This window comes from Caenimonas sedimenti (assembly GCF_007833165.1).
GTDB classification, from domain to species: Bacteria; Pseudomonadota; Gammaproteobacteria; order Burkholderiales; family Burkholderiaceae_C; genus Ramlibacter; species Ramlibacter sedimenti.
The window spans coordinates 1-55,389 of record NZ_VOBQ01000025.1; the positions used below are offsets into that span (position 1 = coordinate 1).

Genomic DNA, 55,389 nt, shown 5'->3' on the forward strand with positions numbered 1-55,389 from the left:
ATGACCATCAGGGCCAGCCGCAGACCCCAGGTCTGCAAGAGCACAGGCCGGATATAAGTCCGCAATGAACCCGCCAAGTCAAAACTTCCAATACCCGCTTGCCACACGGGAGGCGTCCATATAAGTTCTGCCGGACCGGCCCCAGGCCGTACATCGCAGCGAAGCTGGAGCGAGCCGAAGGCGGAGCGCAAGCCGCCACAGCATGAGCCGGGGGCGGGTGGGGGAGGGGGCGAAGGAGGGTACGGGAGGTGGAGCGGGAAAGGCGGCGTGGTGCAAGGCAACGATGGATCCCGGGTCGAGCCCGGGATGACATGACGTACAGGCATACACACGTCCCGTACTGGTTTCTGTCGGTAACCATCGCCCAGAATCCGGCCGAACCCGGTGGTAGGCTTGCGGGTTGCGCGCCGCGGACCCGTCCCAGAAGGCCAGGGCCGGCGACCGCGCAACGTGCCCAACCCGGGAAGGAATCCATGACGACTCGTTCGCGCCTGTTCGCCCTCTCGGCGGCGGCCGCCGCCACGCTCTGGCTGGCCGGTTGCGCCGCCGTCGCCCGGCCGCCCGAATCGGTGGCCGCCACGGCCCCGCCCCAGTGGTACGCGCCGCTGCCGCACGGCGGCACGCTGACCGACCTGAAGCAGTGGTGGCAGCAGTTCAACGACCCCTTGCTGATCGACCTGATCGAAGCCGCGCAGACGGTGAGCCCGACCGTCGCCAGCGCCGGCTCGCGCATCGCCCAGGCGCGCGCCTCGCGCGTCGCGGCGGGCGCCGCGCTGCTGCCCACGTTGGACGCCACCGCGGCGGCGACGCGGGGCAACGCCCAAGCCGGCGCGCCGCTGGCGACCACCTTGCAGGGCGGCCTGCAGACCGCCTGGGAAATCGACCTGTTCGGCGGCAACCGTGCGGCGGCAGACGCCGCACAGGCCCGGCTGGACAGCGAACGCGCCGGCTGGCACGCGGCGCGCGTCGCCGTCGCGGCGGAAACCGCCAACAGCTATCTCAACCTGCGCACCTGCGAGCGCCAGCTCGGCGTGGTGACCAACGACGCGCGGTCGCGTGCCGAGACCGCGCGGCTGACGGCCTTGAGCGCCGAGGCCGGCTTCACCGCGCCGGCCGTCTCGGCACTGGCCCGGGCGAGCGCCGCCGAGGCGTCGGCGCGCGTCACCCAACAGCGCGCGCAATGCGAGATCGAGATCAAGGGGCTGGTCGCGCTCAGCGGACTGCCGGAGCCGCAGCTGCGGCAGAAGCTGGACGTGGCCTGGGCGGAGCCGACCGAGTTCGCGCTGGTCGCACTGGCACCCCTGCCGGCGCAGCTGCTGGTGCAACGGCCGGACGTGTACCAGTCCGAGCGGGAGGTGGCCGCGGCCAGTGCCGACGTCGGCACGGCGCGCGCGGACCGGCTGCCGCGCCTCACGCTCTCCGGCCAGGTGGGCCGGCTGGCCCTCCGTGCTGGCGGCAGCACCAACAGCATGGAGACCTGGTCGATCGGCCCGCTGGCCATGACCATGCCGATCTTCGACGGCGGCCGGCGCGCGGCGAATGAAGACGCCGCCACGGCCCGCTACGAGGAGGCGGTGGCGCTCTACACCGCGCGCGTCCGCCAGGCCGTGCGTGAAGTCGAGGAGGCGCTGGTGGTGCTGGAAAGCGCGCGCGACCGCAGCCAGGATGCGCGCACCGCCGTCGAAGGCTACCGCGCCTCGTTCAGCGCCAGCGAGGCGCGCTACCGCAGCGGCCTGGGCAGCCTGATCGAGATGGAAGACCAGCGCCGGGTCGCGCTCGCCGCCGAGTTGGCGCTGGTGAACCTGCAGCGTGAGCGCATCGCCGCCTGGATCGCGCTGTACCGTGCCGTGGGCGGCGGCTGGGCGCGTCCCGAAGCCATCGCGGCGGCGCCACGCTGACCCCGCGCCCGCGCGCGCCAAGCCAATGCACCCAACAAGAAGAATGAGGATGAGAAACGTGACCCATGCCGCCCGCCTGTCCCTCGCCGTCCTGGCCTTGCTGCTGGCCGGTTGTGGCGACAAGGCCCCCGAGGAAAAGAAGGCCGCCACGGCCAAGCCCGCGCTCACGGTGTCGCTCACCACGCCGCAGCAAAGCATGCTGCCGGTGACGCTGGCCGCCAACGGCAACCTGGCCGCCTGGCAGGAGGCCAGCGTGGGCGCCGAGACCGCCGGCCTGCGCCTGGCCGAGGTGCTGGTGAACGTGGGCGATCGCGTGCAGCAGGGCCAGGTGCTGGCGCGCTTCGCCACCGACACGCTGCGCGCCGAAAGTGCGCAGGCCCAGGCGAGCCTGGCGGAAGCCGAAGCGAACGCCGCGGAGGCCGCCAACAACGCGGCCCGCGCGCGCACCTTGCAGACCACCGGCGCGATGAGCGCTTCGCAGATCAACCAGTACCTCACCGCCGAAAAGACGGCGCAGGCCCGCGTGGAGGCGGCGCGCGCGCTGCTGAACGCGCAGCAGGTCCGCCTGAACCAGAGCGCCGTGCGCGCGCCCGACGACGGCGTGATCTCGGCCCGCACGGCCACCGTGGGCGCCGTGGTCGGCAACGGCACCGAACTGTTCCGCCTGATCCGCAAGGGCCGGCTCGAATGGCGCGCCGAGGTCACGTCGGCGGAACTGGGCCGCATCACCACCGGCACCACGGCCATCGTCACCGCCGCCAGCGGTGCGCGCCTGGCCGGGCGCGTGCGCACGATCGGCCCCACGGTGGATGCGCAGAACCGCACCGCGCTGGTTTACGTGGACGTCAGCCCGTTGCCCGGTGGCGCGTCCGGCAGCGCACGCGCCGGCATGTTCGCCCGCGGCGAATTCGACCTGGGCGCGCAGCCGGCCCTGACCATCCCGCAGCAATCGGTGGTGGTGCGCGAAGGCTTCAACTACGTGTTCCGCGTGAATCCGGACAACCGGGTGAGCCAGGTGAAGATCCAGACCGGCCGCATTGCCGGCGACCGCGTCGAGGTCCAGTCCGGCCTGACAGCCGACATGCGGCTGGTGGCCAGCGGCGGCGGCTTCCTGAACGACGGCGACCTGGTGCGCGTCGTCGCGGCCGGCGCACCGGCGGCAGGCACGGTGACGCCTGCGGGGTCCGCTTCCGCGCCGGCGTCGCCCGCCGCATCGGCCGCTGCCTCGGCCCCCGCCTCCGCCCGGAAGTAGCCCGCCATGATGAACGTCTCGTCCTGGTCGATCAAGAACCCCATCCCGGCGGTGATGCTGTTCGTGCTGCTCACCTTCGGCGGCCTGATCTCCTTCAACCTGATGAAGGTGCAGAACTTCCCCGACATCGACCTGCCCACCATCAACGTGACGGCCTCGCTGCCGGGCGCGGCGCCGGCGCAGCTGGAGACCGACGTCGCGCGCAAGCTCGAGAACTCCATCGCCACGGTCCAGGGGCTCAAGCACATCTACACCAAGGTGCAGGACGGCGTCGTCACCATCACGGCGGAATTCCGGCTGGAGAAGCCGACGCAGGAAGCCGTGGACGACGTGCGCTCCGCGGTTGCACGCGTCCGTGCGGACCTGCCATCGGACCTGCGCGACCCCATCGTCACGAAGCTGGAGCTGGCCGGCCAGCCGGTGCTGGCCTTCACCGTCGCGTCGAAGCGCATGGACGAGGAGGCGCTGTCCTGGTTCGTCGACAACGAGATCTCCCGCAAGCTGCTGGCGGTGCGCGGCGTCGGCGCCGTCAACCGGGTCGGCGGCGTCAGCCGCGAGATCCGGGTCGCGGTCGATCCGGCCCGCCTGCAGGCCCTGGGCGCGACCGCTGCCGACATCTCGCGCCAGCTGCGCCTGGTGCAGACCGAGAGCGCGGGCGGCCGCACCGACGTGGGCGGCGGAGAACAGCCGGTGCGCACGCTCGCCACTGTGAAGAGCGCGCGCGAGATCGGGCTGCTCGAGATCGCGATTGCCGGGGGGCGCAGCATCAAGCTGGACGACGTTGCGGTGATCAGCGACACCATCGCCGAGCCGCGCGCCGCAGCGCTGCTCAACGGCAAACCGGTGGTCGGCTTCGAGGTGGCCCGCAGCAAGGGCGAGAGCGAAGTGGCCGTGGGCGCCGCGGTCCGCAAGGCGCTGGAGGAACTGAAGGCGGCGCACCCGGACATCGAGCTCACCCAGGCCTTCGACTTCGTGACACCGGTGGAAGAGGAATACGACGGCTCGCTGCACCTGCTGTACGAAGGCGCCATCCTCGCCGTGCTGGTCGTCTGGCTGTTCCTGCGCGACTGGCGTGCCACGTTCGTCTCGGCCATCGCGCTGCCGATGTCCGTGATCCCCGCCTTCATCGGCATGTACCTGCTGGGGTTCTCGGTCAACGTGATCACGCTGCTGGCGCTGTCGCTGGTGGTGGGCATCCTGGTGGACGACGCCATCGTGGAGGTGGAGAACATCGTGCGTCACCTGCGCATGGGCAAGACGCCCTACCAGGCGGCGATGGAGGCGGCCGACGAGATCGGGCTGGCGGTGATCGCCACCACGTTCACGCTGATCGCCGTGTTCCTGCCCACCGCGTTCATGAGCGGCGTGGCCGGCAAGTTCTTCAAGCAGTTCGGCTGGACGGCATCGCTCGCCGTCGCGGCCTCGCTCCTGGTCGCGCGCGTGCTGACGCCGATGATGGCCGCCTACATGCTCAAGCCCATCGTGGACAAGAAGCACGAGGACGCCGGCTGGATGAAGGTCTACATGCGCATGGTGAACTGGAGCATGAAGCACCGCGTGAAGACCATGGTGCTGGCGACGCTGTTCTTCTTCGGCTCTGTCGCGCTGATCCCGCTGCTGCCCACGGGCTTCATCCCGCCGGACGACAACTCGCAGACCCAGGTGTACCTGGAACTGCCGCCCGGCTCCACGCTGGCGCAGACCCGTGCCATCGCCGAACAGGCCCGCCTGGCCCTGATGAAGGTGGAGCACGTGAAGAGCGTGTACACCACCATCGGCGCGGGCAGCGCCGGCACCGACCCCTTCGCGCCCTCCGGCGCGGCCGAGGCGCGCAAGGCCACGCTGACGGTCCTGCTCACGGATCGTGGCGACCGGCCGCGCAAGCAGGGCATCGAGAACAAGATCCGCACGGCGCTGGAGCCGCTGCCCGGCGTGCGCAGCAAGGTCGGCCTCGGTGGTTCGGGCGAGAAATACATCCTGGTGCTCACCGGCGAGGACCCGCAGGCGCTGCAGACCGCGGCGCTCGCCGTCGAGAAGGACTTGCGCACCATCCCCGGCCTGGGCCAGGTGGCATCCACCGCCAGCCTGATCCGCCCCGAGATCGCGGTGCGGCCCGACTTCGCACGCGCCGCCGACCTGGGCGTGACCAGTGCGGCCATCGGCGAGACCCTGCGCATCGCGACGGCCGGCGACTACGACACCAACCTGCCCAAGCTGAACCTCTCGCAGCGCCAGGTGCCCATCGTCGTGAAGCTGGACGAGGAGGCCCGCAAGGACTTGCGCGTGCTGGAGCGCCTGGCCGTCCCCGGCACCCGCGGCCCGGTGATGCTGGGCCAGGTGGCCACGCTGGAACTCACGGGCGGGCCGGCGGTGATCGACCGTTACGACCGCTCGCGCAACATCAACTTCGAGATCGAGCTGTCGGGCCTGCCGCTGGGCGACGTGGCGGCGGCGGTGCAGCAACTGCCTTCGATCAAGAACCTGCCGCCGGGCGTGAAGGTGGTGGAAGTGGGCGACGCCGAGGTGATGGGCGAACTCTTCGCCAGCTTCGGGCTGGCCATGCTCACCGGCGTCCTGTGCATCTACATCGTGCTGGTGCTGCTGTTCAAGGACTTCCTGCACCCGGTGACCATCCTGAGCGCGCTGCCGCTGTCGCTGGGCGGTGCCTTCGTGGGCCTGCTGATCGCGCAGAAGAGCTTCTCGATGCCGTCACTGATCGGCCTGATCATGCTGATGGGGATCGCGACCAAGAACTCGATCCTGCTGGTGGAATACGCGATCGTCGCGCGGCGTGACCAGGGCATGTCGCGTTTCGACGCGCTGCTGGATGCCTGCCACAAGCGCGCGCGGCCCATCGTCATGACCACCATCGCCATGGCGGCCGGCATGCTGCCCATCGCCATCGGCTTCGGCACGGCCGACCCGAGCTTCCGCTCGCCGATGTCGATCGCGGTGATCGGGGGGTTGGTGACGTCGACGCTGTTGTCGCTGCTGGTGGTGCCGGTGGTCTTCCTGTACCTGGACGACCTGGAGCACTTCATCCAGCGGATGGCGGGCAAGTTGCGGCGCCAGCCCAAGGCGCCGCCGCCCGCGGTCGCGGCCGCCGCGACGCGGCCGGACTAGGCGCGACGGCTCAGGCCCGGCGGGACCGCGTGCTGTCGGCCGGCACCGTGCTGTCCGGCAGCTCGAGGGCTTCGCCGGTGCGCTTGGGCGCCGAGTGCGGCACGATGTCCGAGATGTAGACCCGGTCCTTCACGTTGGGCGTGGAGACCTGCTCCAGTTCTTCGCCCATCGTGCGATTGAGCTGCGACAGCATGTGCATGCGCTTGTTGGAGTCGCGCAGCCGCTGGCTGACCGTGCGCAGGATCGACAGCAGCATCTTGCAGCCCAGCGCCGGCGATTCCTTGGCGAGGCGGTTGAACTGCGTCTGGCTCAGCGTGGCCAGGCCCATGTCGGTGGCGGCCGTGACCGTGGCCGAACGCGCGCCGTTGTCGAGGATGCCCTGCTCGCCGATCAGGTCGCCCTCGCCGAGCACCTTCAGCATGATCGACTCGCCGTGGCCCGAGCCCTGGGTTTCGACGGTGGCCTCGCCCTCGAGGATGAGCGCCATGAAGCTGGCGTTCTTCTGGCCTTCGTGGAACAGCACCGCCCCGGCTTTCACCTTCTGCGGCCGCATGTGTTCGACCAGGGCCACGCCCTCGGTCTGGTTCAACATCGCGAAGAGTTCGTGCGAACGCACCAGGTAGGCCACGTCGCGGTGGCTCCATTCGCGTTCAGCTTTGCGGAAGAAGAGGGCCATGCCCGATGTTCGCCACCCGGCGGGGCGGCGTCAATGCCGATTACCTTGCTTCCTAGAGCTTTTGGGGCGGCTCCGTCGGCTCCGGCGGGGGGTCGAAGAAGGAGGAAGTGAGCTCGAGCGGCTTGGCGTCCAGGAAGACCGCCTTGGGCCGCGATGAAATCTCCAGGTCGAGCTCCTTCTTCAGCTTTCGGTTGCTGTCTTCCAACACGTGCGTGCGCTGGTTGGCTTCCCACAGCCGCGTGGTCACGGTGCGCAACATCGAGATGAGGATGGTGCAGCCGAGCGCCGGCTTGGCCTTGACCAGCTTGTCGAAGCGCGCGGAGTCGATCGACGCGAGCATCAGGTCGGTGCGCGCGGTGACTGTGGCCGAGCGTGGTGTTTCGTGGATGATGCCCTGCTCGCCGACCAGGTCGCCTTCCTTCAGGATGCCCAGCTGCACGGGCGCGCCCAGGCCCTGCCCCTCGGTCTCGGCCTTGGCCTCCCCGTCGAGGATGATCGCCATGAAGTTCTGGCTCTCGTCGCTGCGGCCTTCGCGAAACAGCACCTTGCCCGCTTCCAGTCGCATCGGGTGCATGTGCTGCACGAGCACGACGGCGTCCGCTTCGCTGAGCATCCGGAAGCGCTCGTGGCGGCGCACCAGCCGGGCGACGTCGTTGATGCTCCATTCGCGCTTGAAGGTGGCGTTGATGGAGGTGAAGAGTTCAAGCATGCCTTACTCCTTGTCGCCCTTGTCGGCGAAACGGCGGATGCGCTGCACCAGCGCGGTCGTGGAATAGCCCTCGACGAACGGGATTGCCAGGGCGCGGCCGCCCTGCGCTTCGATGACCCGCGTTTCCTCGAGCATCCGCATATCGTAATCCCCTCCCTTCACGTACACCTGCGGGCGCAGTTCGGCGAGCAACGCCACCGGCGTGTCTTCGTCGAACCAGGTGACAAGGTTCACGGATTCCAGCGCCGCGATGACGATGGCGCGTTCGGCCTCGCCGTTCAGCGGCCGGTCCGGCCCCTTGCCGAGCCGGCGCGCCGAGGCGTCGGTGTTCAGGGCCACCACGAGCGAGGCGCCGAGCGCGCGCGCCTCGGCGAGGTAGGTCACGTGGCCGCGGTGCAGGACGTCGAAGACACCGTTGGTGAAAACCACCGGGCCCGGCAGCGCCGCCACGGCCGCGGCCGCCTGGTCGCGCGCGACGATCTTGGCCAGGAACGCGGGTTCGCCCACGCGTGCTTCAGGCCGCGCCGGGCTTCGGCGCCCCGGTGCCGGGCAGGACCAGGCTGGCCTGCAGTTCCTTGCGGTAGCGATTGAGTTCCTGGACGCTCTTGAAGCTGCGGTCCATCAGCAGGCTCATGTTGTGCAGGATGCGCTCGACGACCTTCCCCTCCCAGGCCTGGTCGAAATTGATCTGCTGGTCCAGCCAGTGCTCCAGCCATTCCGGGTTGGGCAGGCGCGACTGGATGGTGTCGCGCGGGAACAGCGCCTTGTTCACGTGCAGGTTGGTCGGGTGCAGGGCCTGCGCCGTGCGGCGCGCGCTCGCCATCAGCACGCCCACCTTGGCGAACGCCGCCTTGGCCTCGTTGCCGAAGTTGTTGATGGCGCGCTTCATGTAGCGCAGGTAGGCGCCGCCGTGCCGCGCCTCGTCCTGCGACAGGGTCGTGTAGATGTGCTTGATCACCGGCTCGCTGTGCCATTCGGCGGCGCGGCGGTACCAGTGGTTCAAGCGGATCTCGCCGCAGAAGTGCAGCATCAGCGTCTCGAGCGCGGGCGCCGGCTCGAACTCGAAGCGGACCTCGTGCAGCTCCTGTTCGGTGGGCATCAGCTCGGGACGGAAGCGGCGCAGGTACTCGATCAGCACCAGGGAGTGCTTCTGCTCCTCGAAGAACCAGATCGACATGAAGGCCGAGAAGTCGCTGTCGTTCTTGTTGTCGCGCAGGAACATCTCGGTCGCCGGCAGGGCCGACCACTCGGTGATGGCGTTCATCTTGACCGTCTGGGCCTGTTCGTCCGACAGCAGCGTGCGGTCGAACCGGTCCCATGGGATGTCCTTGTCCATGTCCCAGCGGACGGACTCGAGCTGCTTGAACAATTCGGGATACAGCATGGGCGGGCCTTTCTGCTTCTTCTGGCCTCGATTTTACGGCGCCCCGGTGTCGGACGGGTGCCCGCGTCCCGCCAGGAGCCGGGGGATGTCCGCGACGGCGTGCACCGCGTCCACCCCCTGCGGCAGCCGCCGCTTCAAGGCCAGGCTGCTGCCGCCGGCCCAGAGGGCCACCGTGGCGGGCAGGCGCGACCGCAGCTCACCAAGCGCCGCCGCGGCCAGCTGCGGCCGGAAGCTGCCGGTGAAACTGAGGCCGACGATGCCGGCTTTCGTCGAGCGCGCCGCCGTCACGATGTCGCCCAACGGCACCTGCGTGCCCAGCGACACGCAGCGGCAGCCATGCAGGCTGAGCATGGCCTCCGCCATCAGCAGGCCCAGCCCGTGGGGCTCCTGGGGAAGTGTCGCCAGCAGGACCCGCGGCGCATCGGCGGCCGGGTCGGGCAGGCGGCCGAGGGCCTGCCGCAGCACCAGGTGCACGCATTCGGTGTACACGTGTTCCTGGGCGACCGTGAGCCGGCCGGCCTGCCAGGCTTCGCCGACGGCGACATTGAGGTCGGCGATCCGCTGCGTGACGAACGCTTCGAGGCCGCCGGCCAGCAGGTCCTGCTGCAGCATGCGGCGCAACGCCGGCCCGTCGTGGGTCTCCAGCGGCTCGCCGAAGCGCCCCAATCCCGTGGCGGACGCGGCTTGTCCTTCGCGCGGCGCCGCCTCAGCCTGCGCGAGCGCCTGGAGGGCCGCCTCGTCCAGTGCCATCAGCCGTCCCGGGCGGTGGCCGGCGTCGAGCAGGCGCTTGATCAACCGCAGGCGGAGCACCTGGTCGGCCGGGTAGGCGCGTTCGCCCACCGGCCCGCGCAGCGGCTGCGGGAAGCCATACCGGCGCTCCCAGATGCGCAGCGTGTCCTTGGACAAGCCCGTGTCGCGTTCGACAGCGGCGATCGGGACGCCAGCGGGCTCGGAAGAGGCGGAATTCAAGGCTGAGTCCAAAAGCGCGCGGCCTGCGTATGGGTCTGGAGACCGTTGGAGAAGACTAGCATGAATTATTTTGTCCTGGACAAAACTGGCAAACTGAGCCATTATGGCGTCGAAATGTCGAGATTCGCGTATTTTGTCCTGGTCACATGCTTGACCATGCTGGTCTCCGCGCCCGTGCGGGCGGCGGAGCCGGCCTGCCCGGCCATCCTGCAGCACAGCTTCGCGCGCCTGCAGGACGAGAAACCGCAGAACCTGTGCCAGTACGCCGGCCGCGTCCTCGTGGTGGTCAACACCGCGAGCTTCTGCGGGTTCACGCCCCAATACGAGGGCCTGGAGCGCCTGCACGCGCGCCACAAGGGCGCCGGTCTGGTGGTGCTGGGCTTCCCGTCCAATGACTTCGCGCAGGAATCCAAGAGCAACAAGGAGATCGCGGACTTCTGCGAGAACACCTTCGGCGTGAAATTCCCGATGTTCGCGAAGACCGCGGTCCGCGGCGCGGATGCCAACCCCTTCTTCAAGCAGCTGGCGGAACGCAGCGGCCGCGCACCGCTCTGGAATTTCCACAAGTACCTGATCGCGCGCGACGGCACTGTCGTCGCGAACTACGGCAGCATGACGGCGCCGGACGACACCGCGTTCGTGCGCGCGGTCGAACAGCAGCTCGCGCGGCGTTGAGGTCCCGGCATGCCAGTCCGCCCGCCCACGGCGCGCGTCCGCGCGCGATTCACAAAAATTTACCTCCCCGCCTGCGCGGGCCAGGGAACCCGGCGCGCTCGACGGGTGTCCCACCGTGCAAGAGGCAGGACACACCCACGACACAGTTTTTGCTGCTGCGAAGTCTTCCAGGCTGAACCAGCCCGGATGCAATCCCGAGGCGACTCTTCTCCTCCTCCCTCCCTCCCTCCTTCGCACCGGGGCGCTTCGCAGCACTTTTCTCTTCGCGGACGGTGGCGGCCATGAAGGTCGCCATCGTCGGTGCCGGCATCTCCGGCCTGGCCGCCGCGCATCGCCTGCGCGACCACGCGCAAGTCACGCTGTTCGAAGCCGCCGATTACTTCGGCGGCCACACCCACACCGTCGATCTCACCCTGCCGGACGCCACCGGCCGCCCCGTCACGCATGGCGTGGACACGGGCTTCCTGGTGTTCAACGAGCGCACCTACCCGGGCCTGATCGCGTTGTTCGATGAGCTGGGGGTGGACACCGCGCCGTCGGACATGTCGTTCTCGGTGCAGGTGCCGGGCGCGTTCCCGGAAGGCGCGCTCGAGTGGAGCGGCAGCAACCTGGCCTCCGTCTTCAGCCAGCCGCGCAACCTGCTGCGGCCCGCCTTCTGGGGCATGTTGCGCGAATTGATGCGCTTCAACCGGCTGGCCACGCGCATCGCGGATGCGGACGCCGAAGACGATCTGATGCAGCCGCTCGGTCAGTTCCTGGACGGCCAGGGCTTCTCGGCCGAATTCCGCGACTGGTACCTGCTGCCCATGATCGGCTGCATCTGGAGCTGCCCCACCGACCAGATGCTGCGCTTTCCGGTGAGCACGCTGATCCGCTTCTGCCACAACCACGGCCTGTTGCAGGTGCTGGGGCGGCCGCGCTGGTGGACGGTCACGGGCGGTGCGCGCCACTACGTGCATCGCATCGTCGAGGAACTGCCCGACAAGCGCCTGGACACGCCGGTGCTTTCCGTGCGGCGCCGCGAGGCCGGCGTTGAAATCCGGACGGCCGGCGGCCGCGAGGAGTTCGACCACGTCATCCTGGCCACGCATGCGGACCAGTCGCTCGCGCTGCTGAAAGACGCCGACACGCGCGAAAGCGAATGCCTGCACGCCATCCGCTACCAGTCGAACCTGGCCGTGCTGCACACCGACACGCGGGTGCTGCCGCAGCGCAAGCGCGCCTGGGCCGCCTGGAACTACGAGCACGCAGCGGGCGACGGATCCAGCCGCGTGTGCCTGCACTATCTCTTGAACCGGCTGCAGCCGCTGCCCTGGCAGCGCCCGGTCATCGTCTCGCTGAATCCGGCACGCGCGATCGAGCGTAAGTACGTGATGGGCGAATACGAGTACGCGCACCCGGTCTTCGACGAAGCCGCGATCCGCGCGCAAGACCTGCTGCCTTCGATCCAGGGCAAGCGGCGCACCTGGTTCTGCGGCGCCTGGACGGGCTACGGCTTCCACGAGGACGGCCTGCAATCCGGTTACGCCGCGGCGCGCTCGCTGCTCTTGAGCAGCACGCTCGAGCGCGAGAATGCCTCGCTGGAGTTCCGCGCGTGATCGGCCCGCAGGTCGGCACTGGCGAAGTCCGCCACACGCGGCTGCGGCCCGCGCGCAATGCCTTCGCCTACCCGACCTTCTTCCTGTTGCTGCCGATGCGGCAGATGCGCACCGGAGGCAGCGGCGCGCTCGCCCGCAACCGCCCGGCCCTCCTGAGCTTCCACGACCGCGACCACGGCGACGGGCGACCCGACGCCTTGGCCTGGCTGGACGACACCTTGCGCGGGGCCGGCATCAGCGACGCCGACGGCGAAGCCTGGCTCCATTGCTATCCGCGCGTGCTCGGGCACACGTTCAAGCCGGTGAGCTTCTGGTATTGCCATCGCGGCGACGGGTCGCTGCGCGCCATCGTGGTCGAAGTGAACAACACCTTCGGGGAGCGCCACTGCTACCTGCTCGACGCGCCGGCCTGGGGCCGTGAACTCGAAGCGCGCAAGGTCTTCCACGTGTCCCCGTTCTGCGAGGTGCGCGGGCACTACCGCTTTCGCTTCCTGCTGGCCCCCGACCGCGCCCGCACGGTGGCCCGCATCGACTACGACGACGGCGCCGGCGCGCTGTTGCAGACCAGCGTGAGCGGCACGCTGGCGCCGGCCACGGCCGCCGCGCTGCGTGCAGCGCTGTGGCGCCATCCCTTGCTGACGCTGGGCGTGGTCGCGCGCATCCATTGGCAGGCGCTGAAGCTGTGGGTCAAGCGGGTGCAGTTCATCCGCAAGCCCAGCCCGCCCCAGGCATTCTTGACAAGGTGACGACGGCATGACCACGACAACCGCCGGCGGGCTGGGGTGGAAGGCGCGCGCGCCCGCCACCGCCCACGCCGCCCTGAAGCTGCTGGAGCAGCTGCGCCACGGCTGCCTGTTCGTGGAATTCCCGGACGGCCAGGCGGCGCGCTTCGGCCACGGCGAGCCGCACGCCAGTCTGCACCTGGCCAACTGGAAGCCCTTCACGCAGGCGCTGGCGAGCGGCGACATCGGCTTCGCGGAGAGCTACGTCGCCGGCGACTGGACCACGCCGGACCTGCCCGGGCTGCTGGCGCTGCTGGTGCGCAACCGGCAGGCCCTCGAAGACGTGGTGTACGGCACGTGGTGGGGCCGGCTCGCCTACCGCCTGAAGCACCTGGTGCAGCGCAACAGCCGCGCCGGCAGCCGCAAGAACATCCACGCGCACTACGACCTCGGCAACGCGTTCTACCGGCTGTGGCTCGACGAGACGATGAACTATTCGTCGGCCCTTTTCGAGGGCGATGCCGGCCGGACGATGGTGCAGGCCCAGCACGCGAAGGTGCGCCGGGCGCTGCAGGCGGCACAAGTCCGGCCCGGCGCGCGGGTGCTGGAAATCGGCTGCGGCTGGGGCGCGCTCGCCGAGATGGCGGCGGTGGAGTTCGGCGCCGACGTGACCGGCGTCACGCTTTCCACCGAGCAACTCGCCTTCGCGCGCGAGCGCGTCCCGGCGGCGGACCTGCGGCTGCAGGACTACCGCGACATCGGCGACGCTCCCTTCGACGCCATCTGCTCGATCGAGATGGTGGAGGCGGTGGGCCGGGAATACTGGCCCCAGTACTTCGCGACCGTGGCGCGCCTGCTCAAGCCGGGCGGCCGCGCTTGCGTGCAGAGCATCGTGATCGACGATGCGCTGTGGCCGCGCTACGTGCGCTCCACCGACTTCATCCAGCAGTACATCTTCCCGGGTGGCTGCCTGCCCTGCCCCGCCGAGTTCCGGCGGGCGGCCGCGGCGGCTGGCCTGACGGTGGTGGACGAATTCGCGTTCGGCCTCGACTACGCCGCCACGCTCGCGCATTGGCGCGAACGCTTCCTGGCGCAACGCGGCGCGGTGCTGGCCCTGGGCTTCGACGAAAGGTTCATCCGGCTATGGGAGTTCTACCTGGCGTATTGCGAGGCGGCCTTCCGCCAGCGCGACGTCGACGTGGTGCAGTACACGCTGCAGCGCGCTTGAGCGCCGCGCTGGCGCGCCGCAGCGCGCGCGGCCTGCTTGCCGCGTGCCTGCTGGCGGGCGCCGCCGCCGCCTCGGCCAACGACCTGTTCGCCCTGGAGCCGGGCCTGCGCCCGGCCGGCACGGGCCGGCTCACCTGGTTCGGCTTCCAGGCCTACGACGCGCGCCTTTGGGTGGGGAGCGGTTTCAGCCAGGCCGCCTTCGAGCGGTCGCCGTTCGCGCTGGAGCTCGCCTACCTGCGCGCCTTCACGGGCCCGGACATCGCGCGCCGCTCGCTCGACGAGATGCGGCGCGCCGGCCCCATCGCGCCCGAAGACGCGCAGCGCTGGCAGGCCGCGCTGCAGCAGCTGCTGCCGGACGTGCAGCCCGGCGACCGCATCCTGGGGCTGCACCGCCCGGGGCGCGGCGCGGCTTTCGCCATCAACGGGACTTGGGCCGGGGAGATCCTGGACGCGCGCTTCGCCCGCCTTTTCTTCGGCATCTGGCTCGCGCCCACCACCTCCGAACCGAAGCTGCGGCAAGCGCTGCTGGCCGGCACGCCCCCATGACCGGCGCGGCGGCGCGCTTCACCACGGCCGATGGCTGGCGCTACGGGCTGCTGGGCCTGCCGCTGGCGTTCGTGGCGCTGCCGCTGTACGTGCTGTTGCCGAACCACTATGCCCGCGCATTCGGCGTGCCGCTCGCGGCGTTGGGCGTGGTGTTGCTCGTGGCACGCCTGTTCGACGCGTTTCTCGATCCCTGGCTCGGCCGCGTCGCGGATCGCCTGTTCGCGCGCACGCCCGCGGCAGTCCTGCGCTTCGGGTGGGTGGCAGCGGCATTCCTGGCGCTCGGATTCGCGCTGCTGTTCTTTCCGCCGGTGCGCGGCACGACAGCGTTGCTGGCCTGGGCGGCCTTCGCGCTGGCCTGGACCTACCTGGCGTACAGCGCGCTCAGCATCGCGCACCAGTCCTGGGGCGCCATGCTGGGGGGCGACGCGGCACAGCGCAGCCGGGTGGTGGCCTGGCGCGAAGGCTGCGGGCTGGCCGGCGTGCTGCTGGCCTCGCTGCTGCCGCTGCTGGCGGGGCTCGCCGCCTCGGCCGCCGCGCTGGGCGTGCTGCTCGCGCTCGCCTGCTGGGCGTGGCAATCGGGGCCGCGGCCACGCACCGCAGCCGGCGCGAGCGGCGCCGATTGGCGCACGCCGTTCGCGCGCGCGCCGTTCCGGCGGTTGCTCGCCGTGTTCGTGCTGAACGGCATCGCCAGCGCGGTTCCTGCCACGCTGGTGCTGTTCTTCGTGCAGGACCGGCTGCAGGCTCCCGCCGCCATGGAACCGCTGTTCCTGGGCAGCTACTTTCTCAGCGCCGCCATCGCCATCCCGCTCTGGGTGGCCGCGGTGCCGCGCTTCGGGCTGGCACGTGCCTGGCTGGCCGGGATCCTGCTGGCGATCGCCGCCTTCGCCGGTGCCAGCCAGCTGGGGGCCGGGGACACCTGGGCGTTTCTCGCCATCTGCATCGCCGCAGGGGCCGCGCTCGGCACCGACCTGGCGCTGCCGGGCGCCTTGCTCGCCGGTGTCATCGCGGCGGCAGGTGACGGCGGCCGCGCCGAAGGCGCCTACTTCGGCTGGTGGAACTTCGCGACGAAATTGAACCTCGCATTGGCGGCCGGCCTGGCCCTGCCGCTGCTCGCGCTGGCGGGCTACACGCCGGGCAGCCGCGACCCGGAAGCCCTGGACGCCTTGACGCTGGCCTATTGCGTGCTGCCCTGCGTTCTGAAGCTCGCGGCCGCGGCGCTCCTCTACCTGCTCTTGATCCACAAGGAGACCGCCGAATGAAACGACGGATGCTGCTGGGCGCGGGTGCGCTGCTGCTGGCAGGCTGCGCCGCGCCCGAAGTGTCGGACTACGCCGCCGAACAACCCGCGCTGGACCTGCGTGCCTACTTCAACGGCCGCGTGGACGGCTGGGGCATCTTCACCGACCGCAGCGGGCGCGTCGTCAAACGCTTCACCGTCGTCATGGACTGCACGTGGCAGGGCGACCAAGGCGTGCTCGACGAGGACTTCACCTATTCCGACGGGACCAGGCAGCGCCGCGTCTGGCGCGTGCGCAAGCTGCCGGACGGCCGCTACACCGGCCAGGCCGACGACGTGGTCGGCGAAGCCGTGGGCCAGGCGCGCGGCAACGCCCTGCGCTGGAACTACACGCTGGCGCTGCCGGTGGACGGCCGCACCTGGCACGTGCAGATGGACGACTGGATGTACCTCATGAGCGATCGCGTCCTGCTCAATCGCACGGCCATGAGCAAGTTTGGCATTCACCTGGGTGAGGTGACCTTGTCGTTCACCCGGCGGCCCTGATGGCAGCCTGGATCGCGCCGCTCAACGCGCCCATCACCAGCTGGCGCGGCCGGCGGGTGTGGGTGGTCGGCGCCTCCAGCGGCATCGGTCGGGCCACGGCCGCCTTGCTGCACCAGCGCGGCGCCTCGGTGGTGCTCTCCGCGCGCAGCGGGGAGGCGCTGCGGGAGTTCACCGCGCAACACCCTGGGGCCGTGGCCTTGCCGCTCGACGTCTGCGATGCCGCGCAGGTGCGCGCGGGGGTGGAGACCCTGCTTCAGTCCGGGCCGGTCGACCTGGTGTTCTACTGCGCGGGAACCTACCAGCCGCAACGCGCGACCGCCTTCGACCTGGCGCAGATGCGCAAGCACATGGAAGTGAACTACCACGGCGCCCTGCACGTCCTCGACGCGATGCTGCCCGCGCTGCTGGCGCGCGGCGGCCACCTGAGCCTGGCGGCCAGCGTGGCGGGCTACCGCGCGCTGCCGAATGCGCTGGCGTACGGGCCCACCAAGGCCGCGTTGATCCAACTGGCCGAGACGCTGCACATGGACTTGCGCGACGAAGGGGTCGGCGTGAGCGTGGTCAACCCGGGCTTCGTCGAAACGCCGCTCACCGCGCAGAACGAGTTCCGGATGCCGGGACTGATGACGGCCGGCCAAGCCGCCGCGCACATCGTGCGCGGCTGGGAACGCGGCCGTTTCGAGATCCATTTCCCGCGCCGGTTCACGCTGGGCCTCAAGCTGCTGCGGCAGTTGCCGTTCCGCCTGTACTCCGGGCTGGTGCGACGGGGGACCGGTCTGTGAACCGCGACGAAACCGCAGCCGCGGTGGAACGCGTCGTGGCGCTGTTCGAGGCACTGCAGCCGGCCGACGTCCTGCGCCTCGGGGATTTCTACATGGACGACGCGCGGTTCAAGGACCCGTTCAATGACGTGGCCGGCCTGCCCGCCGTCCAGCGCGTGTTCGCGCACATGTTCGAGACCCTGCATGCGCCCCGTTTCGATGTGACGGAGTGCATCCTCGATGCCGGCCAATGCTTCCTGGTGTGGGACTTCAGCTTCCGCTTCCGCTCGTTTCGCCCCCGGCAGACGTTCGTGGTGCGCGGCGGCTCGCAACTGCGTTTCGCCGCCGATGGGCGCATCACGCTGCACCGCGACTGGTGGGATGCAGCGGAAGAGGTGTACGAGAAGCTGCCCGTGCTCGGGGCGCTGATGCGCCTGCTGAAGCGCCGCGCGGCGAGCTGAAGCGTCGGAGGGCGGCCCACGGCCGCTGAGCCAACCGCTGACGCTCACTGTCCAGCCATCCCGACGCGGCCGCGACCCCATCCGCGCGAAGGTGCAGCATGGGCTACTTCCTCGCGTTCCTGCTCGCGGTGATGGCGTTCTCGCATTCGTCGATGGACGGGCTGCGGGCGCCGGCGGTGACCGTGGTCCAGGCGCCGGCAGCGGCCCCGCCGCCCGCGACCAAGGCACCCGCGCCCGCTCCTGCCGTCGCGAAGCAGACGCCTTCGGCCGAAGAAATCCTGGCCGCGCGGCAACTGGTCGTGCCAGTCCAGGGCATTCCCCGTTCGCGCCTGAAGGACACGTTCGACGAAGGACGCGGCAAGGGTCGGGCGCACCGGGCCATCGACATCATGGCGCCGTGGGGGACGCCCGTGCTTGCCGCCGACGATGGCCAGGTCACCAAGATCTCGAGCAACCGCGGCGGGGGGCTTTCCGTCTACCAGACGGATGCCAGCGGGCGCTTTCTCTACTACTACGCGCACCTCGCGGGCTACGCCGAGGGCCTGCATGACGGGCAACTGGTCCGCCGCGGCGAGGTCATCGGCTACGTGGGCGCCACCGGCAACGCACCGGACCACGCGCCCCACCTGCACTTCGCGGTCCAGTACGTGGAGAGCGGAAGCCGTTGGGCGAAACTCTGGGGCCGTGGCGAAGCGGTCAACCCTTACCTGGCGCTCGCGCTCGCGAATTGAGCGCGGCATAGGCCAGGCCCGCCGCGACGCCGCCGAACAGGTCGCCTTGCACCAGCGGCACCCCCGGCATCTGCGCGCCGAGGCGCTCCTGCAGGGTCCGCAGCGCCGACGATCCTCCGGTCAGGTAGATCACATCGATCTGCGCCCCCGCGCGGCGTACGCATTCCTGCGCGCAGGCCACGACTTTCGCGAGCAGCTCGTCCAACTCGGCGCCCATCTGTTGCGGCGTGAGCGACGCGGCCAGGCCGGCCTCGATCTCCTCCAGCGCGATGCGCGCCGCTGCGCCGTGCATCGAGCATTCGATCTTGGCCTGCTCCACCTCACTGGCCAGCCGGTGGCCCTGGCGTTGCCGCAGCACTTCCATCAGGCGATCGTGCAGCTGCAAATCGCTGTAGTCGGGACGCAAGGCCTGGATGCGGCTCACCACGCGCGGCGCGTACTGGAAGTTGATCAGGTGCCAGGTGGCGAGGTCCAGGAAGATGGCATTCGGGACTTCGCGCCCGCTGGGGCCGACGTGCCCGAACCCGAGCAGCGGCATCACGCGCGCCACATTCAGCTTGCGGTCGAAATCGGTGCCGCCGATGTGCACGCCCGCGGTGGCGAGAATGTCGGCGCTGCGATCCGCGTGGCGCACGCGGTCCGGGCCGAGCCGCACCACGGAGAAGTCCGAGGTGCCGCCGCCGACGTCGACGATCAGCGCGACGGCCTCCTGCGCGAGCCGCCGCTCGTAGTCGAAGGCGGCCGCGATGGGCTCCAGCTCAAACGCGACTTCCCGGAAGCCGGCCGCCAGTGCGGCTTGTTCCAGCCCCTGCTGCGCCTTGCGGTCACGCTCCGGCGCATCGTCGACGAAGTGCACCGGCCGGCCCAGCACCACGCGTTGACCAAGGCCGGGCACGCTGGCACGAGCGCGCTCGGCGAGCTCACCCAGGAAGCGAGCCACGATGTCCTGGTAGCGCTGCTCGCCCCAGCCGACGGCCGTGTGCTCCTGCATCAGGGCGCTGCCGAGCAGGCTCTTGAGCGAGCGCATCAGCCGGCCGTCGGTCCCGGCGAGGTAGAGGCTCATCGCATCGCGGCCGAAGTGCACGGTCTTGTCTTCGGCGTTGAAGAAGACCGCCGTGGGCAGCGTGGTGAACTCGCCTTCCAGCGGCAACAGGCGCGCGACGCCCCGCGCATCGACCGTGCCGGCGGCGGAATTGGAGGTGCCGAAATCGATGCCCAGCGCGGGCGCCGCCCGCGCGCTCAACGTGGCATGCTGTCCGCGAAGCTGGGGCGCTGCATCAGTTTCTCGTGCAGCTTCGCCAGGTTCGGGTGCTCCGGGCGCCAGTCGATCTCGGGGAAACGGAAATCGAGGTAGCCCAGCGCGCAGCCCACCGCGATGTCGCCCAGGCTCAAGTAGATGCCCGCGCAGAACGGCTTTTCGCCCAGGCCCTGGCTCATGGCCTTCAGGCTGGCGTGCGTCTTGGCGAGCTGCCGGTCGATCCAGGCCTGGCTGCGCTGCGCCTTGGTGCGCCCGCTCCAGTTGGCTTCCAGGCGGGCCAGGATCAGCGCGTCCAGCACGCCGTCGGCCAGCGCCTCCCAGGTCTTCACCTCGGCGCGCTCGCGGCCGACCGCGGGAATGAGCTTGCCCACGGGCGACAGCGTGTCCAGGTATTCGACGATCACGCGCGAATCGAACAGGGCCTCGCCGCCTTCCATCACCAGGCAAGGCACCTTGCCGAGCGGGTTGGATTGCATGATGGTGGTGTCGGCGGACCACACGTCTTCCTCGACGAACTGGTAGTCGAGCTTCTTCTCGGCCATGACGACGCGCACCTTGCGGACGTAGGGACTGGTGATGGCGCCGATCAACTTCATGGGTTCGCTCTTCGAGTTCTTCAGGGGACGATTCATTCTAGGGGAAGCTTTTTGCAGCGCTGTCGTGCTGTCGCGACACGCGCGCACGGCGAGCCGACGGAAGGCGCCGCCTACAATCCCGGCATGGCACTTTCCCCCATTTCCGCGCTGTCGCCGCTCGACGGGCGCTACGCGAACCGGCTGGCCCCGCTGCGCCCGCTGATGAGCGAACAGGGCTACATGCACAAGCGCGTGCAGGTCGAGATCTGCTGGTTCATCGCCCTGTCGGACGCCGGATTCTCCGAATTCAGGCCGCTTTCGCCGGGTGCGCGCACTTACCTGCTTGGGCTGGTCAAGAATTTCTCGGAGGCCGACGCGGCCGCGATCAAGGACATCGAGAAGACCACCAACCACGATGTGAAAGCGGTGGAGTACTGGATCAAGTCACGTTTCGAGGCCCGGCCTGAATTGAAGGCGGCCAGCGAGTTCGTGCACTTCGCCTGCACCAGCGAAGACATCAACAACACCAGCCATGCCCTGCAGCTGAAAGGCGCGCGGGAACTCGTGCTGCTGCCGGCGCTGGACGCCGTCATTGCGCGGCTGCGCGACATGGCCCATGCGCATGCCGCGGTGCCCATGCTCAGCCGCACGCACGGCCAGACCGCCAGCCCCACCACGGTGGGCAAGGAACTCGCCAACGTCGTCGTGCGACTGGCGGCGGCGCGCGAAAAGATCGCCGCCGTGCAGCTGCTCGGCAAGATGAACGGCGCCGTCGGCAACTACAACGCCCACCTCGCGGCCTGGCCCGACTTCGACTGGGAAGCCTTCAGCCGCAAGGTGGTGGAGAGCCACGAGCCGCTGGGCCTGGGCCTCACCTTCCAGCCCTACAGCATCCAGATCGAGCCGCACGACTACATGGCGGAGCTGTTCGACGCGGTGGCGCGGTGCAACACCATCCTCATCGATTTCAGCCGTGACGCCTGGGGCTACATCAGCCTCGGCTACTTCAAGCAGCGGCTGCGCGACGGCGAGATCGGGTCGTCCACCATGCCGCACAAGGTGAACCCGATCGACTTCGAGAACGCCGAAGGCAACCTCGGGCTGGCCAATGCGGTGCTGAAGCACCTGTCGGAAAAGCTGCCGGTCTCGCGCTGGCAGCGCGATTTGACCGATTCCACCGTGCTGCGCAACATGGGCGTGGCGCTCGGCTACGCGGTGCTGGCCTATCACTCGCTGGGCATCGGCCTGGGCAAGCTGGAGCTGAACGCCGAAGCGATCGAAGCCGACCTGGACCACTCGTGGGAAGTGCTGGCCGAACCGATCCAGACCGTGATGCGCCGCTATGGCGTGCAGGGCGCGTATGAGAAGCTGAAAGAAGTGACGCGCGGCAAGACCGTGGCGGCTGCTGATCTGCATGCGCTGATCTCGTCGCTGGAGATCCCGCAGGGAGAGAAGGATCGCTTGCTGGCGATGACGCCTGGCAGCTACATCGGCAAGGCAGCTGAACTCGCCAAGCGCGCTTAGGTCAGAAGCTCTTGGCCCTCAAGTCCACCATCTTCAAGGCGCAGCTCGCGGTCGCCGACATCGACCACGCCTACTACGCCGACCACGCGCTCACGCTCGCGCGCCATCCCAGCGAAACCGACGAACGCATGATGGTGCGGCTGGCGGCGTTGGCGCTGCATGCGCATGAACTCGACACGGTGTGCAATGGGGATGGCACGCTGGCCTTTGGCGCCGGCTTGTCCGACCCGGAGGATCCCGATGTGTCGTTGCGCGACTTCACGGGGCAGACGCGGCGCTGGATCGAAGTGGGGCAGCCGGATGACAGCGCGATCAGCAAGGCGTGCCGCAAGGCGGACCAGGTGGCGGTGTATTGCTTCCACCATGCGGCCGAGGTGTGGTGGCGCGGGATCGAGAACAAGCTGACGCGCCTGCACAACCTGCAGGTGTGGCGCATTCCGACCATTCCTTCGCAGGAGATTGCGCTGCTGGCGCAACGCAGCATGCAGTTGCAGGCGACGGTGCAGGAGGGGCAGTTGATGCTGGCGGATGCGACGCGGCATATCAATCTGGAGCCGGTGCGGTGGAAGTGATTTTGGCTGTCATCCCAGCGAAGGCTGGGATCCAGGGGGTAGAGGCCGTCACCCCCCACATCCAGTCATCCCGGGCTTGACCCGGGATCCATCCCCGCGTGGCACCTCGCGACCTTTCCCGCTCTACCGCGCGTAGCCTCCTTCGCCCCCTCCCCCACCCACCCCCGGCTCATACTGTGGCGGCTTGCGCTACGCCTCCGGCTCGCTCCAGCTTCGCTGCGATGTTCGGCCTGGGACCGGTCCGACAGAACTCACTGCGCGATCTGCTGATCGCTCCGTTCAGACAACTGCCGGAAGCATGATGACGATGCGCGCTACGCGCGCTCCGGCCCCAGACCGAACATCGCAGCCGCCCAGAAATCGCCGGGGGCGAGTGGAAGATGGGCCAAGGAGGGTCCAAGCGCGTGGGCTTGCCGGCCTCAACTCCTCTGTTAGGTCAAGGTGTCCATCAAAGTGAGGCAAGCTCCGCGTCCGTGTCCACTCGCTTGTGACAGCTCACGGCTCCGCCAACACCTTGTCCGTTGCGACCACCAAGGCCTTGAGGAATCGTATCGCCTTGTCTAGGTCTTCACGCTTTACCAAGTGGGGCGCAGGTGAACCTCCATTCATTGCCTTCGCTCGATGCACGGCGTCCCCGCGCTTGGAGATGAAGTCATCCAGCGTTTTCCGAGCGCTCGCGGGTTCGTAGTTCAGCCACTTCCATCCAGCGGTGACATCGACTTCCAAGTAGTCGGTGAAGAGTCGCTTGGTCTTTTCCGCTGTCGGATTGTGAAACCGCTTGAGTTCCTCCTCAAGCTTGCCAGATACGAACTTTCCAACAGGACTCCCCTCTAGGACCCGCAGACGCGCCTGAACGGCCTCCAGTACCCGGTCTTCGACATAGGTCTCCCAAGCGGTGAGGGCCATGACCAGGCCTGCGCGCTTCAAGACTTCCGCGTTCTCTGGCGAGCACTTGTGCACACTGTCAAAGTGAGCCAGGAGCGTTGAGGCGTCCTCAATGGACTTTTCGAAGGCGGCTGAGGCGCGTGACATAGGTTCCTGTGAGCTTTAATGCTGGAGTTGACCGGCGCGAAGTGGCATTGCGCCGCGAGACGTATGCTCCCGCGCACGGCTCGCGGCGCAATGCCGTTTCGTGTCCGCGTCGAACGACCTGTTAGAGGGCATAGCTCTCCTGATACACCGACTGAAAGGCGCGCCAGAACTGCAACATCTCTGGAAAGTACACATCGAGGTTCAACGTGGACATATATCGGCGGTTGCGAAGAGCCTCGTCCAAATTGGCGATCTCCAGATGCGGCAGGATAGCTTCGTCTTCTGCCTTCACCGGAAGCGACATCCGCATTTCAAAATGGTCTGTGTTGAAATTGAATTCTGCACTTGAAGGATCAGTTTTGATCTGATTCCTAAACTTCCTGATATGAAACACGTAGGAGGCGTTCATCTTGAGAAAGTCAAAGATCGGCTGCTTCATCTTGTCGTAGTCTCCGGCGAGAAGTCGCTTCAAGAACGGCACGAGATCACGAGCGGTTTGCGTCCCGCTCGAGGCGGTAGACGCGGCGATCCGCCCGAGATACGCGTCGAGCAACTCACGGCTCGGAAAGAGCAGTTCACGAATTGCGGCAAGCAGATTCACGTCGTTTCCAAAGCCTTTGAGGAGGAGCGCCGTGTGCTCATCAAGCGTCGATTCAAACGGCTTGCGTAGCGCGGCTGCCGAGAACTGGTACTGCGCAATTGAGCGTTCGATGCTGCGCATGCGGAGCGCAAACTTGTCGTGAAACTGCTCCGGACGCCCCAACTTCATGACTGCCCTCTAACGTAATGCAGACGGCGAGAAAAATGGCCATCCATGGACACAACCAGCCATTCATGGACTTTGTGACTAGATATGGCGTCCACATCTAGCCATTTCTCAAGTGTCTGCATCTGGCCATTTTGCAGCGGCCCGTCGCTCGTCGCGACAACTTTTCGAATGACGCAACCTCACCTCCTTCGCCCCCTCCCCCACCCGCCCCCGGCGATTTCTCGGGCGGCTGCGATGTTCGGTCTGGGGCCGGAGCGCGCGTAGCGCGCATCGTCATCATGCTTCCGGCAGTTGTCTGAACGGAGCGATCAGCAGATCGCGCGTGAGTTCTGCCGGACCGGCCCAGGCCGAACATCGGGGAAAGGAAGTCCGGGAGCTCTGGATCCCCGCCTTCGCGGGGATGACGGCCTTTGACCCCACGGCCTTGCCCTCAGCAGGAATGACAGCCCTCTATCCCCTGGATCCCAGCCTTCGCTGGGATGACAGACGGAGTCAAGGCATCGGCAACCCACACTTCCAGCACGACTCAAACCCACCCTCCACCAACTCTCCACACGCACACTGCCAGCGCCGCTGCGGCACATTCTTCAAATCATCCAGCAACGCCCGGGCCCGCGCCTCCTGCTCGTCATGCCGCAGCCAGATCTCCGGCAGGCACTGGTCGGGCGGTAACTCCCCCGCCGCACCCGACAGAAACTGCCGCTGCACCGACGCATCGATGCCGGCCTCCTGCAAGGTGTCGACCCAGAGCGCCGCGATCGCGAGATTGGGCGCCTGGGTCAGGCGGCGCATCAGGTCGACCCCTCGCTGGTGCCGCCGTTGCCGTCCCCGCCCGCCCGCTCCGCGTAGCGGTTGAACCGCCAGGCGTCGCCTTCCAGCGTGATGCGACGCCAGACATGGCGCTTCTCGGCCGGACTCATCTCGGTCCAGTGCTGGACCTCTTCGAAGCTGCGGCCGCAGCCCTTGCACTCCGGGTCGCCCTGGCTGGTGGAGCAGATGGCGATGCACGGCGTGTCGGGCTGGGTGTCGTACCAGGCTTTCCACGCGGCGTAGGCAGCCGGCGGGAAGCCCTTCTCTTCCGCCTCGTCTTCGCGATAGAAGACCATCAGCGCATACACCTCGGCGAGCGCGCGCAGCTCCGGCGCCAGCGTCACGCCGTCGGGCGAGGGCTTGCGTTCCCGCCAGAAATTGATGGCGGCTTCGATGTCGGTGATGTGGATTCCGGCCACGGGGCGGGGGATGCTTTCAGCCATGCGCTTGGCGGGGGGAGGGGCATGATATACGTGGTTTCCACTGGCAGGCTGGCGGCGGCTGTGGTCTAATCCACTCGCGAAGGGGAGTAGCTCCCTGATTGCGGCCTGCCGTCAATACGAAGCCTTTTGGCTTCCGGCTCGCCGGGCACCGGTCCATCAGCGGCCAGTGCCGAGCAAGACCTTCGAGACGGGCCCGGCGTGGGCTCGGATCGAAGCGCCGGCCTCCTCGCCACCCCCGCTTTGTTCTGCCTGCGCCCGGGTCTTGCCACGACTTGAACCCGGAGCTTTCGCATGGAATTCCTCTCTTCCGCCTGGTGGTCCGCCCTGCTGGCCATCATCCTCATCGACCTGGTGCTGGCCGGCGACAACGCCATCGTCATCGCGCTGGCCGCGCGCAACCTGCCGCCGCCGCTGCGCAAGAAGGCAGTGCTCTGGGGCACCGTGGGCGCCATCGCCGTGCGGTCCGTCATGACGCTGGGCGTGGTTTGGCTGCTGAAGATCCCCGGGCTGATGCTGGTCGGCGGCCTTGGCCTGCTGTGGGTCGCGTACAAGCTGCTGGCCGATGAAGGCGGCAACGACGACCATGGCCCGGCCGCCACGACCTTCTGGGGCGCAATGAAGACCATCGTGGTCGCGGACGCGCTGATGGGCGTGGACAACGTCCTGGCCGTCGCGGGCGCCTCGCATGGCGCCATGGACCTGGTGATCCTCGGCCTGCTGATCAGCGTGCCCATCGTCGTGTTCGGCAGCAACGTCGTGCTGAAACTGGTGGACCGCTTCCCCCTCATCATCCAGGCCGGCGCGGCCGTGCTCGCTTTCACTGCAGCCAAAATGATCATCGGAGAACCCCTGCTGGACGCGGTGTTCGATCCGCCCCAGACTGTGCACACGCTGGCGCGCTGGGGCACTTACGCGGCTTGCGTGGCTGGCGTGCTGGCCGCGGGCTGGTGGGCCGGGCGGATGCGCGCCGCACGGCCGGCGCCCGAAGCCGCCCCCTGAGCGCAGGAGAACGCATGCAGAAGGTCATCGTGTATCTGGACGATCCCGCCTACGCCCGGCAGCTGCTGCCGGCCGCCGACGGGGCCGGCACGCACTGGGTGCTGGTGGCCTGCGCGCCGCGCATGACCCATCGCATCAGCAAATGGGTCAGCCACTCGGCGCGCGAGAACTGGCGCTCCAGATGGGCCGACAAGCTGTTCGACCAGATCGTGCCGGGCCTGCGGGCGCGCGGCGACGACGTCACGCCCGTGCTCGCGCGCGGGCCGCTGCCGGATCTCACGCGCGACCTGATGGCCGAGCACGGCACGTCGCGCGTGCTCGACGTGCGCCGGCCCAAGCAGGAAACGCCCCCCGGGCCCGGCCTGCTGCCCCCGGGCGCGTTCATGGGCCTCGCGGCCCTCGTCTTCGCGCTGGACTGATCCCCTCCGGCCGCGGCCGCCCCGGCGGCAGGCCGGTGCTATCCTTCCCGCCCATGCTGAAGCTGCTTGCCAAATGGCTGCTCAGCGCCTCGGCGCTGCTGTTCGTTGCCTACCTGTACAGCGGGGTGCAGGTGCCCAACTTCACCTCGGCGTTGCTGGCAGCCTTTGTCATCGGCCTGCTCAACATCGTGGTGCGGCCCATCCTGGTGGTGCTCACGCTGCCGGTGACGATGCTGACGCTCGGGCTCTTCCTGTTCGTCATCAACGCCCTGGTGTTCTGGCTGGCCTCTTGGCTGCTCGACGCCTTCCAGGTGCGCGGTTTCGTTGGCGCGCTCGTGGGCTCGCTGCTCTACACGCTGATCGGCATCGTCATCGAGTCAGCGCTCGACCGCCTGTTCGCGAAGAAGTAGCTCCACCTGCCGGGTGCGGGTGTCGATGATCGACGCTTCGATGTGGTCGCCGCCAGCCGTGCCCTTGCGCACCATGTCCTGGGCGGCCTTGAAGCGGTCGAGCGCGGCCTGGTAGTCCAGGTGCGCCACCTGCGCCTCGGCTTCGGCGCGCACGGCGCGCAGCGGCTGCCCACGCGCCGCATACGCCGCCGCCAGCGCCTGCCAGGCGGCCGCATCGCGCGGCTGGGTGCTCACCCAGGTCTGCAGGCGGTCCACCGAATCCGCCGCCTTGCCCGTGAGCTGGCGCGCCTGCGCGGCCAGCAGGAGTTCGGGGCGCCGTGATGGCTCGGCGTCGAGCAGGCTGAGCGCACGCGCGCCGTCGCGCTGCGCCACCGCCACTTCGGCTTCGAGCAGGCGGGCGAGGCGTTGCGCGGGCGCGTCCTGGGCGACCAGCGCGTGCAGCCGCGTAAGCAGGCGGCTCGCCGCGGGCGCGTCACGCAGCTTCGAGGCCGCCAGCGCCGCCGCGTACAGGGCGCCGGCCTGGCGCGGCCGCGGCTGCGCGGCCAGCCCGGGCGAGTCGCCCTCGGCCATCAAGGCGCGCAGGCCATCGACGCCGGGGTTGGAAAGAACGCGCGCGCGCCCGGCGGCCATGGCGTGCTCGAAGGTGGGCGCCACCGGCGCGCGGCCCGCCAGTTGCTGGCGCGACTGCATTTCGGCGGCGCGCTCGGTGTTCATGGGGTGTGTGCGCAAGTACGGGAACGTCCCGGTGTCGTTCAACCGGGCCGCCTGCTGCAGCTTCTCGAACATGGTGACGAAGCCCTGTGGCTCGAACCCCGCCTGCGTGAGGATCCCCAGGCCGATGCGGTCGGCCTCGCGTTCCATGTCGCGCGAGAAGTTCAGCTGCGACTGCTGCGCCAGTGCCTGGCTGCCCGCGATCACGGCCTGGCCCGCCTGGGCGTTCTTGCTGGCGGCCAGCGCGCCCAGGATCATCGCCGCCATCACCAGCGGCGACGCGCGGTTCTGCTGCGTCACCAGCCGCGAGATGTGGCGCTGCGTCACGTGGCTGAGCTCGTGCGCCAGCACCGAGGCCAGCTCGTCGCGGTTGGCCGTGATGGCTACCAGGCCCAGGTGCAGCCCGAGCCACCCGCCCGGCAGGGCGAAGGCGTTGATGGTGCGGTCCTTGCCGAGCAGCACCGTCCAGGCGAAGCGCTCGCCGAGTTCGGGGGTGACGTCACCGCGGGCGCGCCCGGCCGCCAGCAGCGTCTGCCAGAGGCCTTGCACGTATTCCACGAGCACCGGGTCATCGATGTAATCGGGGTCGCGGTACAGCTCGCGCGCGATGCTCTCGCCCAGCTTGCGCTCGGCGCCGCTCGACATGTCGCTGCCGTCGCCCAGCGTGGGCAACTGGGCGGTGGCGGGCGCACCCAGGACGCAGAGCAGTCCGGCGAGCAGGGCGGCGCGCGAAGCGCGCAGTGGGTGGTTCAAAACGAGTCCAGGGGCACGAAACCGATGATCTCGGCCGTGCCGGCGTCGAGCAGGACGGTCCAGGCGGTGGCCTTGCGCGCAATCATAGGCAGGTAGACCGCTGAGGCAGCGTTCCGGTTCCCGCGTTGCAGCACGGCATCGACTTCCGCCGCCTGCGCCGGGAAGCGCGTCTTGAGCGTGCTCACCGGCTTGGCGGCTTGCAGGATCGCGGGCTTGGCCGCCTCATAGGTCTGCCACAGGTCGGGGCGGGCCGCCAGCGCGATGCCCTGCAGCGCGACCATGGTGGCGTCCATTTTTTCCTTTTCGTTACGAAATGGCCGCACGGCCAGCGGCGTCGGGCCGCCCAGCGGCATGGCCTCGATGCCGGCCGGCACCTGGTCCAGCAGATCGACCGGGATGTCGACCGCGTGCACGACACGGAAGCGTTCGATCTCGAACACCAGGTGCACCGGGCGGGCCAGATGGACCGTCCACAGGCCGTAGCCCAGGCCGGCCAGCTGCAGCAGGCCGACCACGGCCAGGTCACGGCGCAGGTGCGGCCAGCCTTTGGCGCGGTTGAAGATCGCGAACGTGATGAGCGGCCCCAGGATCACATCGACGGCCACGACCAGCAGGAACAGCTCGCGCCCGCCGGAGACCTCGCGGTACGGGTATGGGTACCAGAGCGCGAAGACCAGCAGGGCCGCCACCGCGGCCACGCCCAGGCTGATGCCGAAGTGGATCCCGGCGGCGCGCCCGCGCGCGCGCCAGTCGAAGCGCGACGTATGATGGTTCAAGGCAACACTCGGTTCTTCCATGAGCGGTTTGACTCACTTCGATGCACAGGGCCAGGCGCACATGGTCGATGTGGCCGGCAAGGCCGCCACCCATCGCGTCGCGGTGGCGGGCGGGCGAATCGAGATGCTAGCCGCAACGCTGGCTGTGATCCAGGGTGGCACGGCGAAGAAAGGCGACGTACTGGGCATCGCCCGCATCGCCGGCATCCAGGCGGCCAAGAAGACTTCGGACCTGATCCCCTTGTGCCACCCCCTGGCGCTGACGCGGGTGGCACTCGATTTCGCGGTGCATCCGCAGAACGGCGGCCGGCCGGCGCACGTCGCCTGCACGGCCACTGTCGAAACCATCGGCGCGACCGGCGTGGAAATGGAAGCGCTGACCGCCGTGCAGATCGCGCTGCTCACCATCTACGACATGTGCAAGGCCATCGACCGCGGCATGACCATCACGGACGTCAAGCTGCTGGAGAAGCACGGCGGCAAGTCGGGCAGCTACCGCAATCCATTACGCGACGCCCAGTCCGAATAAGCCTGGGGAAACGCGGCGCGGTAGCGCGCCAGGTGCAGCACGGCGCGGTCGTCCTCTCCCAGCATCGTCGCGCTCTCGATCGCCTTCTCGGCGATCTTGGGTTCGGGCGAGTAGTGCAGGACCGCCTCGGCGGTGTCCAGCGTCCACTGCGCGTTGTCGCGCGACAGCTGCGCGATGGTCAGCAGCGCGAACCGCGCCTGCTGGCTGAAGAGCCTCGATCGCGCGACGTGGTCCGCGGTGTCGTCGCGCCAGGGCGCCAGGCGCTCCTCCGCCGGCAGGTAGATCTGGCTCACGCGGCGGTAGTCCCAGAGGGCGTAGAGCAGGACCACGGCCGCGGCGGCGACGGCGCCGCGTGCCCAGGTCCGAGCCGGCGGGGCGGCTTCCGGCTGGCGGCCGGGCCAGAGCAGGCCGATGCACAGGCCGGCCGCGAGCTGGAAAGGGCCGTACCAGAGCGGATATTCGAGCAGGCTGTGGATGCCGATCAGGGCCAGCACCGCCCAGGCCAGCTGGCGCGCCGGATCCGCCTCGCGCCAGGGCGCGGCGCGCCACACGGCGACGCCCAGGGCCACCAGCGCGAGCAGCAAGGCGGGCAAGCCGAGTTCCACCGCCACGTGCAGCGGCAGGCTGTGCGCGTTGTCGAGGATGTCGCAGAAGCGCGCGCCCGCGTAGAGATTCACGAAATGGGCGTGATCGAGTTCGCCCCAGCCCCAACCCAGCCACGGCCGCTGCGCGACCAGTTCGCTGACGTTGGACCAGAGGACGCTGCGGCTGCTGCAGCTGGCGATTTCCGCCGTCCGCTCCCACAGGCGCGCGCGCAGCGGGCCGCCCGCCTGCACCAGGAGCAGCGGCAGCAGCAAGGCCGCCGCGGTGTAGCTGGCCAACGCCACGACCCCGGCGCGCACCGCCTTCAGGCGCGCGGGGCCCGGCCACAGCACGCCCAGCGCCGCCAGCAGCGCCAGCTGCAGCAGGCCGGTGCGCGAGGTCGTGGCCGCGTTGCCCACCGCGAGCAAGACGATGGCTGCCCACGCGAACCAGCGGCCCCGCCCCTCGCGCAGGAACCACCAGGCGGCCGCCGTGCCGATCACGGTGAGCGACGCGAACTGGTTGCGCTGGCGCAGGTTGGCATACGCCTCGCCGGCCGGCGACAGGCTGACCCAGGGCGCCAGCAGGGCGTCGGCGCCGAAGTACTGCAGCAGGGCGACCGCCGTGCTCGCGAACGCCGCGGCCAGCCAGGCGCCGGCGATCCAGTGCACGCGCCCGGCACGCGCCCATTCCACGGCCACGCCAGCCGCCAGCACCATCAGCAGCAAGCCGCCGGCCAAGGCGACCGTGTCGAGCGTCACCCCGGAACGCAGCACCGCCCATGCGGCGAACAGCGCCAGCCCGGCCCGCCAGGGGAACGCGACCGCCGCGCCGGCGAAGCGCCAGCGCAGCACGAGGACGCAGGCGAAGGTGACCAGCCATGGCTCGACCGCCGGCGACGGGCCGGGCGCGAAGGGATTCAGCCAGGGCAGGACCAGCAGCGCGCCGGCCGCAAGCGTGCGCACGGGTCCGGGCCAGGGCCGGCTCGGTTCATTCATGGGCGGATCAGCGGGCAGGCCGCGCGCGGTGGCAGGGCGCAGGCCCAGCACGAAGCACAATACGGGCGGGGAACGTGCGGCGCATGCGGCAAGCGTAACCCAAACCCGCAGGCCACCATCCCCAGCCCAGGAGCCCCGTCGAATGCGCGTCGCCGTCGTGATGTCCACCTACCAGGGCGAGCGCTACGTCGACGAGCAGGTGGCCTCCATCCTGGCGCAGCTGCCGCCAGACGGCTGGCTGATCGTGCGCGACGACGGCTCGCGCGACGGCACGGTGGCGCGCGTCGAGGCGCTCGCCGCCGCCGACCCGCGCATCCGGCTGCTGCGCGGCGAGAACCTCGGCTTCGCCCGCAGCTTCTTCGCGCTGCTCGCGAGCGTGCCGCCCGAGGCCGAGCTGGCGATGCTGGCCGACCAGGACGACGTGTGGCTGCCGGACAAGATCGAGCGCGCGGCGCGCGCCCTGCAGGGCCGCGCTGGGCCCACGCTCTATTTCTCGCGCCTGTGGCTGGTGGACGAATCGCTGCGCCGCTTCGGGGTCACGCTGGGCTGGCCGCGCGGCCCCTCCTTCGAGAACGCCCTGGCCGAGAACATCGTGACGGGCTGCACCATCGCGCTCAACCCGGCGGCCGTGCAACTGGTGCTGCGGCTGGGCGATGCGAGCCGCATCCACTTCCACGACTGGTGGATCTACCTGGTGGTGTCCGCGTTCGGCACCGTGGTGGCCGACCCCGAGCCGTCGGTCAACTACCGGCAGCATGGCGGCAACGTGGTGGGCCGCGGCTCCGGCTGGCGCCGCTACCTCGTGAACCTGCAATTCATCCGCCGCAGCAGCTGGGTGCATATCATGTACAACCAGCTTGAGAATTTCCGCGCCGCCCATGGCGCGAACCTTTCGCCCGCCCAGCGCACACTGATGGACCGTTACTTCGACCCCCGCAACGCCGCCTCCGTGCTGCGGCTGCTGCTGGTGCCGCGACGGCACCGCCAATTGCTGGCCGACGAGTTCCTGCTGCGCGGGCTCGTGCTGTGGGACGTGCTGAGCGGCCGCGGGCTGCTGCCCAAGGAAAAGAGAGCCCCATGACCCAGCGCCCGCCGATCTACGTCACGCGGCCCCACATGCCGCCCCTCGAGGACTTCGTGCCCTACCTGGAGCAGATCTGGGAAAGCCGCATCCTCACGAACGGCGGCCACTTCCACCAGGCGCTGGAGAAGGCGCTGTCCGAGCACCTGGGCGTGCCGCACCTGTCCCTGTTCACCAACGCGACCATCGGCCTCGTGACGGCGCTGCAGGCACTGCGCATCAACGGCGAGGTGATCACCACGCCCTACTCCTTCGTCGCCACCGCGCACTCGCTGCTGTGGAACGGGGTGAAGCCCGTTTTCGTGGACGTCGACGAGCGCTCGTTCAATATCGACCCGGCGAAGATCGAGGCGGCGATCACGCCGCAGACCACCGCCATCCTCGCGGTGCACGTCTACGGCCGGCCCTGCGAGGTCGAGGCGATCGAGCGCATCGCCGACAACTACAACCTGAAGGTGATCTACGACGCGGCGCATGCGTTCGGCGTGCGCCACAAGGGCGCCAGCGTGCTGCGCCACGGCGACCTGTCGGTGCTGAGCTTCCACGCGACCAAGGTCTTCAACACTTTCGAGGGCGGCGCGATCATCGCGCCCGACGCCAAGACCAAGCACCGCATCGACCACCTGAAGAACTTCGGGTTCGTGGATGAAACCATCGTGGTGGCCGCCGGCATCAACGGCAAGATGAGCGAGATCTGCGCCGCCTTCGGCCTGCTGCAACTGAAGGGCGTGGACGAGGCGCTGGCGCGGCGCGCGGCGATCGCGGCCCGCTACCGGGAACTGCTGGCCGACGTGCCGGGCATCGCCTGCGCCGAAGCCTGGCCCGATGCCACGCAGAACGACGCGTATTTCCCGATCCTGGTGGGCCCCGCCTACGGCATCGCGCGCGATGCGCTGTACGCGAAGCTGCGCGCGGAGGGCATCTTCACCCGGCGCTACTTCTACCCGCTGATCAGCGACTTCCCGATGTACCGGGGCCTGCCCTCCGCCGCGCGCGCCAACCTGCCGGTGGCCGCGCGCGTGGCCGACCAGGTGCTGTGCCTGCCGATCTACCCCGACCTGACGCTCGAACAGGTGGAGCGCATCGCCGCCCTGGTGCGCGGCCAGCAGCGCACGCCATGAAGCTCGCGCTGATGCAGCCGTACTTCTTTCCGTACCTGGGCTACTTCAGCCTCCTCGCCGCCGTGGACCGCTTCGTCTTCTACGACGAGGTGCAGTGGATCAAGAACGGCTGGGTCAACCGCAACCGGGTCCTGGTGGGCGGCGCGACGAGCTACCTGACGGTGCCCGTGCGTGATGCGGGGCCGTCCCGGACGATCGCCGAGGTGGAAGTGGCGAAGGATGCCGGCTGGCGCCGCAAGATGTTCGAGATGGTTCGCCACGCCTACCGGAAGGCGCCGTACTTCGCCCCCGTGCACGACCTGCTGCAGCAAGCGGTGCCGGAGGCGCAGCCCCATGTGTCCGCGATGGCCAAGGCCAGTGTCCGCCTGGTCGCCGGCTACCTGGCGCTGCCGGTGGAGCTGGTGGACGATCCGGGCCGCCAGGGCGAGCCCGGGTTGATCGGGCCGGAGCGCGTGCTCGGCGTGTGCCGTGACGAAAAGGCGACCGCGTACTGGAACCTTCCGGGCGGCAAGGCCTTGTACGACGCGGAGCGTTTCCAAGCGGCCGGTGTCGCGCTGCGCTTCGTCGAGCCGGTGCTCGAGCCGTACCCGCAGTTCGCGGCCGCGTTCGTGCCGGGCCTTTCCATGCTGGACGTCCTCATGCACAACTCGCCGCAGGAGGCCCGCAGGATGGCAGAGGCGGGGGTGCCGGCCTGATGGCCAGCGCCGTCCCGGAGGATGCGATCGGCGGCTACCTGCCGCTGGAACTGGGTGTCGGCGGCCCGGACCATCTTCCAGCCGGCGGACGCCGCTTCCAGTCCGGCCGCGGCGCGTTCCTCGCCCTGCTGCAGGCCGTGCGGCCCGCCGCCGTGTGGCTGCCGCACTACCTGTGCGACAGCATGGCGCAGCCCCTGGCGCAGGCCGGCCTCACGACCCGGCGTTACGGCCTCGATCCGGAGTTCCTGCCCGACGCGCCGCAGCGCCTGGCGCCGGACGAATTGCTCCTGCACGTGAACTACTTCGGGCTGCTCGGCGCGGTGCAGCAGCGGCTGCTGGAGAGATACGACCCCACCCAGCTCGTCTTCGACAATTCGCAGGCCTGGTTCGCGCCCACCAGGAGCGTGCTCGCCACGATCTACTCGCCGCGCAAGTTTCTCGGCCTGCCGGATGGGGGCATCCTCATCGCACCGCAAGTCGCCTTGCCGGAATTCGAGCGGGATGCCGGTTCTCTCGCGCGCTGCACCCATTTGCTGAAGCGCCACGCGGCAGGGGCCGAAAGCGGCTACGCCGACTTCGGGGCCGCCGAGGCGAGCCTCGACGGGCTCCCGCCCCTCGCGATGTCTGCCCTCACCGAACGCCTGCTGGAGGCGGCCGACGGCCGCCGGGTGCGAGAGCGGCGCCGTGAGAACTTTGCCTTGCTGGCCCAGGCGTTCGACAGCGTCAACGCGCTGCGCTGGTCCCTCACGGCCGACGACGTTCCACTTTGCTACCCGCTGCTGGCGGCGCGCGCGGGCGTTCGCGACGCGCTGCGGGCCCAGCGCATCTACACACCGTGCTACTGGCCCGAATTGCTCGATGGACGGCCCCTTCCCGCGCGCGAGATGGCGCTGGCGCAACGCCTCGTGGCGCTGCCCCTGGACCAGCGCTATGACGCCGCTACACTGTCCAGGCGCCTGCTGCCCGTGCTGCGGCCGCTGCTCGCCCCTTGAGCCCTGGATCAAGCCATGCAAAGCCCCCCCATCACCGTCCGCGAGCTGGAGCGGGCCGACCTGCCGCTGCTGAATCGCTGGCGCAACGATCCCGGGCAGATCGCGAACCTGGGCGCCGGTTTCCGCTTCGTGTCGCTCGAAGCGGAAAGCCGCTGGTTCGACGGTTACCAGGGTGCGCGCGCGAACAACGTGCGCCTGGCGGTCTGCGCGCCGGACGGCGCCATGATCGGTGTCGTGTACCTGCTGGACATCCACTGGGTCCATCGGGAAGCCGAGTTCGCCATCTGGATCGCCGAGCCCGCGTGGCGCGGGCGCTCGTGCGGCGCGCAGGCCACGCGGCTGGCCATCGCCCATGCCTTCGATGACCTCAACCTGCAGCGCCTGCGCCTCGCGGTCCTGCCGCACAACGAGGCGGCGCTGCGGCTGTACCGGCGCGTGGGTTTCCGCCAGGAGGGCCTGAGCCGCAAGGCGGCCTACAAGCAGGGCCAATGGCACGACGTCGTGCAGATGGGCCTCTTGCGCGACGAGTATGTCCCCGAAGCCGCCTGACTCCCGCGGCGCCACTTTCAAGCTCAACGTCGCCGCCAACTATGCGAGCCAGGCCTATGCGGGCCTGATCGGCCTGGTGATGGTGCCGGTGTACCTCCGGCTGATGTCCGGCGAAGCGTACGGGCTGGTCGGCTTCTTCGCCTTGCTCCAGGCCTGGGCGCAACTGCTCGATCTCGGCCTGTCGGCCACGGTGGCGCGCGAAGCCGCCCGCCATGCGGGAGGCGCGGGAGACAGCCACGGGTTCCGCTGCCTGCTGCGGGTTTTCGAATGGATGTTCTGGTTCACCGGCGCGCTGCTGGCCGTCCTTTTTGCGCTGGGCGCCGAGGCGGTCGCGAATTCCTGGCTGAACGTGCGCGCCTTGCCGGCGCAGGATGTGCGGGCCGCCCTGCAGGCCATGGGGCTCGCGGTGGCGCTGCGCTGGATCGCAGGGCTGTACCGCGGCGTCATCATGGGGATGGAGCGCCAGGTCTGGCTGAACGTCTTCAACGCCGCGGTGGTCAGCCTGCGTTTCGTGGGCGTGCTGCCGGTCCTGTGGTGGATGGACGCCTCGGTGATCGGCTTCTTCGTGTTCCAGGCCGTGGTCTCCGTGGCCGAACTCGCGGTCCTGACCATCACGGCCCTGCGGCTTGCGCCGGCTGACAGGAGCCGGCCCGTGCGGCCCGACTGGCCAGTCCTGGGGCCGGCCCTGCGATTCTCGGCCGGCATCGCTTTCGCCACCATCGTCTGGGTGGTCGTGACCCAGGCCGACAAGCTGGTGCTGTCGGCAACCATGCCGCTCGCGGAATACGGCTACTTCACGGCCGCCGTGACCGCGGCATCGGCGGCGAGCCTGCTGAGCGCCGCGGTCTCGCAGGCGATCCTGCCGCGGCTCACGCAGCTCGCCGCATCCGGGCAGGAAGGCGAGATCACCGCGTTGTACCGGCGCACCACGCGCCTCGTGATGGTGTTCGGCATGCCCCCCGCCCTGGGCCTGGTGTTCCTGGCGGAGCCGGTGTTGTGGGCCTGGACCGGGGACCGGTCCTTCGCCAGGGACTACGCGGCGGTACTCGCGCTCTACGCGGCGGGCAACGGCTTTCTCACGTTGACGGTCTTTCCCTACTATCTGCAATACGCGCGCGGCGACCTCCGCCTGCATGTGTGGGGCAACGCCTTGTTCGCCGCCGTCCTGGTTCCGGCGATCCTGTACGCCGCCACCGTGCACGGTGCCATGGGCACGGCGTGGGTCTGGGCCGGGGCGAACGCCGCGTTCTTCCTGCTCTGGACGCCGATCGTGCATCGCCGCTTCGCGCCCGGCGTGCACGAAGCATGGCTCGTGCAGGACATCCTGCGGCCGATCGCATTGCCCCTCGCGATGGGCGCCGCGGCGGCATGGGCGATCCCGCCGGACGCCGGGCGCATGGCCGCGGCCACCGCCGTCGCACTGGCCTGCAGCCTCATGTGCGGCGCCGCGGGGGCCGTGTCCGGCATGGGGCGGCGGCTGGAAAGTCCTCCTCTTTACAGCCAGGACGAGGGTCGGCTACCCTAAGCCTCAATGAATGCTCCAACCGGACCGGCCGGCTTTGCCGCGGCCATGCAGGACAAGGGCTGGTGGGTCGCGCGCGATGCGATTGCACCGGGTGTGCTCGATGCGGTGTGCGAGCAATTGGCCCCCGCGCTCGCCCGCCGCGACCGCATCCGGGCCCGCAACGGTGTCGAGGGGAGCAACGACGGCACCTTGCATCACCTGCTCGGCGATGGTCCCGAGTTCATCGATCTCCTGCGCACGCTCGAGCACTTCTCGGCCGAGCTCGACTGGTTCTTCGAGGGCAAGTACATCCTGAATTCCTACGGCGGGGTGATCAACGAGAAGGACACGGCGGCGTACGTCCACCAGGTGCACCGCGACATCCGCTTCTCGAGCACCGCGCGCCGCTTCATGCTGAATCTGCTGGTGATGCTGGATGATTTCACGCCGGAGAACGGCGCGACCTGGATCCTGAGCGGTTCACAGGGGCGCGCGCAGAAGCCGGAGCAGGCCGAGTTCCTGGCCGGCGCCGAACGCGCGACCGGCACCCGGGGCTCCATCCTTTTCTTCGACTCCCGGATCTGGCATGCCGCCGGGCACAACACCACGGCGGCACCGCGCCGTGCGCTGACCATCACGCTCACGAGCCCCTTTTTCAAGCAGCAGCTCGACTACCCCAGGTTGCTGGGCGACGACCACGAGGCTTTGCGCGAGCCGTTCCTGCGCCAACTGGTGGGCTACAACGCCCGGGTGCCGGCTTCCCTCGACGATTATTATGTGCCGGTCGCCCGACGGCACTACCAGCGGGGACAGGACGACTGACATGGAACGTGACTACGACACCGAGGCGCGCGACCACCCGGAGCACCGCTACGCGTACGATTTCGACTACCGGATGCACCGCTACATGATGCGGGCCTTCGGGCCGTTGGCGATGGATGGCCCGGCACTGGAACTGGGTTGCTACCACGGGCACTTCACGCGGCTGCTGTGCGAGCGCTTCACCGACGTCGATGTCGTGGAGGCCTCCGCCGAATGCATCACGCAGGCGCGCGAGGCCACGCAGGGCCGGGCGCAATTCACGCACGCCCGCTTCGAGGAATTCACCCCGTCGCGGGCCTACGCCAACATCTTCCTGATCCACACGCTGGAGCACCTGGACGAGCGGGCCGCCATGCTGGCGCGGATCGGCGGCTGGCTGGCCCCCGGCGGCCGCCTGTTCGTGGCGACGCCCAACGCGCATGCGGGGTCGCGCCAGATCGCCGTGAAGATGGGGCTGATCACGCACGCAGCCGCCGTGACGCCGGCGGAACTCGCCCATGGCCATCGCGTGACCTATTCGCTCGACACCCTGCACGCGGACATCCGCGCGGCCGGCCTGCGCAGCGTGTGGCATGGGGGCCTCTTCTTCAAGGGGCTGGCGAATTTCCAGATCGATGCCGCGCTGAAGGCCGGCGTCATCTCCGACGCCTATCTCGACGGCTGCTACGAGCTGGGCCACACCTACCCGGACCTCTGCTCCAGCATCTACCACGTGTGCGCGCGGCCGGCGGCCTAGACGCGGGCGTGCACCGCCAGCCGCTCCGGCAGCCCGGCGGCGCGCCAGGCGTAGCGCTGGATGGCTGCCGCGCCAAGCCGCGCCAGGACCGGGCCCGCGCGGGCCATCAGTACGGCCTTTGAACAACCAGCCGCCTGCGCCAGTTCCTGGTCCAGTGCCGGGTTCGGGCCAGCCTTGCCCTGCACACGCGCGACCAGCACCTCGGCGAAGAAGTGCGTGGCGGCCTCCCTGCGCAAGGGCGCGTCGAGGTGCGCCCCCGCTTCCCGCAATGCGGCCCAAAGAAGTTGCTGCACGAACTCGTAGCGAGTTCGCACCGTGGAGGTCGGCGTGCCGACGCGGTAGACCGCCAGCGCACGGTCGATGAAACCGAGCGGGCCGAGCCGCGCGAAGGCCAGGTGGATCGCATAGTCGATCACCGGTGGCGGCGGCGCCGTGAAGACTTCCCGGTGAGCGGCGCGGTACATCATCGAGCTGTGCATGAGGTAGTTGCCCCGGGCGGCCACGTAGCCGAGCGGCATCCGGGCGGGGTGCGCATTCGTGAAGGGCCCGAGCAGGCGGCCGGCGGCGTCGAGGGCCACCGCGTTGGTGTAGACCGCCGGGCAGTCTGCATGCGCCAGAAGGAAGTCGACCTGGGCGCGCAGCTTGCCGGGCAGCCATGCATCGTCACCGTCGAGATGCGCGATGAAGTCGCCCGTGGCGCGTCGCACCAGGTCCTGGTAGTTCTCGGTGCCACCGATGTTGCCGGTCCGCAGGACGGGCAGGAAGCGCCCCGGAAATCGATCGGCCAACGCCGCCACGATTTCCCGGGTCCCATCCGAGGAGCCGTCGTCGCCGACGAGCACCTCGACGCCGGCATCGTCCTGCGCGAGGACGCTGAGCACGGAGTCGGCGATGAAGGGAGCCTGGTTGTAGGTCGCGATGCAGACGCTGACGCGGGGCCGCGCCAGTTTCATCGCGCCTCCGGTTTGCGAAAGAGGATGAACGGTTCGCGCGCGTTGACACCGTACCGTGCGGGGTCGACTCCCGGCAGCACCTGCTCGTGGGCTGCGGTGTGGTCGACCAGCCCCACGGCCGCGAAGCGGCGGAAGATGTCACGCCCGTACAGGCGGACGTGATCCTCCTGGCCGTAGGCCTGCAGCCGGGCCTCGGGTGCGCGGATGCCGGGGTCCTCGAAGGTGGATTCGAGCATGGGCGAGTAGGGTGTCTGCAGGATGGCGTAGCCGCCGGGCTTCAGGACCCGCGCCAGCTCGCGCAATGCGGCGGCATCGTCGCCCACGTGCTCCATGACGTGATTGACGATGGCGAGGTCGAAGCTGGCCTCTAGATACGGGATCTGCTGCAGGTCGATGCGCTCGATCTCCGCGGAGGAAGGCGCGATGTCACCGCGAACATAGCGCGCCGGCTGCCTTTCGGCGATGAGGCGCGCGAGGTGCGGCTCCGGCGCCATGTGCAGGATGTGCCAATGGGCGAGCCGTTCCAGGAAGCCCGCGGCGCGAAGGTAGAGCACCAGGTGGCGCTCGCGATCGTGCGAAAGGCAGTGCGGGCAGCTGAAATGCGCGATGTCGCTGCCGACCACCTCGAGCGCCTGCATGAGACCGGGCAGCCGGAAGGGCCGCAGGCCGCTCGACATGTAAGGCAGGAACCGGGCGAGGCGCTTGCCGCACACCACGCATTCGCGCGCGCCCGGCCAACCCAGCAGAGCACGCCCCAAGCCGCCGACGGCTTTGCGCAGCAGCTTCATGCCCATCCCGCCACGGCCAGGGCCAGGGCCTTCATATCGCGCGCTCCCACGGAAGACCCGAACGGCCCCGCATGTTGGAGCAGTCCATCTTGAAGTTGTCGGAGGTCACCTCGGCGATGGAACCGACCGGCTCGAAGTTCAGGGCCCGCCAGTACTTGTAGTACACCATGCCATCGTCGGCGACCAACACCTTCATGTCGGCGCCGCTGTAGTTGCGCATGGCGCCCGCCCCGAACGGAACGGTCTCCGCGCCCGGCGGGAAGAAGCGCGGGCAGGCCTGCTCCAGCTTGCGGAAGACCGCGTCGAACGTGGCCGGCGCCGGCGGCGCCGTCTTGCGCTCGGCCGGGTAACGCAGGGGGCACAGCCAGAATCCGAGTTGCGCCACCCGCTCCGGCTTGGCCTTGGCCAGGTCGCCGTAGGCTTCCATGGCGAGGCGGCGCGAGAGCATCAGGCGGCACGGCTGGCTGCGGTCGAGCGCAAGCCGGTGTGAATTCAGCCGGAGGTCGATGACGTCCTGCAGTTCCGCATTGGGGACGTTGCCGCTCGCCATGTGCATGGGTTGGGACGGCACCAGGAGGTAGAGCGGGCGGGTGCCGGCGAACAGGGCATGCGCGCGCCGGGCCTCGATGGACCGGGCGGTGTCCGCGATCATGCTCGAGATGTTGATCCAGTGCGATTGCGGATGGAACAACGGGTACACGAGCGAATAGGAGATGCTGGTGATCGTCACGAAGGTGGCGGGCGCCGCCCGGACGTCGGCGGGTATCGCGACGTCGAAGTAGGGCGCTTCTTGCCAATGGGTGAGGCTCCAGCTGCGCCAGGGGTTGGTGGCGTACAGCACGACAAAGACCTGCAGCCCCAGCATCAGGCCGATCGCGGCGCCCCGGATGGCTTTGGTGCCGGGAAGCGCCCACGCGAGCGCGATGCACAAGGGGCCGGCGATGAGCAGGTAGGGGATGAAATAGCGGCCGTTCCCGCTGGTGAGCAACCAGGGGACGAAAGCCAGGGCAACCAGCGCGAGCAGCGTGCGCGTGGGCCGGTTCAGCGGCGGGCGCCGTCGCAGGCTGAGCAGCAGCATCGCGGCGAGCCCGATCGCGAAGGCGAACCGCAGGTCAGGTGCCATGATCTCCACGTAGACGTGGCCGTTCGGTGCCGCCATTGCGATCGGACGCATGACGGCCTCGAACCACGTGTCCGGCATGAAACGGATCATGGTTGCCAGCCCAGCATCGCGCGAACCGGCTCGAACGAAGCGTCGAGGAAGGGGAAGAACGGGTTGCCGAAGTGACGCCAGAGCAGCCAACCCCAATAGCCGTAGCTGAGAACGAAGCCGACGCCGATGGCCAGGCAGCCGGCCACGAGGCGCTCCGCGCGGACCCGGGCGGTGCCCGGCGCCACGGCCCACAGGAAAGCCAGCAGCAGGACCAGGGGACCATTGCTCAGTTTGCAGGCGACTGCCAGCCCGCCGAGCAGGCCGGCGACCATCACCCTGGTGCGCGAGGGTGCGGCCTCCCCCATGGACAGCACGACGGCCCACAGCACCGGGACGGACGCCAGCAGGTCATTGGCGGTCGAATCGAAGAAGGTCAGGACCAGCCCGGAAACGAAGGCCAGGACCACCGCCGCCGCGCGCAGGCCCACGCCCCACCAGCCCCCTTCGGAAATGCAAAGCCGCGCCAGCAACCAGAGCGGCGGAACCGCCGCGACGTGGAGCGTGGCCAGCGCCAGCCCGGCACCGACGCCCGAGGCGTTGCCGGCGGCGAGCGCGTACACCGGCCAGTACAGATAGGGAAACTGGTAGGTCTGGTAGGACGCGGGCAGGACGTCCAGGTCGAAGCGGTTCTGCGCCGCCGTCCAGCCCAGGTAGATGTGGTGGTTGAGCGCGTCCCAGCTGAGTCCCATCTCGCCGCGCAGCAGGACAATCGCGCAGAACGCGGCCCAGGCCGCGAGGGTGATGGCGGCTGCTTCAGCGATGTCCGCGTGGCGCCCACGCGCAACGGTGCTCATGGTGCGAGGCCGCGTGACGTCCACATGGCACGCAGGGCGCCGGCAAACAGGGAGCCCGCCGCGGCCTGCATCCCGACGACCATCAGGGTCACGGCGGGAATCGCCCAGCGCATGTGCTCGCGCGGATCCAGCCGGCCGAAGCCCGTGCCGCGCCATTCGAAGACCAGGGCCAGCGAACTCGCGAAGCCGGCCGCCACGAGCAGGAGACCGAGGATCAGGCCCAGTTCGATGCTCACGAAGCCGCGCGAACGGTCCAGCCAGCGCGGCGTCGGAACAACCCTGGCGAGGACGCCCATCCACTTGGTGAGGAACGCCAGTTGGACCAGTTGCATGCCGAGGATCGTGGCCCCGGCCATATAGAGCATCGAATGGATGTCGAGCCCGAGAACGCTGGTCTGGATGGGTCCGGCCAGCAGCGCCAGGAAACCCGTGAGACCGACCGCCAGCAGGAACAGGCCGGGGTAGAGGAACAGCCAGCGCGGGCAGAACAGCATCAGGAAGCGCAGGTGCCGCCAACCGTCGCGCCAGGTCCGCAGGTGGGGCGGGCGGCCGCGCTCGTCGGGACGAAGCGTCGTCGGGACCTCCTCGATCCGAAGATCGACCAGGGCGGCTTTCGCCACCATCTCGCTGGCGAATTCCATGCCGGGAGTGACCAGCGAGAGGCGCTGGATCGCGTCGCGCCGGAAGCCGCGCAGGCCGCAATGGAAATCACCGATCGGCACGCGGAAGAACAGCCTGCCGATGAAGCTCAGGACGGGGTTGCCCAGGTACCGGTGGAGGAAGGGCATGGCACCTTCCTCGATGCCGCCGCGGAAGCGGTTTCCCATCACCAGGTCGGCGCCGGCCCGCAGGCGTTCGACGAAAGCATCCAGCCGGGAGAAATCGTAGCTGCAGTCGGCGTCGCCCATGATCACGTAGGTTCCCCGGGCGCCTTCGATGCCGGCCATCAGGGCGGCGCCGTAGCCGCGCTGCGGCGCGTGGACGACGCGGGCGCCGGCAGCCTCCGCCAGCGCCTGCGATCCGTCCGTCGAGCCGTTGTCGGACACCAGGACCTCGCCATCGATGGCCGCCCGCTCCAGGTAGGCGCGGGCCGACCGGACGCAGTCCTGGACGGTTTTGGCCTCGTTGAGGCAGGGCATCAGGATGGTGAGTTCCACGGGAGGAGTTTAGGCGCAACGGCCGAGTCGGCATTCCACAAAAAAAGGGGCCCGAAGGCCCCTTTTTGGCAAGGCGTCGAGGCGCCTATCAGCCACCGCGGCAGGAGCCGGGCAGGAACTTGGCGGGCATCGTGCCGGGGCCGCAGATCCACTTGTAGACCGGGGAGCCCATGTGGTTGGCCGTCGCCGGGTTCTTGACGGTGGTGGCGTCGTGGTACGGCGTCAGCGTGACGGTCATGTCGTCGATGGCGCTGTCGTTGAAGCCCGTGGCCGTGACGGTGATGATGCCCGCGCCGTCGGTGTTCACGCTCTTGACGTACTTGCTCGCCTGGGTGGTCTGCTCGCAGCCCCAGCCGCCGGCGGAGATCGACGTGACGGAACCGGACTGGAACACTTCGGTGATGGTCGTGCGGCAAGCCGACGCGGCCAGCACCACTTCGGACATCTTGGCCCGCTTGGTGTAGTCCTGGTACGCAGGCAGGGCCACGGCGGCCAGAATACCGATGATCGCAACGACGATCATCAGTTCGATGAGGGTAAAGCCCTTTTGCAGTTGACGCTTCATGGAACCTCCAGTGTGTGTTGAAGAAGCGATCGAATATTGCAAACCGTGTGCCAGGGCCAAAATGTGAACTTGTTGACACACTGGCCCCGGTTCAAGCCCGGCAGGCTGACACCGTTTGGCGAACCCGCTGACAAAAATTGTCGGCGGGCTACTTGATGCAGACCGAGCGGACCTGCTTCAGGTCGGTCAGGCCGGCCATGACCTTTTCCATGCCGTCCATCTTCAGGGTGCGCATGCCCCCCGCGATGGCGGACACGAACAGGTCGGCCACGCGGGCGCGCTCCTGAATGAGCTTCTTGGTCGGGTCGTCGCCGATCAGCAGCTCGTGCAGGCCGACCCGGCCCTTGTAGCCGGTCTTGTTGCACTTGTCGCAGCCGACCGACTTGTAGAACTTCAGCCGGCCGTTCTCGCCGTACATCTGGACCCAGCCTTCGTACAGCTTCTTGGCCTCGCCGGCGTAGTCGGCCTTCCAGGCCGGCGTGTGGCGCAGGTCTTCGACGTATTCGGCGATGAAGGTCTTGATCTCCTCCTGCTCCGGCAGGTAGACCTCCTTGCAGTCGCACAGGCGTTTGGCCAGCCGCTGCGCCAGGATGCCCAGCAGGGCGTCGGCGAAGTTGAACGGGTCCATGCCCATGTCGAGCAGACGCGTGATGGACTCCGGCGCCGAGTTCGTGTGCAGCGTCGAGAACACCAGGTGGCCCGTGAGCGAGGCTTCGACGCCCATCGACACGGTTTCCTTGTCGCGCGATTCGCCGACCATGATGATGTCCGGGTCGGCCCGCAGGAAGGCCCGCATGACCAGGGCGAAGTCAATGCCCGCTTTCTTGTTCACCTGCACCTGGCGCAGGCCACGCTGGGTGATTTCCACCGGGTCTTCGGCCGTCCAGATCTTGGTGTCCGGCGTGTTCAGGAACTTCAGCACCGAGTGCAGCGTGGTCGTCTTGCCGGAGCCCGTGGGACCGCAGACGTAGAATAGGCCGTAGGGCTTGGTGACGGTCTTCTCGAGGCGTTCCTTGTTGTGGGGCGACAGGCCCAGCTTGTCCATGGGGATGGGCTCGCCGGCGGCCAGGATACGCATCACGACGTCTTCGACGCCGCCGGCGGAGGGGATGGTCGCCACCCGCAGTTCGATGTCGAGCGGGCCGTATTTCTTGAACTTGATCTTGCCGTCCTGCGGCTTGCGCTTCTCGGAGATGTCGAGGTCGCACATGATCTTCAGGCGCGTGGTCAATGCGGACCGGAAGTGGGCCGGCACTTCGACGTAAGGCATGAGGCCGCCGTCGATGCGGAACCGGATGCCGGTCTTGGCCTTGCCGGGCAGCGGCTCGATGTGGATGTCCGACGCGCGCATGTTGTACGCGTCGATGATGATCTTGTTGACGAACTTCACCAGTTCGTTGTCGGCGGCGGCGGACTCGAGGTTGCCGGAATCGTCGGCCGGGCCGTCGTCCTCGCTCAGTTCGGCCAGCATCGACTCGACCGACTGGCCGCTGTCGCCGGGGGCGCCGTACAGCTGCGCGACCGTCTCCTCGAACTCGGTCTGCGTCGTCACCTTGTACAGGAAGCGGCTGTTGCGCGAGAACACCTGCGGGACGATCTTGGAGTTGCGCACCGCCTCCGGGTCCAGGCACATCACGATCAGGCCTTCGATGCCTTCCTCGAGCGGGATCCAGCCCTGCTCCTGGATGAAATCGCGCTTGAGCGCGCCCTGGAGCGTCTCGACCCGGATGCGGCCGGGGTTGAACGCTTCGTAGGGGACACCGAAGAACTTGGACAGCGACGGGCCGATCTGCGCGGGGCGGATCGAGTAGTCCGCCATCAGCACGTGCTCGACGGGCTTGGCATCCTCGCGGGCCTTCTGCACGGCCTTGGCCAGTTCGTCGTACGTCATCACGCCATCGGCGATCAGCCCGTCGTACTTGGTGGCCTTGCGGCGCGCGCCGTCACTGGCCTTCTCCACCCGCTGGCGGATGGCGGTGGCGAGCGTCTTGGTCAGCTGCGCCGCGCCCTCCATCTCGAGTTCGCCGAACGGCTGGTCGCTCTTGTTGTTGATGACCTGGATGACCCCGTGCAGCACGTCGCCGTCGAGGATCGGCACCACCAGCATCTGCTTGGTGCGGTAGCCGGAGCGCTTGTCGACTTCCTTCAGGAAGGCGAGCTGCGGGTGGATGCGCTTCAACGCGTCGTCGTCGTAGACGTCGGCGATGTTCACCACCTGCTTGGCCATCGCGACGTAGCCCGCGATGCTCTGCGGGCTGATCGGCAGCTTCAGGTCGCGGCTGGTGTTCAGCCCGGTCTTGACCTTGGAGACGATGGAGGTGCGGTCCTCGCTGACCGCGTACAGCGTGAGACGGTCCGCGTTGAACAGCTTGCAGATGTCCGCGCTCACCTCGAGCATGATCTGGTCGACGTTCTCGGTCTCGTGGATCCGCGTCGTCACCTGCGTCAGCTGGCGGAAGAACAGGGCCTCGAACGAGATGCCGCGCTTGTCCGGCGGCAGCTGCTGCGAATCGATGAAGGCCTGTTCGGTGTCTTTCGTCTTCAGTACTGCATTCATAGCTCGAACTCCTGCCCTGCGCGCAACCAGCGGATGTCATGGACCACGTTCGGACCGAACGGCTGCGTCTGGTCGAACTTCTGGATCTCCGTCATGATCAGCTCGGTTTCCGCGGGCTTGGTGTGGGTGATGAAGATCGGGAAGCGCTTGCTCTTGTCGATGCAGTCCAGCTCCTCGGCCAGGGCGTTCGGAGACAGGTGCAGGCTGCGCTTGGCAAGTTCCTTCTCGCGGTTGGAAAAAGCGGTTTCGATCACCAGCGCGGCGACGTTCATCTGGTTGATGCGGCGCCAGAAAGCCGGGTTGCGCTCGGTGTCGCCGGTGAACACCCAGCAGCCCCCGCCGGCGGTGACGGCATAGCCGCAGGCCGGCACGGTGTGCACGGCCGGCAGGACCTCGATGTGCTTGCCGTTCAGGTGCAGCGTCTGGCCGACCTGGATCTCGTGGAACGTGATGAAGGGCGCCTGCGGTGTCGGGATGCGGCTGAAGTCCGGCCAGATCACGTTGTTGAACACGTGCTGCTTGAGTGCCTGCAACGTGCCGGGCAGGGCGGAGATCTTGATCGGGGCGGTGAGCGTGGAGGCGATCGCGTCGACCATTAACGGAAGCGCGGCGACGTGATCCAGGTGGGAGTGGGTGAGCAGGACATGCTTGATGCCCTTCATCTCTTCGAGGGTGAGATCGCCCACGCCGGTGCCCGCGTCGACCAGAAGGTCGCCGTCGATCAGAAAGGACGTGGTCTTGCAGTCCTTTGCGATCGCACCGGAGCAGCCCAGCACGCGCACCCTCATTCAACGCCCCTCAGTCACTTGGTCTCGAAATTGGTGGCGCCGTCCCACGCGGGATCGAACGGCAGCAACCTCATCGAGGCTACACGTTCGGAGTACACCTCGTAAAGGTATTTTTTTGCATTCATGCGCTGGAGATTGAGCATGTGCAAGTCGCACTGGTCCCAGTCCTGGGCGCGGTACGACTTCAGGAAGGCGGCCCAGGTCTTGAGCTCCTCCACGGTGCCTTTTTCGACGCGGTCGGAGGGCGCGACGGGCCAGAAGATCGCCACGGCCTGCTCCTTGCCCTTCACCCGCACGCGATCCAGCTCCTGCCAGGCGAAGTCCGGGGCGGCCCGGCGGCAGCTTTCGCTGACCACGATGTCCACCCCGTACGCCTTGGAGAGGCCTTCCAGCCGGGAGCCCAGGTTCACCGAATCGCCGATCACGGTGTAGCTGCGGCGGATGTGCGAACCCATGTCACCGACGCACATCATTCCCGTGTTCAACCCGATGCCGACGCCGATCTCGGGTATACCCTGAGCGCGATGCTCCTCGTTGATCTTGCGCACCGCATTGGCCATTTCCATCGCCGACTTGACGGCCAGCTGCGCGTGGTTCGGCGTGTCCACCGGCGCCCCCCAGAACGCCATCACGCAGTCGCCCATGTATTTGTCGATGGTGCCCCGGTTGGACCGGATCAGGTCGGTCAGCCGGCTGAACACGGAATTCAGCAATTCCTGCAGCTTGGTCGGCTCCATCCGCTCCGACATCTTCGTGAAGCCGCGCATGTCGCAGAACATCACGGTCAGCTCCTTGTTGCTGGCCGCCATGCTGTAGTTCTCGGGCGCCTTCACCATCTCGTCCACCAGTTCGGGCGGGACGTAGGTGCCGAACAGGTTGGCCAGTTCGCGCTTGCTGCGGCTCTCGACGAAGTAGCCATAGCTCATGTTGAGCGCGAAGGCGGTGATCGCCATGATGAGGGCGGATGCGAGCGGCATCACCAGGCCCTGGGTCTGGAACAGGTAGAAGTTCTGCACCACGAGCAGGATGACCATCAGCACGCTGACCGCGACGGCCCGGGTGGCCGAGAGGATGGGGAGGGCGAAAGCGAGCAGCAGGCCCGCGAACAGCAGCACGACCACCTCGTAGCCCATGGCGTAATCGGGCTTCACGAACAGCTTGTCGTCGAGCAGCCCCGAGATGACATTGGCGTGGACCTCCACCCCGGGATAGGTTTCCCCGACGGGCGTCACGCGCAGGTCGAGCAGGCCGGGCGCCGTGGTGCCCAGCAGGATGATCTTGCCCTTCAGGCTGCCCTCGGGCAGGCGTTTCGCGAGGACGTCGGCGGCCGAGATGTACCGGAATGACTGCCCCCCGACCCCACCCGGGCCACGATAGGGGACGAGCGCCGCCACCCGGCTGTCCACCGGGACGGCCAGCGACTTGTCGCCCTGGCGCAGGATGATGCTCTCGAGCCCGGTGTAGCCGCGCCCGATGAAGCGGTCCCTGGGGAAGCCAGGCTGCACCTGCGGCTGCCCCGCGAGCATGCGGAACATCGACAGCGAGAGCGATTCGTAATAGTTGCCCTTGTATTCCGCCACCAGGGGAATCGAGCGGACCACGCCGTCGCCGTCGGTGATGGAGTTGAAGTACCCGGCGACCGGCGCCGCCTTCGCGACCTGCTCGATGTTGGAGCCGAACCCGTTCCAGCTGGTGAACGCGATGGGGCGGCCCTGCATGGCCTCCCTGGTCATGACCGGGGCCGGGAGCATGCCGTTCGTGCGGCCCTCGCGGTCGCTGGTGAAGTAGTAGCCCATGACCACCGGCCGCTGCTCCAGCGAGCGGGCGAACATGCTGTCGTAGTCGAGCGTGCCGCGCAGCTGCGCGAGCCGCTCGGTGAACGCGGGAGCATCCTTCAGCTCCCCCTTCGACAGTTCATCCAGCCGCGCCAGGCCGGAACTCTGGTCGGGCTCGGCGAACACCACGTCGAAGCCCAGCAGCGCGGCCTTCTGCCGGTTGAAGACCTCGTCGACCAGCCCGGCCAGGCGGTTGCGCCCCCAGGGCCAGCGCCCGACCTCGGCCAGGCTCTTCTCGTCGATGTCGATCACGACGATGCGTTCGTCCAGCGTCTTGGGCATCGTCGCCCGCAGCCGCGCGTCGTAGATGATGTCGTCCAGCCGCTGCAGCACCCCGATCGGCAGTACGCCGGTGGCGTGCAGCAGCGCGAAGACCAGCGGAATCAGCGTGATGCCGATGCGGGGCCAGTGTTTGATCAGCAAGCCCATGGGCCCGGTTTCTCGGCGTGCGGGCGGACAGCGCGTGCGCGGCGGCCGTCAGGCCGCTTGCACGAATTGCATCTGGGTGCCCGCGAGCTCCAGCATGTCGCCGTTCTTCAGGGTCACCGGCTCGGGGCCGATGGCGGCGCCGTTCAGGGTGGGCTTGTTCGCGCCCTCGACGTGCGCGACCACGAAGCCGTTCGACCGCTTGGTGATGGCCGCCACGGCGACGCCGGGCTTGCCGATCGTCGTGACCACCTTCACCAGGGGCACCTCGCGGCCGGCCGCGGCGCCGGACAGCACCTTGATGCTGGCGTTGAGCGCGGCCGCGACCTCGGCGGGCGCGGCGCCGGCGACGGCACTGGCGCCGGCCGTCGCGGGTTGGGGCGCGCCGCCGGCGGGCGCCGCCGGTTTGGGGATCGGAGGCACGGAGCCGGCCTTCATGATCATCGTCTTCTCGAACGTGACGCCGGGCGCCTCGTTGATGAACTTGATCTTGTACTTGCCGATCTCGACAGTGTCGTTATTCTGCAACAACTGCTTCTTCACAGCCTTGCCGTTGACGTACGTGCCGTTCGTGCTGTTGAGGTCTTCGAGGTAAACCTCGTTGCCGGTGAGTTGCAGCACGGCGTGCTCGCCGCTGACCGCGAGGTTGTCGATCACGATGTCGTTGTACGGCCGGCGACCCAGTGTCGTCCGGTCTTTTGTCAACTGCACTTCCTTGATGACTACACCGTCGATCGAGACGATCATTTTCGGCATGGCCCACTCCTGTCTGATGAATTCAACACGGCTCTTCTAATACCAAAGACTATTGTCCCAGCAATCGCGAAATCAGGCCCCGTTTTTTGGAGCCCGTCGATGCCAATGCAAGCAGGACGGAGATGTTGTCGCGCCCGCCGTTGGCGTTCGCGGCATCGATCAAATGCGCCACCTTCTGGTCGAGAGTCTCCTCGACCAGCATCAACTTCTCGATGGCGTCGTCTTCCAGCATGTCCGACAACCCGTCGGAACACATCATGTAGAGATCGCCCGGTTCGACCTTGTGTTCGTTGACCTCGAGCAGCACCGCATCCTCGACGCCGAGGGCGCGCGTCACCAGGTTCTTGTTGGTGGAGGTCGCGGCCTGCGCCGCGGTGATGAGCCCGGCGTCCATCTGCTCCTGCAGCAACGAGTGGTCCTTGGTGACCCGCTCCAGCTTGCCCGCGCGCAGGCGGTAGCAGCGCGAATCCCCGATGTGCCCCAGCATCACCCGGCCGTCCTGGAACACGCCGAGCACCAGGGTCGTGCCCATGCCGCTGTATTGCGGGTTCGAGTTCGCGGCATTGAAGATCGAGCGGTTCGCGTTGTCGACGCAGATCTCCATGGCGCGGCGCACCTCGCGGCCGTTCGCGTGCCGGCCGGCCTGCGCCAGCCAGCGTCCCAGCTCGGACTTGATGAAGGTGGTGGCCATGCCGCTGGCGATCTCGCCGGCGTTGTAGCCCCCCATGCCGTCGGCCAGGATGCCGAGCCGCGTGGGCTCATCGAACGTCACCGAATCCTCGTTGTTCTCGCGCGCCAGACCCGGATCGGTGCGAATGCAAAACTCGTAGTTCATGGTTGCCGGATCAAGGCTCCTGGTCGGTCTTTCCGCCGCCGGCACCGGGCGCACCGGGCGCCGCGGGCTTTGTCATCACGGAGGTCTTGTCGAACTGGGGACCTTGACCGGCCCCCCCTTGTTTCTGGGCCGCATCATAGCCGGGCGCGGCCGAGGCAGGCTGGGTGGCCGCGAATGCGGGACCGCTGCCGGGGCCGGAAGGCACCGTCGCCGCGAAGCCCGGGGCGTTGCCAGCGGGTACCGTGGCGGCGAACTGCGCGTTGCCCGCGGGCACCGTGGCCGCGAAGCCGCGCGCGGCCGAGGCCGGCTGCGTGGCTTCGAAATTCACGCCCGCGCCGGCCGCCGGCGCGGCCCCGGGCGCCATGACGAGGGTCTTCTCCGCCTGCGCGGCGGCCGCGCCGGGCGGCGGCCGCTGGAAGGCCGCGGTCTTCTCGGCGGCGCCCGTTGCCGCGGCGACGGCGGACACCGCCGGTGCGGGGCGCGCCGCCTGGGGAGCCGCAGCCGGCGCGGCTGCGCGCATCGGCGCGGTGGCACCGCCCGTCATGTCGTTGATCACCTGCTTCAGCGCGGCCGCGAACGTGTCGCCGTCCTGGTAGCGGGCCTCGGACTTCTTGGCGAGCGAGAAGGCGACGATCTCCGCCAGCTGCGGCGACACGTCCTTGCGGATCAGGCGGATGTCGGGCGCCTCCTCGTTGGCGATCTTGTACATCAGCTCCGCCATCGAATCGCCGCGGAACGGCAGCACGCCCGTGAGCATCTGGAACAGCATCACGCCCAGCGAATAGAGGTCCGAGCGGCCATCGACCTTCTTGCCCGCGATCTGCTCGGGCGACATGAAGCTGGGCGTGCCCAGCACCAGGCCCGTCTTGGTCTTGCTGGAGTCGGTGATGCGCGCGATGCCGAAGTCGGTGACCTTCACCACGTCGCTTTCCGGCTCGTACATGATGTTGGCCGGCTTGATGTCGCGGTGCACGACGTTCTGCCGGTGCGCATAGGCGAGCGCCTCGGCGACGCGGGCGACGATCGAGAGCACCCGCGGGATCGGCAGCAGGTGGCCGTCCTTGCACTGGTCGACCAGGTCCTTGCCCTTCAGGAATTCCATGGCGATGTAGGCCAGCTCGTGTTCCTCGCCCGCGTCGAAGATGGTCACGATGTTCTGGTGCTGCAGCCGGCCCGCCGTCTCGGCCTCGCGGAAGAAGCGTTCGCGCGCGTCGTTCAGCTCCTCGCCTTCGAACTCGTTCGACAGGGCCATGGTCTTGATGGCCACGACACGGCCGATCTTCGGGTCCTTGCCCAGGTAGACCACGCCCATCGCGCCCTTGCCGAGCTCCTTCTCGACCTGGTAGCGGCCCAGCATCGGCTTCTCGACGCCGCCGCCATCGAGCAGCATGGTGCCGCCCGGATGGCCGCCGCCGCCGCCGAGGATGACCGTCTCGGAGAGGTTCTTCGCGCGATTGAGCTTGGCTTCGAGGTCCTTGTACTTCGGGTTGAAGGCGGCCATGTGCTCGTACACGGCCTGCGCCTTGTTGAACTGCCGCTTGCGCTCGAAGTCCAGCGCGAGGTTGTAGAGGTTGCCCATCACCTCGTCGCCCATGGGCACGCGGCGGAAGCGGTCGAAGGCCTGGTCGAGCCGGCCCTGGCCCTGCTCCGCCAGGCCCATCATGCGGTTCGTCTCGGCGGATTCCGCGTCCGACTTCAGCTTGCCGGCCTCGGTGACCAGGAAGCGCTTGGTCGTGAGCGCGAGGTGCCCGATCACGAGCAGCATCGCCGGGTAGACCAGTGGCAACCAGGTCGACGCGCCGGCCAGCAAGCCGTATTCGGCCCCCAGCAGCACGATGAAGAGTGCGGCGGTGATGGCGCCGGACATGCCGGCGGACAGCCGCGGCAGCAGCCCGATCAGGTAGCCCGCCACCAGCAGGAACGCGCCGAGCGCCGCCCAGCGGCCCCAGCCGGGCTGGACCAGGAAGTGCTCGCCGAGGATGCTGGAAGTGATGTGCGCGATCATCTCCACCGGTGTCAGCGCCGCATAGCCGGGGGCAGGGAACTGCACACCGACGCCGGCCGCGGTGGGACCGATGATCACGATCTTGTTGGCGTACTTCGCGGCCGGGATCTTTCCGGAGAGCACGTCGTAGAAGGAATCCACCGCGAAGGCCGGCTTGGCGCCCGTGCCCTTGTAGAACTGCGGCAGCATGCGGGCGGATTCATCGGTCTTCACGCGCAGCTTGCCGATCTGCACCGACTCGCCCGTGTTCAGCCGGATGTCCTTGGGCGAAAGATTCAGGCTCTGGGCCGCCGCCATCAGGGCCATCGAGGGAACGGCCTTGCCGTAATAGTTGACCAGCATCGGCTCGGTGCGGACCGCGCCGTCGACGTCGTTGAGCTGGTTCAGGTGCCCGATGCCGGCGGCGGCGTTGCCGATCGAGTCGATCGGCTGCGTCGTCGACACGGCCAGCACCGAAAAACCGTTGTTCTCGTCGATCGCGCTTTTCAGGGCAAAGGCCGGCAGGGGCTTGTCGGCCTTGCCCTGCGGTTCGCCCAGCACGAAATAGGAGGGCACCAGCACGTTGCCCGCCTTGGTCATGCTGGCGGCGAGCTTGCCGTCGGTGTCGAGGGCCTGTTCGGCCTCGGCGATGAGCTTGGACACGGGATCCTGCGGCGCGGGCGCCGGAGCCGCGGCCGCCGGCGCGGCGGGGTCCAGCGCCGAAGGGGCCGCCGCGGGCGCGGCGGGAGCGCCCAGGCCCAGCGTTTCCTTGATCTTGCGGATGTAGACCAGGCCGCGGTCGGTCTGGGGCTCGAAGAAGAACGCGTTGTAGACGACCGTTTTCGCCTTCGCGGCGGCGAGCATGTCGATCATCTGCGCATGGACGTCGCGGGACCAGGGCCAGCGCCCGATGTTGGCGATGCTCTGGTCGTCGATGGCGATGATGGCGATGCGGTCGGAGGGCTGGCGGTTGCCGCTGGTGGCGGCGAAGTCGTAGTAGCGGCGCTCGAGGGTGCCGATGAAGTCGGTGCCGAGGTTGAGGATGACGACGGCCAGCACCACCAGGACGCCCACGAACCAGTCGCTGCGCCAGAACTTCCCGCGCTTAGCGGATGATGATGTGCTCACTTGCCCGCCCCTTGTCCGAACCGCCAGACACTGTGGAAACCCACAGCCAACCACTCCCGCAACGCCGCCAACAGGGCGCAGGGCTCCTGCTGGCGACGTTATCAGACGGCACAGTCACGGGCAAGAGACTTTGTCACCTTCCGACTACGGATTGTTGCAAATCCACCCGGCACGCTCGCGGCGGCCGGGCGGCGCTCAGGCTGCGGCTTCCGGCTTCTTGCGCGCCTGCAACAGCTTGCCGAGCGCGAGCACCAGCAGCGCGCCGCCGGCGGCCATGGCGTATTCCCAGGTCTTGCTGGCGGGCAGCCAGTCCTTCAGGCCCGGGTCGGTGTAGATCATCTGCCCCGCGATCCATCCGAGCAGCATCGCGCCCAGCGTGATGATGATGGGGAAGCGGTCCATCAGCTTCAGCACGATCTGGCTGCCGGCCACGAT

General features: G+C 68.5%; 54 protein-coding genes (1 of these 54 only partly in view). 27 read left to right on the forward strand and 27 right to left on the reverse strand.

Annotated elements, in window-relative coordinates; genetic code table 11:
• The first annotated feature begins 473 nt into the window (after nt 1-473).
• From FN976_RS26225 to FN976_RS26235, 3 genes are read left to right on the forward strand one after another with little or no spacing between them, the layout of a single operon-like run.
• Complete coding sequence (locus tag FN976_RS26225) at nt 474-1,898, forward strand: efflux transporter outer membrane subunit (protein ID WP_145896559.1); 1,425 nt, start codon at nt 474-476, stop codon at nt 1,896-1,898.
• A gap of 49 nt (nt 1,899-1,947) precedes the next feature.
• Nucleotides 1,948-3,150 (forward strand): efflux RND transporter periplasmic adaptor subunit, encoded by a 1,203-nt coding sequence (locus FN976_RS26230; protein ID WP_145896561.1) that lies wholly within the window; start codon nt 1,948-1,950, stop codon nt 3,148-3,150.
• Between the two features lie 9 nt (nt 3,151-3,159).
• Nucleotides 3,160-6,273 carry an efflux RND transporter permease subunit gene (locus tag FN976_RS26235; RefSeq protein WP_145896693.1) on the forward strand — a complete coding sequence of 1,038 codons (3,114 nt, stop codon included), beginning with the start codon at nt 3,160-3,162 and terminating at the stop codon, nt 6,271-6,273.
• A gap of 10 nt (nt 6,274-6,283) precedes the next feature.
• Here FN976_RS26235 and FN976_RS26240 read toward each other — a convergent pair whose 3' ends face one another.
• Genes FN976_RS26240 through FN976_RS26260 form a run of 5 tightly spaced genes read right to left on the reverse strand, consistent with a single transcriptional unit; the run spans nt 6,284 to nt 10,011 of the window.
• On the reverse strand, nt 6,284-6,949 hold the full coding sequence (locus FN976_RS26240) for a cyclic nucleotide-binding domain-containing protein (RefSeq protein ID WP_145896564.1): 666 nt from the start codon (nt 6,947-6,949) through the stop codon (nt 6,284-6,286).
• A gap of 52 nt (nt 6,950-7,001) precedes the next feature.
• Entirely contained in the window at nt 7,002-7,658 is a 657-nt protein-coding gene (locus FN976_RS26245; RefSeq protein WP_145896566.1) for a cyclic nucleotide-binding domain-containing protein, read from the reverse strand.
• Nucleotides 7,659-7,661: 3 nt separating this feature from the next.
• The gene (rfaE2, locus tag FN976_RS26250; RefSeq protein WP_145896568.1) at nt 7,662-8,165 is read right to left on the reverse strand and encodes a D-glycero-beta-D-manno-heptose 1-phosphate adenylyltransferase; all 504 of its coding nucleotides are present in this window, start codon (nt 8,163-8,165) and stop codon (nt 7,662-7,664) included.
• A gap of 7 nt (nt 8,166-8,172) precedes the next feature.
• Nucleotides 8,173-9,042: a ferritin family protein gene (locus FN976_RS26255; RefSeq protein WP_145896570.1), complete on the reverse strand. Its 870-nt coding sequence runs from the start codon at nt 9,040-9,042 to the stop codon at nt 8,173-8,175.
• Nucleotides 9,043-9,075: 33 nt separating this feature from the next.
• Nucleotides 9,076-10,011: a MerR family transcriptional regulator gene (locus FN976_RS26260; protein WP_255440860.1), complete on the reverse strand. Its 936-nt coding sequence runs from the start codon at nt 10,009-10,011 to the stop codon at nt 9,076-9,078.
• Between the two features lie 156 nt (nt 10,012-10,167).
• Between FN976_RS26260 and FN976_RS26265 the strand changes: the two genes are divergently transcribed.
• The 10 genes from FN976_RS26265 (at nt 10,168) to FN976_RS26310 (ending at nt 18,515) form a co-directional block, all read left to right on the forward strand.
• On the forward strand, nt 10,168-10,686 hold the full coding sequence (locus tag FN976_RS26265) for a glutathione peroxidase (RefSeq protein ID WP_255440861.1): 519 nt from the start codon (nt 10,168-10,170) through the stop codon (nt 10,684-10,686).
• Nucleotides 10,687-10,967: 281 nt separating this feature from the next.
• Nucleotides 10,968-12,284, forward strand: coding sequence for an NAD(P)/FAD-dependent oxidoreductase (locus tag FN976_RS26270; protein WP_145896576.1), 1,317 nt, complete (start codon nt 10,968-10,970; stop codon nt 12,282-12,284).
• A complete protein-coding gene (locus FN976_RS26275; protein WP_145896578.1) occupies nt 12,281-13,030 on the forward strand; it encodes a DUF1365 domain-containing protein in 750 nt (249 codons plus the stop codon). Before FN976_RS26270 ends, FN976_RS26275 begins: the two co-directional genes overlap by 4 nt.
• A gap of 7 nt (nt 13,031-13,037) precedes the next feature.
• The gene (locus tag FN976_RS26280) at nt 13,038-14,234 is read left to right on the forward strand and encodes an SAM-dependent methyltransferase (protein ID WP_145896579.1); all 1,197 of its coding nucleotides are present in this window, start codon (nt 13,038-13,040) and stop codon (nt 14,232-14,234) included.
• The gene (locus tag FN976_RS26285; protein ID WP_255440862.1) at nt 14,231-14,779 is read left to right on the forward strand and encodes a chalcone isomerase family protein; all 549 of its coding nucleotides are present in this window, start codon (nt 14,231-14,233) and stop codon (nt 14,777-14,779) included. Before FN976_RS26280 ends, FN976_RS26285 begins: the two co-directional genes overlap by 4 nt.
• A complete protein-coding gene (locus FN976_RS26290) occupies nt 14,776-16,038 on the forward strand; it encodes an MFS transporter (protein ID WP_145896582.1) in 1,263 nt (420 codons plus the stop codon). The genes FN976_RS26285 and FN976_RS26290 overlap by 4 nt, the downstream gene beginning before the upstream one ends.
• Nucleotides 16,035-16,562 (forward strand): DUF3833 domain-containing protein, encoded by a 528-nt coding sequence (locus FN976_RS26295; RefSeq protein ID WP_145896584.1) that lies wholly within the window; start codon nt 16,035-16,037, stop codon nt 16,560-16,562. The genes FN976_RS26290 and FN976_RS26295 overlap by 4 nt, the downstream gene beginning before the upstream one ends.
• Entirely contained in the window at nt 16,562-17,344 is a 783-nt protein-coding gene (locus tag FN976_RS26300; protein WP_145896586.1) for an SDR family NAD(P)-dependent oxidoreductase, read from the forward strand. The genes FN976_RS26295 and FN976_RS26300 overlap by 1 nt, the downstream gene beginning before the upstream one ends.
• The gene (locus tag FN976_RS26305) at nt 17,341-17,784 is read left to right on the forward strand and encodes a nuclear transport factor 2 family protein (protein ID WP_145896588.1); all 444 of its coding nucleotides are present in this window, start codon (nt 17,341-17,343) and stop codon (nt 17,782-17,784) included. The genes FN976_RS26300 and FN976_RS26305 overlap by 4 nt, the downstream gene beginning before the upstream one ends.
• Before the next feature lie 98 nt (nt 17,785-17,882).
• Complete coding sequence (locus tag FN976_RS26310) at nt 17,883-18,515, forward strand: M23 family metallopeptidase (protein WP_145896590.1); 633 nt, start codon at nt 17,883-17,885, stop codon at nt 18,513-18,515.
• Here the strand turns inward: FN976_RS26310 and FN976_RS26315 are convergent.
• Both FN976_RS26315 and FN976_RS26320 read right to left on the reverse strand, forming a co-directional pair.
• Nucleotides 18,481-19,758: an Hsp70 family protein gene (locus FN976_RS26315; protein ID WP_145896592.1), complete on the reverse strand. Its 1,278-nt coding sequence runs from the start codon at nt 19,756-19,758 to the stop codon at nt 18,481-18,483. The two genes, FN976_RS26310 and FN976_RS26315, sit on opposite strands and share 35 nt — an antisense overlap.
• Nucleotides 19,755-20,369, reverse strand: coding sequence for a glutathione S-transferase N-terminal domain-containing protein (locus tag FN976_RS26320; protein ID WP_145896695.1), 615 nt, complete (start codon nt 20,367-20,369; stop codon nt 19,755-19,757). The genes FN976_RS26315 and FN976_RS26320 overlap by 4 nt, the downstream gene beginning before the upstream one ends.
• Nucleotides 20,370-20,492: 123 nt before the next feature.
• On the opposite strand from FN976_RS26320, the gene purB reads away from it, so the two are divergent.
• A complete protein-coding gene (gene purB, locus FN976_RS26325) occupies nt 20,493-21,872 on the forward strand; it encodes an adenylosuccinate lyase (protein ID WP_145896594.1) in 1,380 nt (459 codons plus the stop codon).
• 11 nt (nt 21,873-21,883) lie between these two features.
• A complete protein-coding gene (locus FN976_RS26330) occupies nt 21,884-22,444 on the forward strand; it encodes a YaeQ family protein (protein WP_145896596.1) in 561 nt (186 codons plus the stop codon).
• Nucleotides 22,445-22,939: 495 nt separating this feature from the next.
• Here the strand turns inward: FN976_RS26330 and FN976_RS26335 are convergent, their stop codons facing one another.
• The 4 genes from FN976_RS26335 to FN976_RS26350 all read right to left on the reverse strand — a co-directional run bounded on the left by FN976_RS26335 (nt 22,940) and on the right by FN976_RS26350 (nt 25,474).
• Nucleotides 22,940-23,476 (reverse strand): HEPN domain-containing protein, encoded by a 537-nt coding sequence (locus FN976_RS26335; protein WP_145896599.1) that lies wholly within the window; start codon nt 23,474-23,476, stop codon nt 22,940-22,942.
• A 121-nt stretch (nt 23,477-23,597) separates the two neighbouring features.
• Complete coding sequence (locus FN976_RS26340; protein ID WP_145896601.1) at nt 23,598-24,245, reverse strand: hypothetical protein; 648 nt, start codon at nt 24,243-24,245, stop codon at nt 23,598-23,600.
• Between the two features lie 492 nt (nt 24,246-24,737).
• Nucleotides 24,738-25,037: a putative signal transducing protein gene (locus FN976_RS26345; protein ID WP_145896603.1), complete on the reverse strand. Its 300-nt coding sequence runs from the start codon at nt 25,035-25,037 to the stop codon at nt 24,738-24,740.
• A complete protein-coding gene (locus FN976_RS26350; protein ID WP_145896605.1) occupies nt 25,037-25,474 on the reverse strand; it encodes a DUF3717 domain-containing protein in 438 nt (145 codons plus the stop codon). The genes FN976_RS26345 and FN976_RS26350 overlap by 1 nt, the downstream gene beginning before the upstream one ends.
• 315 nt (nt 25,475-25,789) lie before the next feature.
• Here FN976_RS26350 and FN976_RS26355 point away from each other — a divergent pair, with 315 nt between their 5' ends.
• The 3 genes from FN976_RS26355 to FN976_RS26365 are packed head-to-tail and all read left to right on the forward strand — an operon-like array spanning nt 25,790 to nt 27,326.
• Nucleotides 25,790-26,497, forward strand: coding sequence for a TerC family protein (locus FN976_RS26355; protein WP_145896607.1), 708 nt, complete (start codon nt 25,790-25,792; stop codon nt 26,495-26,497).
• Between the two features lie 14 nt (nt 26,498-26,511).
• Nucleotides 26,512-26,916 carry a hypothetical protein gene (locus FN976_RS26360; protein ID WP_145896609.1) on the forward strand — a complete coding sequence of 135 codons (405 nt, stop codon included), beginning with the start codon at nt 26,512-26,514 and terminating at the stop codon, nt 26,914-26,916.
• A 53-nt stretch (nt 26,917-26,969) separates the two neighbouring features.
• Nucleotides 26,970-27,326: a phage holin family protein gene (locus tag FN976_RS26365; RefSeq protein WP_432417893.1), complete on the forward strand. Its 357-nt coding sequence runs from the start codon at nt 26,970-26,972 to the stop codon at nt 27,324-27,326.
• On the opposite strand, the gene FN976_RS26370 is transcribed toward FN976_RS26365, so the two are convergent.
• A complete protein-coding gene (locus FN976_RS26370) occupies nt 27,294-28,790 on the reverse strand; it encodes a M48 family metalloprotease (protein ID WP_489885987.1) in 1,497 nt (498 codons plus the stop codon). The genes FN976_RS26365 and FN976_RS26370 overlap by 33 nt on opposite strands.
• The gene (gene tfpZ / locus FN976_RS26375; RefSeq protein ID WP_349291425.1) at nt 28,787-29,566 is read right to left on the reverse strand and encodes a TfpX/TfpZ family type IV pilin accessory protein; all 780 of its coding nucleotides are present in this window, start codon (nt 29,564-29,566) and stop codon (nt 28,787-28,789) included. The genes FN976_RS26370 and tfpZ overlap by 4 nt, the downstream gene beginning before the upstream one ends.
• 19 nt (nt 29,567-29,585) lie before the next feature.
• On the opposite strand from tfpZ, the gene moaC reads away from it, so the two are divergent.
• Complete coding sequence (gene moaC / locus FN976_RS26380; RefSeq protein ID WP_145896613.1) at nt 29,586-30,095, forward strand: cyclic pyranopterin monophosphate synthase MoaC; 510 nt, start codon at nt 29,586-29,588, stop codon at nt 30,093-30,095.
• Here moaC and FN976_RS26385 read toward each other — a convergent pair.
• On the reverse strand, nt 30,059-31,675 hold the full coding sequence (locus FN976_RS26385) for a PglL family O-oligosaccharyltransferase (protein ID WP_145896615.1): 1,617 nt from the start codon (nt 31,673-31,675) through the stop codon (nt 30,059-30,061). The genes moaC and FN976_RS26385 overlap by 37 nt on opposite strands.
• Before the next feature lie 142 nt (nt 31,676-31,817).
• Here FN976_RS26385 and FN976_RS26390 point away from each other — a divergent pair, with 142 nt between their 5' ends.
• From FN976_RS26390 to FN976_RS26425, 8 genes are read left to right on the forward strand one after another with little or no spacing between them, the layout of a single operon-like run.
• On the forward strand, nt 31,818-32,756 hold the full coding sequence (locus FN976_RS26390; RefSeq protein WP_186511210.1) for a glycosyltransferase family 2 protein: 939 nt from the start codon (nt 31,818-31,820) through the stop codon (nt 32,754-32,756).
• Complete coding sequence (locus FN976_RS26395; protein WP_145896619.1) at nt 32,753-33,877, forward strand: DegT/DnrJ/EryC1/StrS family aminotransferase; 1,125 nt, start codon at nt 32,753-32,755, stop codon at nt 33,875-33,877. Before FN976_RS26390 ends, FN976_RS26395 begins: the two co-directional genes overlap by 4 nt.
• Nucleotides 33,874-34,572, forward strand: a complete 699-nt coding sequence (locus FN976_RS26400; protein WP_145896621.1) for a WbqC family protein — start codon at nt 33,874-33,876, stop codon at nt 34,570-34,572. The genes FN976_RS26395 and FN976_RS26400 overlap by 4 nt, the downstream gene beginning before the upstream one ends.
• Complete coding sequence (locus FN976_RS26405; RefSeq protein ID WP_145896623.1) at nt 34,572-35,564, forward strand: hypothetical protein; 993 nt, start codon at nt 34,572-34,574, stop codon at nt 35,562-35,564. The genes FN976_RS26400 and FN976_RS26405 overlap by 1 nt, the downstream gene beginning before the upstream one ends.
• Before the next feature lie 15 nt (nt 35,565-35,579).
• Nucleotides 35,580-36,113, forward strand: a complete 534-nt coding sequence (locus tag FN976_RS26410; RefSeq protein WP_145896625.1) for a GNAT family N-acetyltransferase — start codon at nt 35,580-35,582, stop codon at nt 36,111-36,113.
• Complete coding sequence (locus FN976_RS26415) at nt 36,094-37,638, forward strand: lipopolysaccharide biosynthesis protein (RefSeq protein WP_145896627.1); 1,545 nt, start codon at nt 36,094-36,096, stop codon at nt 37,636-37,638. Before FN976_RS26410 ends, FN976_RS26415 begins: the two co-directional genes overlap by 20 nt.
• 6 nt (nt 37,639-37,644) lie before the next feature.
• Nucleotides 37,645-38,439 (forward strand): phytanoyl-CoA dioxygenase family protein, encoded by a 795-nt coding sequence (locus FN976_RS26420; protein WP_255440863.1) that lies wholly within the window; start codon nt 37,645-37,647, stop codon nt 38,437-38,439.
• A 1-nt stretch (nt 38,440) separates the two neighbouring features.
• Nucleotides 38,441-39,175: a class I SAM-dependent methyltransferase gene (locus FN976_RS26425; RefSeq protein ID WP_145896629.1), complete on the forward strand. Its 735-nt coding sequence runs from the start codon at nt 38,441-38,443 to the stop codon at nt 39,173-39,175.
• Here FN976_RS26425 and FN976_RS26430 read toward each other — a convergent pair.
• The 13 genes from FN976_RS26430 to FN976_RS26490 all read right to left on the reverse strand — a co-directional run.
• The gene (locus FN976_RS26430; RefSeq protein WP_145896631.1) at nt 39,172-40,128 is read right to left on the reverse strand and encodes a glycosyltransferase; all 957 of its coding nucleotides are present in this window, start codon (nt 40,126-40,128) and stop codon (nt 39,172-39,174) included. The two genes, FN976_RS26425 and FN976_RS26430, sit on opposite strands and share 4 nt — an antisense overlap.
• Nucleotides 40,125-40,916 carry a class I SAM-dependent methyltransferase gene (locus tag FN976_RS26435; RefSeq protein WP_222432889.1) on the reverse strand — a complete coding sequence of 264 codons (792 nt, stop codon included), beginning with the start codon at nt 40,914-40,916 and terminating at the stop codon, nt 40,125-40,127. The genes FN976_RS26430 and FN976_RS26435 overlap by 4 nt, the downstream gene beginning before the upstream one ends.
• Nucleotides 40,917-40,947: 31 nt before the next feature.
• The gene (locus FN976_RS26440; RefSeq protein WP_186511212.1) at nt 40,948-42,129 is read right to left on the reverse strand and encodes a hypothetical protein; all 1,182 of its coding nucleotides are present in this window, start codon (nt 42,127-42,129) and stop codon (nt 40,948-40,950) included.
• The gene (locus tag FN976_RS29055) at nt 42,126-42,923 is read right to left on the reverse strand and encodes a hypothetical protein (RefSeq protein WP_186511214.1); all 798 of its coding nucleotides are present in this window, start codon (nt 42,921-42,923) and stop codon (nt 42,126-42,128) included. Before FN976_RS29055 ends, FN976_RS26440 begins: the two co-directional genes overlap by 4 nt.
• The gene (locus FN976_RS26450) at nt 42,920-44,080 is read right to left on the reverse strand and encodes a glycosyltransferase family 2 protein (protein ID WP_255440864.1); all 1,161 of its coding nucleotides are present in this window, start codon (nt 44,078-44,080) and stop codon (nt 42,920-42,922) included. The genes FN976_RS29055 and FN976_RS26450 overlap by 4 nt, the downstream gene beginning before the upstream one ends.
• A gap of 88 nt (nt 44,081-44,168) precedes the next feature.
• Entirely contained in the window at nt 44,169-44,645 is a 477-nt protein-coding gene (locus tag FN976_RS26455) for a pilin (RefSeq protein WP_145896637.1), read from the reverse strand.
• Between the two features lie 148 nt (nt 44,646-44,793).
• Nucleotides 44,794-47,202: a GspE/PulE family protein gene (locus FN976_RS26460; protein ID WP_145896639.1), complete on the reverse strand. Its 2,409-nt coding sequence runs from the start codon at nt 47,200-47,202 to the stop codon at nt 44,794-44,796.
• Nucleotides 47,199-47,990, reverse strand: coding sequence for a 3',5'-cyclic-nucleotide phosphodiesterase (locus FN976_RS26465; protein ID WP_145896641.1), 792 nt, complete (start codon nt 47,988-47,990; stop codon nt 47,199-47,201). The genes FN976_RS26460 and FN976_RS26465 overlap by 4 nt, the downstream gene beginning before the upstream one ends.
• A 14-nt stretch (nt 47,991-48,004) precedes the next feature.
• Nucleotides 48,005-50,254, reverse strand: a complete 2,250-nt coding sequence (locus FN976_RS26470; protein WP_145896643.1) for a CHASE2 domain-containing protein — start codon at nt 50,252-50,254, stop codon at nt 48,005-48,007.
• 48 nt (nt 50,255-50,302) lie between these two features.
• Nucleotides 50,303-51,007, reverse strand: a complete 705-nt coding sequence (locus FN976_RS26475; protein ID WP_145896645.1) for an FHA domain-containing protein — start codon at nt 51,005-51,007, stop codon at nt 50,303-50,305.
• Nucleotides 51,008-51,056: 49 nt separating this feature from the next.
• Complete coding sequence (locus tag FN976_RS26480; protein WP_145896647.1) at nt 51,057-51,842, reverse strand: Stp1/IreP family PP2C-type Ser/Thr phosphatase; 786 nt, start codon at nt 51,840-51,842, stop codon at nt 51,057-51,059.
• Nucleotides 51,843-51,852: 10 nt separating this feature from the next.
• Complete coding sequence (locus FN976_RS26485; protein ID WP_145896649.1) at nt 51,853-54,954, reverse strand: CHASE2 domain-containing serine/threonine-protein kinase; 3,102 nt, start codon at nt 54,952-54,954, stop codon at nt 51,853-51,855.
• Nucleotides 54,955-55,149: 195 nt separating this feature from the next.
• Nucleotides 55,150-55,389 carry the final stretch of a TerC family protein gene (locus FN976_RS26490; protein ID WP_145896651.1) on the reverse strand. Its footprint extends 465 nt past the window's final position, so only the last 240 of its 705 coding nucleotides appear in the window; its start codon lies beyond the right edge, outside the window — the gene reads right to left on this strand; its stop codon occupies nt 55,150-55,152.

What these genes read in the sequence shown, in the direction of transcription:
- FN976_RS26225 (WP_145896559.1), top strand. Translation starts at nt 474, where the DNA reads ATGACGACTCGTTCGCGCCTGTTCGCCCTCTCGGCGGCGGCCGCCGCC.
- FN976_RS26230 (WP_145896561.1), top strand. Translation starts at nt 1,948, where the DNA reads ATGAGAAACGTGACCCATGCCGCCCGCCTGTCCCTCGCCGTCCTGGCC.
- FN976_RS26235 (WP_145896693.1), top strand. Translation starts at nt 3,160, where the DNA reads ATGAACGTCTCGTCCTGGTCGATCAAGAACCCCATCCCGGCGGTGATG.
- FN976_RS26240 (WP_145896564.1), bottom strand. Translation starts at nt 6,949, where the DNA reads ATGGCCCTCTTCTTCCGCAAAGCTGAACGCGAATGGAGCCACCGCGAC.
- FN976_RS26245 (WP_145896566.1), bottom strand. Translation starts at nt 7,658, where the DNA reads ATGCTTGAACTCTTCACCTCCATCAACGCCACCTTCAAGCGCGAATGG.
- FN976_RS26255 (WP_145896570.1), bottom strand. Translation starts at nt 9,042, where the DNA reads ATGCTGTATCCCGAATTGTTCAAGCAGCTCGAGTCCGTCCGCTGGGAC.
- FN976_RS26265 (WP_255440861.1), top strand. Translation starts at nt 10,168, where the DNA reads ATGCTGGTCTCCGCGCCCGTGCGGGCGGCGGAGCCGGCCTGCCCGGCC.
- FN976_RS26270 (WP_145896576.1), top strand. Translation starts at nt 10,968, where the DNA reads ATGAAGGTCGCCATCGTCGGTGCCGGCATCTCCGGCCTGGCCGCCGCG.
- FN976_RS26280 (WP_145896579.1), top strand. Translation starts at nt 13,038, where the DNA reads ATGACCACGACAACCGCCGGCGGGCTGGGGTGGAAGGCGCGCGCGCCC.
- FN976_RS26290 (WP_145896582.1), top strand. Translation starts at nt 14,776, where the DNA reads ATGACCGGCGCGGCGGCGCGCTTCACCACGGCCGATGGCTGGCGCTAC.
- FN976_RS26295 (WP_145896584.1), top strand. Translation starts at nt 16,035, where the DNA reads ATGAAACGACGGATGCTGCTGGGCGCGGGTGCGCTGCTGCTGGCAGGC.
- FN976_RS26300 (WP_145896586.1), top strand. Translation starts at nt 16,562, where the DNA reads ATGGCAGCCTGGATCGCGCCGCTCAACGCGCCCATCACCAGCTGGCGC.
- FN976_RS26310 (WP_145896590.1), top strand. Translation starts at nt 17,883, where the DNA reads ATGGGCTACTTCCTCGCGTTCCTGCTCGCGGTGATGGCGTTCTCGCAT.
- FN976_RS26320 (WP_145896695.1), bottom strand. Translation starts at nt 20,369, where the DNA reads ATGAAGTTGATCGGCGCCATCACCAGTCCCTACGTCCGCAAGGTGCGC.
- purB (WP_145896594.1), top strand. Translation starts at nt 20,493, where the DNA reads ATGGCACTTTCCCCCATTTCCGCGCTGTCGCCGCTCGACGGGCGCTAC.
- FN976_RS26335 (WP_145896599.1), bottom strand. Translation starts at nt 23,476, where the DNA reads ATGTCACGCGCCTCAGCCGCCTTCGAAAAGTCCATTGAGGACGCCTCA.
- FN976_RS26340 (WP_145896601.1), bottom strand. Translation starts at nt 24,245, where the DNA reads ATGAAGTTGGGGCGTCCGGAGCAGTTTCACGACAAGTTTGCGCTCCGC.
- FN976_RS26345 (WP_145896603.1), bottom strand. Translation starts at nt 25,037, where the DNA reads ATGCGCCGCCTGACCCAGGCGCCCAATCTCGCGATCGCGGCGCTCTGG.
- FN976_RS26355 (WP_145896607.1), top strand. Translation starts at nt 25,790, where the DNA reads ATGGAATTCCTCTCTTCCGCCTGGTGGTCCGCCCTGCTGGCCATCATC.
- FN976_RS26360 (WP_145896609.1), top strand. Translation starts at nt 26,512, where the DNA reads ATGCAGAAGGTCATCGTGTATCTGGACGATCCCGCCTACGCCCGGCAG.
- FN976_RS26365 (WP_432417893.1), top strand. Translation starts at nt 26,970, where the DNA reads ATGCTGAAGCTGCTTGCCAAATGGCTGCTCAGCGCCTCGGCGCTGCTG.
- moaC (WP_145896613.1), top strand. Translation starts at nt 29,586, where the DNA reads ATGAGCGGTTTGACTCACTTCGATGCACAGGGCCAGGCGCACATGGTC.
- FN976_RS26385 (WP_145896615.1), bottom strand. Translation starts at nt 31,675, where the DNA reads ATGAATGAACCGAGCCGGCCCTGGCCCGGACCCGTGCGCACGCTTGCG.
- FN976_RS26390 (WP_186511210.1), top strand. Translation starts at nt 31,818, where the DNA reads ATGCGCGTCGCCGTCGTGATGTCCACCTACCAGGGCGAGCGCTACGTC.
- FN976_RS26395 (WP_145896619.1), top strand. Translation starts at nt 32,753, where the DNA reads ATGACCCAGCGCCCGCCGATCTACGTCACGCGGCCCCACATGCCGCCC.
- FN976_RS26400 (WP_145896621.1), top strand. Translation starts at nt 33,874, where the DNA reads ATGAAGCTCGCGCTGATGCAGCCGTACTTCTTTCCGTACCTGGGCTAC.
- FN976_RS26405 (WP_145896623.1), top strand. Translation starts at nt 34,572, where the DNA reads ATGGCCAGCGCCGTCCCGGAGGATGCGATCGGCGGCTACCTGCCGCTG.
- FN976_RS26410 (WP_145896625.1), top strand. Translation starts at nt 35,580, where the DNA reads ATGCAAAGCCCCCCCATCACCGTCCGCGAGCTGGAGCGGGCCGACCTG.
- FN976_RS26415 (WP_145896627.1), top strand. Translation starts at nt 36,094, where the DNA reads ATGTCCCCGAAGCCGCCTGACTCCCGCGGCGCCACTTTCAAGCTCAAC.
- FN976_RS26420 (WP_255440863.1), top strand. Translation starts at nt 37,645, where the DNA reads ATGAATGCTCCAACCGGACCGGCCGGCTTTGCCGCGGCCATGCAGGAC.
- FN976_RS26425 (WP_145896629.1), top strand. Translation starts at nt 38,441, where the DNA reads ATGGAACGTGACTACGACACCGAGGCGCGCGACCACCCGGAGCACCGC.
- FN976_RS26430 (WP_145896631.1), bottom strand. Translation starts at nt 40,128, where the DNA reads ATGAAACTGGCGCGGCCCCGCGTCAGCGTCTGCATCGCGACCTACAAC.
- FN976_RS26435 (WP_222432889.1), bottom strand. Translation starts at nt 40,916, where the DNA reads ATGAAGCTGCTGCGCAAAGCCGTCGGCGGCTTGGGGCGTGCTCTGCTG.
- FN976_RS26440 (WP_186511212.1), bottom strand. Translation starts at nt 42,129, where the DNA reads ATGATCCGTTTCATGCCGGACACGTGGTTCGAGGCCGTCATGCGTCCG.
- FN976_RS29055 (WP_186511214.1), bottom strand. Translation starts at nt 42,923, where the DNA reads ATGAGCACCGTTGCGCGTGGGCGCCACGCGGACATCGCTGAAGCAGCC.
- FN976_RS26455 (WP_145896637.1), bottom strand. Translation starts at nt 44,645, where the DNA reads ATGAAGCGTCAACTGCAAAAGGGCTTTACCCTCATCGAACTGATGATC.
- FN976_RS26460 (WP_145896639.1), bottom strand. Translation starts at nt 47,202, where the DNA reads ATGAATGCAGTACTGAAGACGAAAGACACCGAACAGGCCTTCATCGAT.
- FN976_RS26465 (WP_145896641.1), bottom strand. Translation starts at nt 47,990, where the DNA reads ATGAGGGTGCGCGTGCTGGGCTGCTCCGGTGCGATCGCAAAGGACTGC.
- FN976_RS26470 (WP_145896643.1), bottom strand. Translation starts at nt 50,254, where the DNA reads ATGGGCTTGCTGATCAAACACTGGCCCCGCATCGGCATCACGCTGATT.
- FN976_RS26475 (WP_145896645.1), bottom strand. Translation starts at nt 51,007, where the DNA reads ATGCCGAAAATGATCGTCTCGATCGACGGTGTAGTCATCAAGGAAGTG.
- FN976_RS26480 (WP_145896647.1), bottom strand. Translation starts at nt 51,842, where the DNA reads ATGAACTACGAGTTTTGCATTCGCACCGATCCGGGTCTGGCGCGCGAG.